Source organism: Caballeronia sordidicola (genome assembly GCF_002220365.1).
GTDB classification, from domain to species: Bacteria; Pseudomonadota; Gammaproteobacteria; order Burkholderiales; family Burkholderiaceae; genus Caballeronia; species Caballeronia sordidicola_C.
In genome coordinates this window covers 1-57,671 of sequence record NZ_MTHB01000261.1, presented here as the reverse complement: position 1 = coordinate 57,671, position 57,671 = coordinate 1, and the positions used below count along the sequence as shown (strand labels likewise).

The 57,671-nt window shown below is 59.4% G+C and carries 52 protein-coding genes and 1 tRNA gene (1 of these 53 running past the window's edge); 28 read left to right on the top strand and 25 right to left on the bottom strand.

Annotation, left to right across the window (positions count from 1 at the left end; all coding sequences use genetic code 11):
• From ptsP to cyoD, 7 genes are all read left to right on the top strand, one after another.
• Positions 1–2,483: the 3' portion of a phosphoenolpyruvate--protein phosphotransferase gene (gene ptsP / locus BSU04_RS37460; protein ID WP_089165274.1), read on the top strand. Its footprint begins 109 nt before the window's first position; only the last 2,483 of its 2,592 coding nucleotides appear in the window; its start codon lies beyond the left edge, outside the window; the stop codon is at positions 2,481–2,483.
• 117 nt (positions 2,484–2,600) lie between these two features.
• On the top strand, positions 2,601–4,370 hold the full coding sequence (gene nagE / locus BSU04_RS37455; RefSeq protein WP_089165273.1) for an N-acetylglucosamine-specific PTS transporter subunit IIBC: 1,770 nt from the start codon (positions 2,601–2,603) through the stop codon (positions 4,368–4,370).
• Between the two features lie 316 nt (positions 4,371–4,686).
• Complete coding sequence (locus BSU04_RS37450) at positions 4,687–6,066, top strand: DUF1996 domain-containing protein (RefSeq protein ID WP_089165316.1); 1,380 nt, start codon at positions 4,687–4,689, stop codon at positions 6,064–6,066.
• A 301-nt stretch (positions 6,067–6,367) separates the two neighbouring features.
• On the top strand, positions 6,368–7,258 hold the full coding sequence (cyoA, locus tag BSU04_RS37445; RefSeq protein WP_089165272.1) for a ubiquinol oxidase subunit II: 891 nt from the start codon (positions 6,368–6,370) through the stop codon (positions 7,256–7,258).
• Positions 7,259–7,273: 15 nt separating this feature from the next.
• Positions 7,274–9,265 carry a cytochrome o ubiquinol oxidase subunit I gene (gene cyoB / locus BSU04_RS37440; RefSeq protein WP_089165315.1) on the top strand — a complete coding sequence of 664 codons (1,992 nt, stop codon included), beginning with the start codon at positions 7,274–7,276 and terminating at the stop codon, positions 9,263–9,265.
• A complete protein-coding gene (gene cyoC, locus BSU04_RS37435; RefSeq protein WP_089165271.1) occupies positions 9,265–9,873 on the top strand; it encodes a cytochrome o ubiquinol oxidase subunit III in 609 nt (202 codons plus the stop codon). Before cyoB ends, cyoC begins: the two co-directional genes overlap by 1 nt.
• A complete protein-coding gene (gene cyoD / locus BSU04_RS37430) occupies positions 9,874–10,206 on the top strand; it encodes a cytochrome o ubiquinol oxidase subunit IV (RefSeq protein WP_089165270.1) in 333 nt (110 codons plus the stop codon). It begins immediately after the preceding gene.
• A 224-nt stretch (positions 10,207–10,430) separates the two neighbouring features.
• Here the strand turns inward: cyoD and rpoH are convergent, their stop codons facing one another.
• Positions 10,431–11,366 (bottom strand): RNA polymerase sigma factor RpoH, encoded by a 936-nt coding sequence (rpoH, locus tag BSU04_RS37425; RefSeq protein WP_089165269.1) that lies wholly within the window; start codon positions 11,364–11,366, stop codon positions 10,431–10,433.
• 385 nt (positions 11,367–11,751) lie between these two features.
• Here rpoH and BSU04_RS37420 point away from each other — a divergent pair, with 385 nt between their 5' ends.
• On the top strand, positions 11,752–12,318 hold the full coding sequence (locus BSU04_RS37420; RefSeq protein ID WP_089165268.1) for an acyloxyacyl hydrolase: 567 nt from the start codon (positions 11,752–11,754) through the stop codon (positions 12,316–12,318).
• A 46-nt stretch (positions 12,319–12,364) separates the two neighbouring features.
• Positions 12,365–12,760 (top strand): nuclear transport factor 2 family protein, encoded by a 396-nt coding sequence (locus BSU04_RS37415; protein ID WP_089165267.1) that lies wholly within the window; start codon positions 12,365–12,367, stop codon positions 12,758–12,760.
• Positions 12,761–12,970: 210 nt separating this feature from the next.
• On the opposite strand, the gene leuA is transcribed toward BSU04_RS37415, so the two are convergent.
• Together leuA and ybiB are read right to left on the bottom strand one after the other, a co-directional pair.
• A complete protein-coding gene (gene leuA / locus BSU04_RS37410) occupies positions 12,971–14,629 on the bottom strand; it encodes a 2-isopropylmalate synthase (RefSeq protein ID WP_089165314.1) in 1,659 nt (552 codons plus the stop codon).
• Positions 14,630–15,072: 443 nt separating this feature from the next.
• Positions 15,073–16,032: a DNA-binding protein YbiB gene (gene ybiB, locus BSU04_RS37405; RefSeq protein WP_089165266.1), complete on the bottom strand. Its 960-nt coding sequence runs from the start codon at positions 16,030–16,032 to the stop codon at positions 15,073–15,075.
• 532 nt (positions 16,033–16,564) lie between these two features.
• Between ybiB and BSU04_RS37400 the strand changes: the two genes are divergently transcribed.
• The 8 genes from BSU04_RS37400 to BSU04_RS37365 all read left to right on the top strand — a co-directional run bounded on the left by BSU04_RS37400 (position 16,565) and on the right by BSU04_RS37365 (position 24,230).
• Entirely contained in the window at positions 16,565–17,437 is an 873-nt protein-coding gene (locus tag BSU04_RS37400; protein ID WP_144021481.1) for a GHMP family kinase ATP-binding protein, read from the top strand.
• 27 nt (positions 17,438–17,464) lie between these two features.
• A complete protein-coding gene (locus BSU04_RS37395; RefSeq protein WP_089165264.1) occupies positions 17,465–18,469 on the top strand; it encodes a pyridoxal-phosphate dependent enzyme in 1,005 nt (334 codons plus the stop codon).
• A 7-nt stretch (positions 18,470–18,476) separates the two neighbouring features.
• Positions 18,477–19,685: an ATP-grasp domain-containing protein gene (locus BSU04_RS37390; protein WP_089165263.1), complete on the top strand. Its 1,209-nt coding sequence runs from the start codon at positions 18,477–18,479 to the stop codon at positions 19,683–19,685.
• Positions 19,686–19,687: 2 nt separating this feature from the next.
• Positions 19,688–20,926, top strand: a complete 1,239-nt coding sequence (locus tag BSU04_RS37385) for an ATP-grasp domain-containing protein (protein WP_089165262.1) — start codon at positions 19,688–19,690, stop codon at positions 20,924–20,926.
• Positions 20,889–22,106: an MFS transporter gene (locus tag BSU04_RS37380; RefSeq protein ID WP_179258573.1), complete on the top strand. Its 1,218-nt coding sequence runs from the start codon at positions 20,889–20,891 to the stop codon at positions 22,104–22,106. The genes BSU04_RS37385 and BSU04_RS37380 overlap by 38 nt, the downstream gene beginning before the upstream one ends.
• A gap of 151 nt (positions 22,107–22,257) precedes the next feature.
• On the top strand, positions 22,258–22,956 hold the full coding sequence (locus BSU04_RS37375; protein WP_089165260.1) for a fumarylacetoacetate hydrolase family protein: 699 nt from the start codon (positions 22,258–22,260) through the stop codon (positions 22,954–22,956).
• Positions 22,957–22,977: 21 nt separating this feature from the next.
• Complete coding sequence (maiA, locus tag BSU04_RS37370; protein WP_089165259.1) at positions 22,978–23,622, top strand: maleylacetoacetate isomerase; 645 nt, start codon at positions 22,978–22,980, stop codon at positions 23,620–23,622.
• A complete protein-coding gene (locus tag BSU04_RS37365) occupies positions 23,619–24,230 on the top strand; it encodes a LysE/ArgO family amino acid transporter (protein WP_089165258.1) in 612 nt (203 codons plus the stop codon). Before maiA ends, BSU04_RS37365 begins: the two co-directional genes overlap by 4 nt.
• Before the next feature lie 47 nt (positions 24,231–24,277).
• Here BSU04_RS37365 and ftsY read toward each other — a convergent pair whose 3' ends face one another.
• Complete coding sequence (ftsY, locus tag BSU04_RS37360) at positions 24,278–25,411, bottom strand: signal recognition particle-docking protein FtsY (RefSeq protein ID WP_441300067.1); 1,134 nt, start codon at positions 25,409–25,411, stop codon at positions 24,278–24,280.
• An 826-nt stretch (positions 25,412–26,237) separates the two neighbouring features.
• Between ftsY and rsmD the strand changes: the two genes are divergently transcribed.
• The 3 genes from rsmD (at position 26,238) to BSU04_RS37345 (ending at position 27,987) form a co-directional block, all read left to right on the top strand.
• The gene (gene rsmD / locus BSU04_RS37355) at positions 26,238–26,927 is read left to right on the top strand and encodes a 16S rRNA (guanine(966)-N(2))-methyltransferase RsmD (RefSeq protein ID WP_089165257.1); all 690 of its coding nucleotides are present in this window, start codon (positions 26,238–26,240) and stop codon (positions 26,925–26,927) included.
• 198 nt (positions 26,928–27,125) lie between these two features.
• Complete coding sequence (gene coaD, locus BSU04_RS37350; RefSeq protein ID WP_089165256.1) at positions 27,126–27,629, top strand: pantetheine-phosphate adenylyltransferase; 504 nt, start codon at positions 27,126–27,128, stop codon at positions 27,627–27,629.
• Positions 27,630–27,729: 100 nt separating this feature from the next.
• Entirely contained in the window at positions 27,730–27,987 is a 258-nt protein-coding gene (locus tag BSU04_RS37345; RefSeq protein WP_089165255.1) for a YfhL family 4Fe-4S dicluster ferredoxin, read from the top strand.
• Between the two features lie 44 nt (positions 27,988–28,031).
• Here the strand turns inward: BSU04_RS37345 and hisC are convergent, their stop codons facing one another.
• From hisC to BSU04_RS37305, 8 genes are all read right to left on the bottom strand, one after another.
• Positions 28,032–29,096 (bottom strand): histidinol-phosphate transaminase, encoded by a 1,065-nt coding sequence (gene hisC, locus BSU04_RS37340; protein WP_089165254.1) that lies wholly within the window; start codon positions 29,094–29,096, stop codon positions 28,032–28,034.
• A 57-nt stretch (positions 29,097–29,153) separates the two neighbouring features.
• The gene (gene pth / locus BSU04_RS37335) at positions 29,154–29,759 is read right to left on the bottom strand and encodes an aminoacyl-tRNA hydrolase (protein ID WP_089165253.1); all 606 of its coding nucleotides are present in this window, start codon (positions 29,757–29,759) and stop codon (positions 29,154–29,156) included.
• 143 nt (positions 29,760–29,902) lie between these two features.
• Entirely contained in the window at positions 29,903–30,535 is a 633-nt protein-coding gene (locus tag BSU04_RS37330) for a 50S ribosomal protein L25/general stress protein Ctc (RefSeq protein ID WP_089165252.1), read from the bottom strand.
• A 154-nt stretch (positions 30,536–30,689) separates the two neighbouring features.
• Positions 30,690–31,643: a ribose-phosphate pyrophosphokinase gene (locus tag BSU04_RS37325; RefSeq protein WP_089165251.1), complete on the bottom strand. Its 954-nt coding sequence runs from the start codon at positions 31,641–31,643 to the stop codon at positions 30,690–30,692.
• Positions 31,644–31,690: 47 nt separating this feature from the next.
• Positions 31,691–31,767: transfer RNA gene (locus BSU04_RS37320), tRNA-Gln, on the bottom strand.
• A gap of 55 nt (positions 31,768–31,822) precedes the next feature.
• Entirely contained in the window at positions 31,823–32,743 is a 921-nt protein-coding gene (gene ispE, locus BSU04_RS37315) for a 4-(cytidine 5'-diphospho)-2-C-methyl-D-erythritol kinase (RefSeq protein ID WP_089165250.1), read from the bottom strand.
• A gap of 16 nt (positions 32,744–32,759) precedes the next feature.
• Positions 32,760–33,332 carry a lipoprotein insertase outer membrane protein LolB gene (lolB, locus tag BSU04_RS37310; protein WP_218827412.1) on the bottom strand — a complete coding sequence of 191 codons (573 nt, stop codon included), beginning with the start codon at positions 33,330–33,332 and terminating at the stop codon, positions 32,760–32,762.
• Between the two features lie 59 nt (positions 33,333–33,391).
• Positions 33,392–35,260, bottom strand: coding sequence for a tetratricopeptide repeat protein (locus BSU04_RS37305; protein ID WP_089165248.1), 1,869 nt, complete (start codon positions 35,258–35,260; stop codon positions 33,392–33,394).
• An 85-nt stretch (positions 35,261–35,345) separates the two neighbouring features.
• On the opposite strand from BSU04_RS37305, the gene mutM reads away from it, so the two are divergent.
• Together mutM and mutY are read left to right on the top strand one after the other, a co-directional pair.
• The gene (mutM, locus tag BSU04_RS37300; protein WP_089165247.1) at positions 35,346–36,176 is read left to right on the top strand and encodes a bifunctional DNA-formamidopyrimidine glycosylase/DNA-(apurinic or apyrimidinic site) lyase; all 831 of its coding nucleotides are present in this window, start codon (positions 35,346–35,348) and stop codon (positions 36,174–36,176) included.
• Positions 36,177–36,180: 4 nt separating this feature from the next.
• Positions 36,181–37,242 (top strand): A/G-specific adenine glycosylase, encoded by a 1,062-nt coding sequence (gene mutY / locus BSU04_RS37295; RefSeq protein WP_089165246.1) that lies wholly within the window; start codon positions 36,181–36,183, stop codon positions 37,240–37,242.
• A gap of 32 nt (positions 37,243–37,274) precedes the next feature.
• On the opposite strand, the gene BSU04_RS37290 is transcribed toward mutY, so the two are convergent.
• The 11 genes from BSU04_RS37290 to kdsD all read right to left on the bottom strand — a co-directional run bounded on the left by BSU04_RS37290 (position 37,275) and on the right by kdsD (position 46,914).
• The gene (locus BSU04_RS37290; protein ID WP_089165245.1) at positions 37,275–37,907 is read right to left on the bottom strand and encodes an LON peptidase substrate-binding domain-containing protein; all 633 of its coding nucleotides are present in this window, start codon (positions 37,905–37,907) and stop codon (positions 37,275–37,277) included.
• 35 nt (positions 37,908–37,942) lie between these two features.
• Positions 37,943–38,839 carry an RNase adapter RapZ gene (gene rapZ, locus BSU04_RS37285; RefSeq protein WP_089165244.1) on the bottom strand — a complete coding sequence of 299 codons (897 nt, stop codon included), beginning with the start codon at positions 38,837–38,839 and terminating at the stop codon, positions 37,943–37,945.
• A gap of 111 nt (positions 38,840–38,950) precedes the next feature.
• Positions 38,951–39,919 (bottom strand): HPr(Ser) kinase/phosphatase, encoded by a 969-nt coding sequence (hprK, locus tag BSU04_RS37280; RefSeq protein WP_031357600.1) that lies wholly within the window; start codon positions 39,917–39,919, stop codon positions 38,951–38,953.
• A gap of 187 nt (positions 39,920–40,106) precedes the next feature.
• On the bottom strand, positions 40,107–40,598 hold the full coding sequence (ptsN, locus tag BSU04_RS37275) for a PTS IIA-like nitrogen regulatory protein PtsN (RefSeq protein ID WP_306427252.1): 492 nt from the start codon (positions 40,596–40,598) through the stop codon (positions 40,107–40,109).
• A 404-nt stretch (positions 40,599–41,002) separates the two neighbouring features.
• On the bottom strand, positions 41,003–41,362 hold the full coding sequence (gene hpf, locus BSU04_RS37270) for a ribosome hibernation-promoting factor, HPF/YfiA family (RefSeq protein ID WP_031357598.1): 360 nt from the start codon (positions 41,360–41,362) through the stop codon (positions 41,003–41,005).
• A gap of 174 nt (positions 41,363–41,536) precedes the next feature.
• Positions 41,537–43,060 (bottom strand): RNA polymerase factor sigma-54, encoded by a 1,524-nt coding sequence (locus tag BSU04_RS37265; RefSeq protein ID WP_089165242.1) that lies wholly within the window; start codon positions 43,058–43,060, stop codon positions 41,537–41,539.
• 164 nt (positions 43,061–43,224) lie between these two features.
• Positions 43,225–43,992 carry an LPS export ABC transporter ATP-binding protein gene (gene lptB / locus BSU04_RS37260; RefSeq protein ID WP_089165312.1) on the bottom strand — a complete coding sequence of 256 codons (768 nt, stop codon included), beginning with the start codon at positions 43,990–43,992 and terminating at the stop codon, positions 43,225–43,227.
• Between the two features lie 11 nt (positions 43,993–44,003).
• Positions 44,004–44,714, bottom strand: coding sequence for a lipopolysaccharide transport periplasmic protein LptA (lptA, locus tag BSU04_RS37255; RefSeq protein ID WP_089165241.1), 711 nt, complete (start codon positions 44,712–44,714; stop codon positions 44,004–44,006).
• A gap of 48 nt (positions 44,715–44,762) precedes the next feature.
• Complete coding sequence (lptC, locus tag BSU04_RS37250; protein ID WP_089165240.1) at positions 44,763–45,362, bottom strand: LPS export ABC transporter periplasmic protein LptC; 600 nt, start codon at positions 45,360–45,362, stop codon at positions 44,763–44,765.
• 5 nt (positions 45,363–45,367) lie between these two features.
• A complete protein-coding gene (locus tag BSU04_RS37245; RefSeq protein ID WP_089165239.1) occupies positions 45,368–45,931 on the bottom strand; it encodes a KdsC family phosphatase in 564 nt (187 codons plus the stop codon).
• Positions 45,931–46,914 (bottom strand): arabinose 5-phosphate isomerase KdsD, encoded by a 984-nt coding sequence (kdsD, locus tag BSU04_RS37240; RefSeq protein ID WP_089165238.1) that lies wholly within the window; start codon positions 46,912–46,914, stop codon positions 45,931–45,933. Before kdsD ends, BSU04_RS37245 begins: the two co-directional genes overlap by 1 nt.
• Before the next feature lie 180 nt (positions 46,915–47,094).
• Here kdsD and BSU04_RS37235 point away from each other — a divergent pair, with 180 nt between their 5' ends.
• From BSU04_RS37235 to purU, 5 genes are all read left to right on the top strand, one after another.
• Positions 47,095–49,095, top strand: coding sequence for a monovalent cation:proton antiporter family protein (locus BSU04_RS37235; protein WP_089165237.1), 2,001 nt, complete (start codon positions 47,095–47,097; stop codon positions 49,093–49,095).
• Positions 49,096–49,117: 22 nt separating this feature from the next.
• Complete coding sequence (locus BSU04_RS37230) at positions 49,118–49,693, top strand: adenine phosphoribosyltransferase (RefSeq protein ID WP_089165236.1); 576 nt, start codon at positions 49,118–49,120, stop codon at positions 49,691–49,693.
• Positions 49,694–49,714: 21 nt separating this feature from the next.
• Positions 49,715–50,329 (top strand): LysE family translocator, encoded by a 615-nt coding sequence (locus BSU04_RS37225; protein ID WP_089165235.1) that lies wholly within the window; start codon positions 49,715–49,717, stop codon positions 50,327–50,329.
• Between the two features lie 140 nt (positions 50,330–50,469).
• Entirely contained in the window at positions 50,470–51,315 is an 846-nt protein-coding gene (locus BSU04_RS37220) for an NUDIX hydrolase (RefSeq protein WP_089165234.1), read from the top strand.
• A 69-nt stretch (positions 51,316–51,384) separates the two neighbouring features.
• On the top strand, positions 51,385–52,254 hold the full coding sequence (gene purU / locus BSU04_RS37215; RefSeq protein WP_089165233.1) for a formyltetrahydrofolate deformylase: 870 nt from the start codon (positions 51,385–51,387) through the stop codon (positions 52,252–52,254).
• A 96-nt stretch (positions 52,255–52,350) separates the two neighbouring features.
• On the opposite strand, the gene BSU04_RS37210 is transcribed toward purU, so the two are convergent.
• A complete protein-coding gene (locus tag BSU04_RS37210) occupies positions 52,351–53,424 on the bottom strand; it encodes an AI-2E family transporter (RefSeq protein ID WP_089165232.1) in 1,074 nt (357 codons plus the stop codon).
• 88 nt (positions 53,425–53,512) lie between these two features.
• Complete coding sequence (gene uvrA, locus BSU04_RS37205) at positions 53,513–56,386, bottom strand: excinuclease ABC subunit UvrA (RefSeq protein WP_089165231.1); 2,874 nt, start codon at positions 56,384–56,386, stop codon at positions 53,513–53,515.
• Between the two features lie 1,141 nt (positions 56,387–57,527).
• Between uvrA and BSU04_RS37200 the strand changes: the two genes are divergently transcribed.
• Positions 57,528–57,671: reverse transcriptase N-terminal domain-containing protein (locus tag BSU04_RS37200; RefSeq protein WP_144021478.1), on the top strand; the 144-nt coding region annotated here is incomplete at its 3' end.

The window sequence follows — 57,671 nt, the reverse complement described above, 5'->3', positions numbered from 1 at the left end:
ATCCCGTGTTCGCGGACGGCATGTTCGGCGATGGTATTGGCATCGATCCGCTGTCAGGTGTGCTGCTTTCACCTTGCGATGGCGTCATCACGCATCTTGCCCGTACTCATCACGCCGTGACTTTGCGCACGCCGCAGGGTGCGGAAATCCTGGTGCATATCGGTATCGATACGGTCGAGCTTGCTGGAAAAGGTTTTACGCCGAAGGTCGAGCAGGGCGCCAGCGTGCGCGCTGGCCAGGTGCTGATCGAATTCGACGCCGACTATGTCGCGCAGAATGCACCGAGCCTCGTTTCCGTGATCGCGATCGCCAATAGCGACGCGTTCGAGGTGGTCGAGCGCGCCGGCCGCGGCATGCTGACGGCGGGCGAAAGCCAGTTGCTCGTGCTGCGCGGCAAGGGTGGCGCGAAAGCGGACGCGGCCCGCAGCGATTCGAATTTCACCGACGAAGCGCGTCGCAACGTGACGCTCGCGCATGCCGGCGGTTTGCACGCGCGGCCTGCTGCCCGCGCCCGTGAAGCGGCGCGGGGTTTCGACGCCAAGGTGGAAGTGCGTTTCAACGGTCGTAAAGCGCCGATTGAAAGCGTGGTCGGTTTGCTCGGACTGGGCGCAGGCGAAGGCGCGACAGTCGAGTTGCTCGGCGTGGGCGCGCAAGCGGTGGCGGCCGTGGACGCGGTCGCAGCGGAATTGCTGCGTGAAGCGCATGGTGAAGTGGAAGAAAAACCGGCGCGTTCGCAGTCGCCCGCGCCGCTCGCGGTAGTCCGTGACCCCGGCAAGCCACTTGATCCGAATACGATCGCCGGCGTGTGTGCGTCGCCGGGAATTGCGGTCGGCAAGCTCGTGCGCTGGGACAATCAGGACGTCACGCCGCCTGAGCAGGCAACCGGTACGTCGGCAGCGGAAAGCCGCTTGCTGGACAAGGCCATTGCTACGATCGACGCGGAACTGGACGAGACCGTCCGTACTGCCTCGCAACGCGGTGCGGTCGGCGAAGCGGGGATTTTCGCGGTGCATCGCGTGTTGCTCGAAGACCCCACGCTGCTCGACGCCGCGCGCGATCTGATCAGCCTCGGCAAGAGCGCCGGCTTCGCGTGGCGTGAAGCGATTCGCGAGCAGATCGTGGTGCTGTCGACTATCGAAGACACGTTGTTGGCGGAACGTGCCTCGGACCTCCGCGATATCGAAAAGCGCGTGTTGCGCGCGCTCGGTTATACGAACACGGCGGCACGCGAATTACCCGACGAAGCCGTGCTCGCCGCCGATGAATTCACGCCCTCCGACCTGTCGTCGCTCGACCGCACGCGCGTGACCGCGCTGGTGATGGCACGCGGCGGCGCGACGTCGCATGCGGCGATCATCGCGCGCCAGATCGGGATCCCGGCCCTCGTCGCGGTGGGCGATGCGCTGCACGCAATCCCCGACGGCACGCAGGTCGTGGTGGACGCATCCGCAGGTCGGCTGGAGCACGCACCCACCGCACTCGATGTGGAACGCGCGCGCCTCGAGCGCCAGCGTCTCGCGGGTGTGCGTGAGGTGAACCGGCGCACGTCACAAGAAGCGGCAGCAACACACGACGGCCGCACAATCGAAGTCGCGGCGAACATCGCGACACTTGACGACGCAAAGACTGCAGTCGATAACGGCGCGGACGCGGTCGGTCTCCTGCGCACCGAATTGTTGTTCATTCATCGCCAGACGGCCCCTACGGCGGACGAACATAAGGAAAGCTATCAATCGATCGTGGGCGCGTTGAACGGCCGCACGGCAATCATCCGTACGCTCGACGTAGGCGCGGACAAGGAAGTCGATTACCTCACGCTGCCGCCTGAAACGAACCCGGCGCTGGGCTTGCGCGGCATTCGCCTGGCGCAGGTGCGTCCCGATCTTCTCGACGACCAGTTGCGTGGTCTGCTCGCGGTGAAACCGTTCGGCACGGTGCGCATTCTCCTGCCTATGGTCACCGACTCCGGCGAACTCGTGCGTTTGAGAAAGCGTATCGATGAACTCGCGGCGGAAATTGGCCGGACCGATCCCATTCAAGTGGGCGTGATGATCGAAGTGCCGTCGGCTGCGCTGCTGGCCGATCAGCTCGCTCGACATGCGGATTTCCTGTCTATCGGCACGAACGATCTCACGCAATACACGCTTGCCATGGACCGTTGCCAGGCCGATCTCGCAGCCCAGGCCGACGGCCTGCATCCCGCGGTGCTGCGCCTGATCAAGGCCGCAACGGATGGCGCGGCGAAACACGGCAAGTGGGTCGGCGTGTGCGGTGCGCTGGCCGGTGACCCGGTCGCCGTGCCCCTGCTGGTGGGACTGGGCGTGACGGAATTGTCGGTGGATCCGGTCTCGGTTCCCGGCATCAAGGCGCTCGTGCGCAAACTCGATTACCCACTGTGCCGTCAGCGCGCTGAGGACGCCTTGGCGCTCGAATCAGCACAGGCAGTAAGAGCAGCAAGCCGCGAAATCTGGCCGCTGGACTAACACGTCCGTCCGGTAGCCAGCCTTCGCGTTTATCGCGTTTATTAGTAAAAAAGCTTCGATCGACAACATGTTGTACCAACACGATCAACGACAAGACACTTATCTCTGGAGAACCTGATGGACGCTAACCTGTTTGCAAGAATGCAGCGTCTCGGCCGCGCGCTGATGCTGCCGATTGCCGTGCTACCGGTGGCCGGGCTGCTATTGCGCCTCGGCCAGCCGGATGTCTTCAACATCAAGATGATCGCCGATGCTGGCGATACGATCTTTACTAACCTGCCACTCTTGTTCGCCATCGGCGTGGCAGTCGGTTTTGCGAAGGACAATAACGGCACGGCCGGTCTGGCGGGTGCGATCGGTTACCTGATTGAAATCGCGGTGATGAAAGACATCAACGACAAGCTCAACATGGGCGTGCTGTCGGGGATCGTTGCAGGTTGCGTGGCCGGGTTCCTCTACAACAAGTACAAAGACATCAAGCTCCCCGAGTACCTCGCGTTCTTTGGAGGTAAACGCTTCGTGCCGATTGTCACGGGGGTGACCTGTCTGGTGATCGGGATTGTCCTCGGCTATGTCTGGGCACCGGTCCAGGCAGCTATCGATGCAGCTGGTGGCTGGCTGACGGGCGCAGGCGCACTGGGCGTGTTCGTGTTCGGCGTGCTGAACCGGATCCTGCTGGTGACGGGTCTGCACCACATCATCAACTCGCTCGCATGGTTCGTGTTCGGTTCGTACACGCCCCCGGGCGGCGGCGCGGCGGTGACGGGCGACTTGCATCGCTTCTTCGCTGGCGATAAAACCGCGGGCGGCTTCATGACGGGTTTCTTCCCGATCATGATGTTCGGCTTGCCGGCAGCTTGTCTGGCCATGTTCCATGAAGCACCGAAGGAACGTCGCGCTATGGTCGGCGGCTTGCTTTTCTCGATGGCGCTGACAGCATTCCTGACGGGCGTGACTGAGCCGATCGAATACACCTTCATGTTCCTCGCACCGGCGCTGTACGCGATTCACGCGGTGTTGACGGGCCTGTCGCTCGCGATTTGCTCGGCGCTGGGTATTCACCTGGGCTTCACGTTCTCGGCTGGTGCTATCGACTATGTGCTGAACTACGGTCTTTCGCAGCGCGGCTGGCTGGCGATCCCGGTGGGCATTGTCTACGCTGTGGTCTATTACGGGTTGTTCCGCTTCTTTATCCGCAAGTTCAACATGGCAACGCCGGGCCGTGAGCCTGCTACGACCGACGCAGAAGTCGAATCGTACGACAACACGGGCTTTGTTTCCCCCACAGCCGGTGCTACGGTGCCGCGCGCAGTACGCTATATCGCAGCTTTGGGCGGTGCGTCGAACCTGACGCTCGTCGATGCCTGTACGACCCGTCTGCGTCTTTCGGTGGTGGATTCGGCGAAGGTTTCGGAACCCGAGTTGAAGGCGATTGGCGCGCGTGGTGTGTTGAAGCGCGGTGCGACGAGTGTGCAGGTCATCATCGGGCCGGAAGCCGATCTCATCTCCGATGAAATCCGCACCGAACTCGAACGTTCATCCACGCGTGGTGCAACGTCGGCTTCGTCCGCCCCGGCTGCTGCTGTGCCGCTGGCCGCGGTTCCCGCAGGTGAACAGGGCCCGCTCGATCCGGACCCGGTGCGCTGGCTCGCCGTGTTTGGCGGCGCGACCAACGTGGCGTCCCTCGATGCCGTTGCCGCTACGCGGCTGCGCGTGGTGGTTCGCGATCCCTCGTCGGTGGATCGTCAGCGCTTGTCGGCACTCGATGTAGCCTGGGTCTCCGCCGATACGTTCCACGTCGTTGTGGGCAACGCGGCACAACGCTACGCAGACACCATGGCGAAGCGTCTTTCGCCGGGTACTGGCGCTTCGCCGCTACCGGCGTAAGTTCTTAGCGCGCAGTTCGCGGCCGGGTTTCTGATAGCTCGGCCGCAGGTTTGAAACTTACTTTGGTTTACTTTTAATACCCGGCATGGCGAAAGTCATGATCCGGGTTTATTATTTGTTGCTCAAGTAATAAGTTAACCTAATTAAATAATAAAGCGTCACGAGTTCCACGGCCGTTTCGGTTTTATCAAGCATTGCACACAGGAAACTCGGTAGTTGAGGGGCATTGTTATCAGGAATTTAATAAAGATAACTAATCAAATAATATCGAGAAACCGGTGTAACCAACGTTATGTTTCCCTATCAGGAGTCGTTCATGAAGAGCAAAATCGTCATCTGGACCACGTTCATGCTTGCTACAGGCGCGGCCCATGCCGCCAATTTCAACACCCAATGCAACTATTCCCACACGCTGCCCGATGACCCCATTATTTATCCAGGGAAGGCGGGGGAGGCGATGGTGCACGATTTTTTCGGCAATACAAACACGAATGCGTCCAGCACCTACGAATCGCTGAGCAGCAACAAGGCCACGACCTGCGATTCAAATGCCGACCGATCGGCGTACTGGGTACCGCAATTGCAACGAGCGTCCGGGGTCATCAATGCGACGTACGAAAAGACCTACTATAAGGACGATCAGCATGTCGCTTCGTATCCGATCCACGCGATTCCGCTCGGACTCCAGATGCTGGCCGGAGATCACATGGGGACGTCGCCCAATCCGCATATCAATTTCCTGTGCCTGGGCAGTGGCAATTACACCACGACAATGCCCACCAGCTGCCCGTCCTATACCGCCAGCGGCGGCAACGCGCCGGAACTGAACATCTCCGTGCATTTCCCAGATTGCTGGGATGGTGTGAACCTGGCGCCGGATCTCGGAAGTGGCCGGGAAAATCGGATGAAGGGGCTGATGAAAGCGGGTACCGGCGGACTCAACGTGGCGTATCGGAACGCCGATGGCACATGTCCCGCCGGATATCCGGTCAAGATTCCCGAGCTTCAGTTGAACATCTCATATCCGCTCGGAGACGATCCTGACTTGACCACCGCGCAGTTGTCACTCGATCCAGTTTTCGAGAACGGTCAGTGGGTGCCGCAATGGGGCAGCATGTATACGGCTCACGGCGATTTCATCAACGCGTGGCACGCACAAAGCATGCAATACATTGTCGACTCGTGCATGAACAAGCCGGCCACGCCCGGTGCAACATGCGGCAAAAACATCCCAACCTACTACTCCGCGGCGAGTGCGGACGTTCGGCTGACCAGCAGCGGATCGACTGAGGCGACAGGCGCAACGCTTGTCTCGGCTCCCGGCGACGTGATCTTCATCAAGTTTCCGACCCCCGCCAATCTCAACGACTATGCGTACGCCAGCTCCTACCTTCAGACTTTCGCCGGGAACGTGAGCGATACCAGCGCTGTCATGCTGGATCTCTACGCGGCATCGACCGATTGGGATGACGCGGCGAAGCTTCCGACAGCGGCCGCGTGCACGACGCAGAAGATTGGCGGCATTTATCTCGATAACGCGCAGCAAGTCAGGAACAACGACGTCTCCTCGTATGTTGCGTCCCAAAAAGCGGCGGCAGCCACGCAAATCGGAATCTGCGTTCGCAATGCCACGGGTAGGACCGTGCAGTTCTCATCGCGCGATGGTTCGTGGACGCCAGGGCTGTACTTGAAGTAATTGCTTGGTCTCGCCGCGCGATCCGTGCGGCGAGAGTGATTTCAATGACAGGTCAGGCTGATTTCTCGCCTAACGTTGTTCATCTCGTTTTTATCGATAAGTCCAATTATCTTGATAATCCGCAGTCAAATCATAGAAATAAATTAACCATTAATATGCGGCAATAAGACGCATCGAATATACACAAAACATTTTTCGAGAAAATTGGATTAAATGAGTCCTTGAAATCGCGCTACCCTTCTCCCGAGGCTGATTAATAGTCTAAACGTAATATCTCAAAAACGTTGAAATCGGGCAAGGTATGAAACAAAAATCCGGGTCGGGGTTTTGCAAGCGATTAGCAATATTCCCTGCTCTTCTGCTGTCGGGCTGTGGTCAGATGGATCTTCTCGATCCTAAAGGCAGCATCGGACTGGCTGAGAAGAATCTTATTCTTACTTCTACGTACGCCATGCTGATCGTGGTGGTGCCGGTGATTTTCCTGACGCTTTTGTTTGCGTGGAAGTATCGGCAATCGAATACAACGGCCGAATATCTGCCCAAGTGGGCTCACTCTACCAAGATTGAAATTGTGATCTGGCTCGTCCCGAGTTTGATCATTTTGTATCTGGGTATTTTGACGTACAAGAGCACGCACGCGCTTGATCCATATAAGCCGCTTGTGTCAGAGGTCGCGCCAATTAACGTTGAAGTCGTCGCGCTGGACTGGAAATGGTTATTTATTTATCCGGATCTGGGTATTGCGTCGGTGAACAGAATCGAGTTCCCGGTAGGTACGCCGGTGAACTTCAAGATCACGTCGGATTCGGTGGTGAATTCGTTTTTCATCCCGCGATTGGGCGGCCAGATTTATGCAATGGCGGGCATGCAAACCAAACTGCATTTAATCGCCGACGAAGCGGGGGACTATGCCGGCATTTCCGCGAATTTCAGTGGCCAAGGTTTTTCGGACATGAAATTCCGCGCCGTTGCAACTTCACCCGAGGAGTTTGCGGCTTGGATTGCGAAGGTGAAGTCATCGCCGACTCAGCTCGACGGCGTGAACTACGCAGCGGTTGCGGTGCCGACCGAAAAGCATCCAGTCGAGTACTTCTCCAGGGTCGACGCGAATCTGTTTCAGAGCATCGTCGCGAAATATAACAACGGGCATGCTCGCAACATACCCGACCCGATCTGCCGCACGAAGGGGTAAGCCATGTTTGGAAATCTGTTGGGAAAATTAACGCTGGCGGACATACCGTTCGATCAGCCGATCATCATGGCCGCGGCGGCGTTCATGGCCCTCATTGTGGTGGCCGTGGTCGTCGGGCTGACGTGGTTCAAGAAGTGGGGCTATCTGTGGAGCGAATGGCTGACGTCGGTCGATCACAAGAAGATTGGCGTGATGTATATCGTGGTGGCGGTGTTGATGCTGCTGCGCGGTTTTGTCGATGCGCTGATGATGCGCACGCAACTCGCGCTCGCGTATAACGGGCCGGGCTTCTTGCCGCCCGAGCATTACAACCAGGTCTTCACGGCGCACGGCGTCATCATGATCTTCTTCATGGCAATGGCGTTCATGATCGGCTTGATGAACATTGTCGTGCCGCTGCAAATTGGCGCACGTGATGTCGCGTTCCCGTTTATCAACTCGCTTAGTTTCTGGATGACCGCGCTTGCCGCCATCCTGATCAATATCTCGCTGGTGATCGGTGACTTTGCGCAAACCGGCTGGCTCGCGTATCCGCCGTTGTCGGAGCTGCAATTCAGTCCGGGAGTAGGTGTCGACTACTACCTGTGGAGTTTGCAGTTGTCCGGCATAGGAACATTGCTCACCGGCGTGAACTTCTTCGTGACAATCATCAAGATGCGCGCGCCGGGCATGACCCTCATGAAGATGCCGGTGTTCACCTGGACGTCGCTGTGCTCGAACGTGCTGATCCTCGCCACGTTCCCGATCCTGACCGCAACGCTCGCATTGCTCGCGCTCGACCGTTATCTCGGCATGCATTTCTTCACGAACGACGGTGGCGGCAACGCCATGCTGTATTTGAACCTGATCTGGGCGTGGGGTCATCCGGAGGTGTACATCCTGGTGCTGCCGGCATTCGGCATCTACTCGGAAGTGGTGGCTACCTTCGCGAAAAAGCCGTTGTTCGGCTACAAGACGATGGTCTACGCCACATGCTCGATCATGGTGTTGTCGCTGCTCGTCTGGCTTCATCACTTCTTCACCATGGGTTCCGGCGCGAACGTGAATGCGTTTTTCGGGATCATGACCATGATCATCGCCATTCCGACCGGCGTGAAGATCTTCAACTGGCTGTTCACCATCTATAAGGGGCGGCTGGAGTTGTCATCGCCCGTGTTGTGGACGATCGGCTTCATGATCACGTTTACCGTGGGCGGCATGACGGGCGTGTTGCTGGCCGTGCCGGGCGCTGATTTTGTGCTGCATAACAGCCTGTTCCTGATCGCTCACTTCCATAACGCGATTATCGGCGGTGTGGTGTTCGGGTATCTCGCCGGCTTCACCTACTGGTTCCCGAAGGCGTTTGGTTTCAAGCTGAACGAGACGCTCGGCAAGTGTGCGTTCTGGTGCTGGTTCGTAGGCTTCTGGACCGCGTTCATGCCGTTGTACGTGCTCGGATTCATGGGCGCGACGCGCCGCATGAACCACTACGACACGCCGGGTTGGCAGCCGTACATGGTCATCGCGTTGATTGGCGCGTTGATCATTCTCGTGGGCGTCGTGTTCCAGATCGCTCAGGTTGTCGTCAGCGTCGTGAAACGGAATTCGCCCGCGTACAAAGACGTCACCGGCGATCCCTGGAATGGCCGTACGCTCGAATGGGCGACCAGTTCACCGCCGCCCGTCTATAACTTCGCGGTCGTGCCGGTGGTCCACGAACTCGACGCCTTCGCACACATGAAGGGACGTGGCCGCACACGCCACGCTGTTGAGGATTATCGCGACATCCACATGCCGCGCAACACAAGCGCGGGTCTGTTCGTCGGCTTGTTCAGCTTGGCTATCGGTTTTGCGCTGGTCTGGCACATCTGGTGGCTCGCGATCGCGGGGCTTCTGGGCGTGATCGTCACGCTCATCCTTCGTAGCTATAACAACGACATCGACTACACCATTTCCGCTGAAGCTGTCGCCGGCATGGAAGGCACGCCGAAGCCAGCACGAACGCTGGATCTGCAGGAGGCACTGTAATGCTGCACAAAACCGTCTCACTCGATTTGCCGGGATCGCACGATGACCACGGCGCGTCGAATACCGTGCTGGGCTTCTGGGTGTACCTGATGACCGACTGCATTATCTTTGCGTCGTTATTCGCCGTGTTTGCTGTCATGGGCCATCAGTTCGCCGACGGCCCTTCCGGCAAGGACGTGTTCGAGCTTCCCGGGGTCATGCTGGAAACCGCCATCCTGTTGCTGAGCAGTATCACGTTCGGCTTTGGCATGCTGGCCGCTCACAAGGGCAAGTCGACCGCGCTGCTGGCATGGCTCGGCGTGACGTTCCTGCTGGGTGCTGTGTTTATCGGGCTGGAAATCCACGAGTTCAGCTTGCTGATCGCGCAGGGTTACGGACCTGATCGCAGTGCGTTTTTGTCAGCGTTTTTCACGCTGGTCGCGACGCACGGCTTGCACGTAACCGTTGGCCTGATCTGGATGGCGGTCCTGGCGGTGCAGGTAATCGGCAACAAGAAACTCACCCAACGCGATCTGACGCGCCTCACGTGTCTCAGCCTTTTCTGGCACTTTCTGGACATCGTGTGGATTTGCGTCTTCACCTTTGTTTATCTGACGAGCGTCGTATAAATGGCAAACGCACATTCAATCGATACCGGCGCGGGCCACGGCAGCGTGCGCTCGTATGTCATTGGCTTCGTCCTGTCGGTCGTGCTGACGGCCGCGGCGTTTGGACTGGTCATGCAACAGGCGTTGGGTCCGACAGAATCGATCATCGCCATCGCGGTGCTCGCGTTCATTCAAATCCTCGTGCATCTGGTGTTTTTCCTGCATATGAACACGTCTTCATCGCAGCGATGGAACCTGATCTCGTTGGGATTCGCCGTGCTGGTGGCGGTGATTCTGATTGGCGGGACGTTGTGGGTACTCCATAACGTCGGTGCGCACATGATGTCGCGCTAGGTCGCAGAAGGTTTGCTGGCTGAACGCCGAGCGGCGCCACGGGGAAACCTCTGGCACCGATTTTTATCGGTCCGCATGCCGGCGCACTTCGCACACGCAAATCCAGCAGGCAAAGAAAAGCCCGCCGTCTTTCGACGGCGGGCTTTCGAGTTTTTTCTACGCACCGCTGATTCATCATTCACGCACCGCTCAAAACTCAAGCGGCGCGATTCTGCACTAAACGCTCAAGCGTACTCATGCAGCGCCGTGCGCATTTTCTTCATTGCGCTGGCTTCGATCTGGCGAATCCGTTCCGCCGATACCCCGAACTCGTCAGCGAGTTCATGCAGCGTCTTACCACCCGAGCCGTCGTCTTCCACTTCGAGCCAGCGCGCCTGAACGATCCGGCGGCTGCGTTCGTCGAGCGATTCGAGCGCGGTCGACAGCCCTTCGCTCTGCAGCTTGTCGAACTGACGCGACGCAAGCACGTTGGTCGGCTCATTGTGCGAGTCGGCCAGATACGCGATAGGCGCATACGATTCCTCGCCGTCGTCAATCTGACCTTCCAGCGCGATGTCCCCGCCGGTAAGACGCATTTCCATTTCCGAGACTTCTTCGCGCTTCACATTCAGCTCTTTCGCCAGGCTATCAACCTCGTCCGGCGTGAATGCGTTGTGCCCGGTCTTGTGACTGCGAAGGTTGAAAAACAGCTTGCGCTGCGCCTTCGTGGTCGCCACTTTCACGGTGCGCCAGTTGCGCAGGATGTACTCGTGAATCTCCGCCTTGATCCAGTGCATGGCATACGACACCAGCCGCACGTTCTGTTGCGGATCGAAGCGTTTTACGGCTTTCATCAAGCCTATATTGCCTTCCTGAATCAGGTCGGCATGGGGAAGACCGTATCCCAGGTAATTGCGGGCAATCGATACCACCAGGCGCAGGTGCGACAGCACGAGCTGACGAGCGGCATCCAGGTTGTCGTTGTCACGGAATTCGGTGGCGTACTGACGTTCTTCCGACGGCGTAAGCATCGGAATCCGGTTGACAGCCGAAATGTAGGCGTCGATGTTGCCGATCTGGCCAGTCAACATTGACGACTGCGCAAACGTCAGCGCACCTGCCGAAGCGGCCTTGGCCGGCGCCGAGTGTCCAGTATTCGGGAGGGTCATCGCATTGGTCACGCTGGTGTGCTCCTTATCAACAAAAAACCCGATGAAAAACCGGGTCTAGCAGGATATTAGCACTCTGCTATTTCGAGTGCTAATGATTAGAGGGGCCGTGTGTGTCCGAGTTCCCATACGCTATTAGAATCTTAGCTCCAATAGCTACTAAGTGCTTTCCCGCACTGTTGCGCGCAGCGAAACACTTTCTTTGTCAAACTTACCGAAAGAAATTTGCAAGATTTCGCATGATTTACCCGTCAATCGGGATTCGACGAAACTTAATTCCGCATTTCCCTCATTCAGCAGAACTCTTCTGAGCACTTTTTTGAGACCGTCTCTAAAATGGCGACTTTGCTGCGTTATTGGCGAGCCCCTCTTGTGAGAATCCAGCCCCGGAGTATTCATGCAGAAGAACAAAAGTGTCTGGCAAAAGCGCTCTTTTTACGGTGCCTTGTTCGGTGCATTGGTCTTGGCTTCGGCCACTGCCCACGCCGATCAGTTCGGCTTGCAGATCGCCGGCGGGGTTGCCGACCATGACGTCCGGAAGGCGGACGTTGGTGTGGTCTGGGATCCCAACTGGACCTGGTGGGAAATCGGCGGTTTCCACTTCACGGTTGTGGGTGAAGCGCACGTGGCCTATTGGGATATTCGCGAAAGCCAGGCATCGCATCCGGGCATCTGGGAATTCGGCTTTACGCCCGTATTCCGCTTCATCAAAAGTTCAGGTTGGTTTCGGCCATACGTGGAAGCAGGCGTAGGTGTGCGGCTCCTGTCGGACGTGCGTGAGACCGAGACGCGTACTTTCTCTTCGTCCTTTCAGTTTGCCGACCTTGTGGGCGTGGGGGCTCAATTCGGTGCCCATCAAAACTATCAGGCGGGCTTCCGGTTTCAGCATTTATCCAACGGCGGTATCGAACACCCGAATCCTGGTATAAATTTCAGCCAGATATATTTGCAATACAACTTCTGACGAGGACCGCGTCCATCGGTTCCTCAAGCGCGAGAGGAATCGAAAGATGCCGGCACAACCGATCGATACGCCCATCGAGGCAATCCGCGAACTCGAGCGCGACCGTTTCCGTGCGATGGTCGACGGTGACGGCGAATTGCTGGACGTGCTGTTGGCGGAGAACGCCAGCTATGTCCATACCAATGGCAAGCGCGAGACGAAACGTCAGTTCATAGATGCCATCACGGCGGGGCGCCGGCGCTACCGCCAGATCGAGATCCAGTCGCAGGATGTGATGCCGGGCGGACGGGACACGTGGATCGTCTTTGGGCGCGCGTTGCTCGAGATGGAGTCGAAGAACGGCGCCTTGTTGTTCCCGATCGCGTACACGGCCATCCACATTCAGGTCGATGGGCAATGGCAGTTGCTCGCGATGCAGGCGACACGCGTGGCGCTGGATTAGCGCCGGTTCGACGCCGTTCGGTCGGGCGTCGCGGTTCGGGCGGCGGGGCGGCGCCTTGTGAGCGTCGGCCGCCATGTCGATACCGGTCGTGTTTTATCGCCTGCTTCGCAAACTTCTGCTGCGCGCTGACTGGGAAGCGGTACCTGACCACATCACCACGCGTCACTCACAACCCGTACTCGCTGCTCGTTGCTAAAAAGCCGCGTTCCTTCACGCCGCTACGGCTTCGCTTTCCACTTCCTTGCGCCCAGCCCAACGCACGCGATTCACCGCGCTGACAATGGCGTTGGCGACTGCCTGAACCGCGTTTGCATGAACCGCGACGCCAAATCGCATGGCCTGATCGCCAATCCGGCAGCCGATGAACACCCCCGTCTCACCCTTCGCGGTCGCGGCGGTTTCGAACGATGTCACCTCGATCGCGACACCCGCCACGCTGGCTACCGCCGCAGCGACTGCCTGCGCGTGCGCTTCATCGGCAACGGTCGATACGGGCAGCTTCACGTGGCGTTCATCGAAGCGCAGGGTCGAGGCATCCGAGCGCGTCGCCGGCCCTTGTGCATCGAAGTATTCGCGCTTGAACAACGCGCAAATGGCTTCGCCGGACACTTCCGCGCCGGAGGCGTCGGCGACTTTCTGCACGGTATGGCTGAATTCGATCTGCACGCGGCGCGGCGGCGTGAAGCCCAGCCCGCGTTCGAGCAGATAGGTCGCGCCGCCTTTGCCCGACTGGCTGTTCACGCGGATCACGGCGTCGTAGCTGCGGCCGAGATCGGCGGGATCGATGGGGAGATACGGCACGTCCCATACCGTGTCCGCTTCGCGTTGAGCAAAACCCTTGCGGATGGCGTCCTGGTGGGAGCCGGAAAAAGCTGTGAACACGAGATCGCCGGCATACGGGTGACGCGGATGCACAGAAATCTGGTTGCAGCGTTCGACCACGCGGCGCACGCCGTCGATATCCGAAAAATCCAGGCCGGGGTCGATCCCCTGCGTGTACAAGTTCATCGCGAGCGTGACGAGATCCACGTTACCCGTGCGCTCGCCGTTGCCAAAGAGGCAGCCTTCGACCCGATCTGCGCCGGCAAGGATCGCAAGTTCCGCTGCGGCGACCGCTGTGCCGCGATCATTATGCGGATGCACGGAGAGCACGATACTGTCGCGATAACTCACGTTGCGATCCATCCACTCGATCTGATCGGCGAACACGTTCGGCATGGCCGCCTCCACGGTGGCCGGCAAATTCACGATCATCTTGTGGTCGGGCGTGGGACGCCACATTTGCGCGACGGCGTCGCAGACTTCGCGGGAAAACGAAAGCTCGGTCATGCTGAACGTTTCCGGCGAATACTGGTAGATCCAGTGTGTGTCGGGGCGCGCGGCGGCGCACTCCTTGATGATGCGCGTGCCTTCCACGGCGAGCGCCTTGGTCTCTTCCTTGGACTGGGCGAAGACGATCTTGCGAAACGACGGTGCGATCGCGTTGTACAGGTGCACGATCACCCGGGGCGCCCCTTGTACCGCTTCAAACGTCCGCTCAATGAGTTCGCGGCGCGACTGCACGAGCACTTCGATGGTGACATCGGCGGGAACGCGGTTTTCCACGATCAGCTTGCGCACGAAGTCGAAATCCGTCTGCGATGCCGACGGAAAGCCCACTTCGATTTCCTTGAAACCCACCGCCACCAGCATCTCGAAGAACTCGAGCTTGGCGTCAATACTCATCGGGTCGATCAGCGCCTGGTTGCCGTCACGAAGATCGGTGCTCATCCAGATGGGTGCGTGCTCGATCGTGCGAGTGGGCCATCGGCGGCCGTTGAGGTTGACCTGCGGGAAAGGGCGGTATTTCTCGGAAGGGTTGCGCATCATCATCGTGGGCCTCGGCTGAACGCGTTGTACGCGTGAAAGCGCAGTCGTTGCGAGGAGGACGCGAGGCCGGCGGCTTGCCGGCATCGTTCCGATGCGCGCTGGTCAGGTTCTCGATGTCCCATGGCGTGGGAGACGCCGGTGACGAACGTGAACGATGCTAATGCAGCGTGCATGTGATCCTCGCGTTTTCGTGCCGTGGATGAACGGACGAAAGCAGACGACTACAGGTGGTGAAAAAAGGGGAGCTACGAAACTGCGGGAGGGACCGCGCGAGGAACGCGCGGCGCCACGTTTAGCGACTTACGCTAGACGTAGCGATAGGGGCCGCGCTAGGCGACCCTGAGTAATTCGAAGGGAGGGGAATTGGGTAAAGCTCATTTCTGCACATTAGCGCAGGGCGCGCGCTTCTGTCAACAGAAACGGTTTCTCGACTGAGGAATGCCCTAGCGCCTGACGATGTCCGCAATCAACTCCGCCTGACGCGCGAGTGCGGGCGGAATAGGTGCTTCGCCGCGCAGCACGGTTTCGATCCAGCGGGCGGTGGTCGCTGCATCGAGGGCCTCGGGCAACGCCACCACGGGCGCTTCCGGGGACGAGCGCTCCGCCGATATCAGCGTTTCTGTGTGGCCTTCATGGAACCAGTCGACCTGCACTTGCCGGCGCGTATCCGCTACCGCCTCACCCTCTGTTCCGCGTGCGAGCAGGGCGCCCCCGGCGGCTGCGTCGGGATGCTCGGTGAACAGTCCCGTCAGGCTCTCGCGGTACTCCGGATGGGTGTAATTCACCAGCCGCAAACCGGGCTGTGCGAACGGCTGCAGGATCTTGACCAGCGTATGCGTGGAATTTCTCACGCCCATGATCCGCCGGATCGCGAGCAGGCGCGCGAGCTTGGGCGCGAGAACTGCGATCGGCGCGAACGCCAGCCGCCGCGAGGCGAGGTTGTCCTCGATTTCATCGTGGGAGGTGGATTCCGCAATGCCCAGTTCGGCGAAAATCGCGGCGCTCGTCACTCGGCCAGGGTCAGTCGTGACGCCGTGCACGAGCACCGGCACACCTTCCCGCGCGAGCAGCAACGCCAGCAACGGGGTGAGGTTCGGCTGCTTGCGCGCGCCGTTATAACTGGGGATGGAGACGGGGCGCGCGTGGTCTCGGCCATTCTGGATATGCAACGGCTCGAACGAGCGATGCGCGGCCGCCAGCATCGCGGCCAGTTCTGCGGCCGTCTCTCCTTTCACACGATACGCGAGCAACACGGCGCCGAGCTCGAGGTCGGAGACGCGGTTGTCGAGCATGGCTTCGTAGAGGGCGTACGTATCCTCGCGGGTCAGCGCTCGCGCGCCATTTGGCCCGCGGCCGATTTCCTTGATGAAACGGGCGCACGGGAAAGGGGCTGTGTCGGTCATTGATCGGTCTGAGCGGGCGGCTGGAAGGGGGCAATCGGGGGTGTTCAATCGCATCGCCGTGTGCAGACTCGCCCGCTGCAATTCTGGAAATACAGGAATCACATTCAGTACCGCATTTGAGCCGAGCTTGCAAGTGAGGCAGGCGACGGGGCGATGAAAATTCCGCGCGGGCTGCTTTCGGATCCTGAGCATGGCGCGAAAAAAGCGGCGTATGGACTGAGGCAAGGGCGCATTGGGCCGGCATACCACAGCCGGTATGCCGGTTTTTGCTCGATTATCAGTCCAGCTAAGACGGCCGTCCCGAACAGCGGCATCGAATGATGCTTGAGGTTGCAATTATCTCAAAAATAATCTGTTTTATTCGTGATCATTTTTGACAAAAACACTGTTTCATTTGTTTAACTAAGCCGTTAGTCTCTTAAAACAGGTTGCTGATATCTGAAAGCAGCGTTTTACCGGGCAAGAGCTTGTCGTCGCGAAACCGGTTTGACCGCGCGCGAAAAGGTAACGAATCGGAGCTTCTCTTAATTATATGAAAAGCCAGACATACACGGGTATGTGCCGAGGTACTCTTGGAGAATTGGTACAAGGCCCGTATCTAGACAGCGGAAAACTCAATATTGCGATCGTCTCACTTCCAATTGAACGATACACTTGGGTTCACTTTACTCGGAATGCTGACAAAGCCGATGATAGTGAATTATGCGCAAAGAGTAAATCGTCGAAAGCTTTATATAATTATTTGAAAGTATACGGTTTACCAGAGCCGCGTGGATGCTGGCGATTTCGCAGCGAGCTGGAATGTGGAAGAGGAATGGCCAGTTCCACGGCGGATATCATTGCCACGATACGCTGCCTAGACGCGATTTTCGAGAAATCAACGTCAGTAAATCAAATTTGCGAAATTCTTAGGGATATCGAGCGATCTGACAGCGTCTTCCTGGATTCGCTCGCACTTTACTTGAGCGGCGAACAAAAAGTTGTGCATCAATTTCTTAACTCGATCACTTTATACGCTTGCTATATTGACGAGGGGGAAATGGTCGATACGGATAAGTCAGCTAAAAAGCTACTAGATCACTATGGTCGAAATATATCCGTTTATTCAAAAAACATGGAGCAAGCCGTTGACGCCATCAGCAACGCGGACTATCAACGCATTTGCGATTGCGCAACGGCAAGCGCCGAGCTTTCGCAAATTGTTTTCCCGAAAAAGAATTTTAAAAAATTGAAGGAGAACAAAGAGCGATTTGGGTCTGATGGAATGATCGTGGCCCACACCGGTAGCATGCTTGGGTTCCTGTTCATAAAAAAGCCGTCGATTATGCTGATGACGGATCTATCGAATTTTTTCTTCGAAATTGGATGCGCCTGTAAGTTCATAAAAGCGGGGTCGTCATATTAATCGTATCGAGATGTTTTCGGAGGAGTCATGTACGACCATATCGCCGATTCAATCAAGAGCCCGACGCTAATCAAGCTGCGAGATAATCTTTCTTTCGCCCGGTTCGAGATTCTGAAGGTCTACTCCACACTCACCGCGATCGAACAGTTGCTTGCTGCCGAGGCCATTAAACCGGGACACACACTGCTCGACAGTTCGAGCGGCATCTACGCTCACTCTCTCGCACTCGCGTGCCATCGCCACGGTATGAAGTGCCGCATTATCGCGTCCAAAACCGTAGACAAGACGCTGCTGGTTCAACTCAACATTCTTGGCGCCGAAGTCGAGCAGGTTCAGTCCGCCGGCAGTCTCAAAATGGATCAGAGCCGCCGCGTCGAACGGATCAAGGAGATACTGGCGTCGGAATCTGACGTGTATTGGATGCAGCAGTATCACGACACGATTCACTACAACGGATATCAACCCGTCGCTCAACAAATCGCCCGGGAATTTGAAGGTGAGGCGCTCACGATTGTAGGGGGCGTGGGTTCTGGATGCTCGACTGGAGGAGTCGCCCGAGCCTTGCGAGAAGCCGGCCACCCCACTGAACTCATTGGTGTTCAGCCCTTCGGCAGTGTCACGTTTGCCAGCGAGCAAATCGAGGATCCCGGCATCATCATCGCCGGGATCGGCAGCGCGATTCCTTTCGAAAATGTCAAGCACGCACTCTACGATCAGATTCACTGGGTCTCGTTTGAATACGGGATGTCGGCAACAGTGGCGCTACTCAAGCGCCACGCGATCTTCGCGGGGTTGTCGTCGGGCTGCGGCTATCTAGTCGCCTCTGCCGAATCCCTCAAGCACCCTGACAGGCAGTACATCGTTATTGGTGCAGATACCGGGCATCGCTACGTTGACGATGTGTACAGCCGACACGCCGAGGCGCTGAACATCGATGCGCTGGCGCCTTCTGAAATCACGACAGCTTCCGAACTATTGCTCCCCTGGTCATTTGCACGCTGGGACCGGCGAGAGCTATCGCAATTCAATTGAGCGACTTATGACAATCATTGCGCTCGAAGCGCTTACCTTTGGTTTGAACCGTCTGGCCGATGCAGCCAGAAGCCGCTCGGAACAACTGATCCTGCTGACGCGTGAGCGCGGCGTCTATGAATATGAACTGAGCCGGCAGGGCGACGTGAAGGTCGTTGACGTGGATACGTTCGACCCCGCTGCGCTCAAAAAGGCGATTGAACTTGTGCCCGGCGCGCGCGGCTTGATTAATTCTACGGACACCTGGAGTGTGCTGTCGCTTGAGCTCTTCGAGCATTTCGGTTTTCCGGGGCAACCGGCAGACTCGATCAGGTTGGTACGCGACAAATTTTCCCTGCGCAACGTGTTGCACGACAACGGTCTATCGTCGGCACGCGCAATCAGGATTGACCCAAACGTGGCCGTTGAGCTTGACGTCGTCTACCCGGTCATCGTCAAAGATCTCGCGGGCACGGCTAGCCAACATGTATGGCTCGCCCGAAGTACCGCCGAACTCGACCACGTGTTGGCTCTGGCTCGCAAGGTGAATTTGCGCGGCGGCGCGCTGACGATGGAACCCTATTTCGCCGGAACGTTGTTCAGCGTCGAAGCGTTGACTTGGGAGGGCCAGACGAAGGTTCTGGCAGTTTCCAGCCGCATCATGTCTCACGAGCCCGACTTCCGTGAGGAGGCCGTCTCGCTGCCGGTATACCTGCCACCCGAGTTGCACGAGTCAGTTGCGAGGTGGATCGATCTGGTTCTTCGAACGGTAGGGTACACGCGGGGGTTTTCCCATACCGAATTCATGTTCACGAAGCACGGCTTCGAAGTCATCGAGATCAATCCGCGGCTTGGAGGCGGCCAGATTGGCGAGGCGCTTTGCGACATTTACGGTAAGAACGTCTACGAAGCATTCGTTGACATGGCGCTCGGCCAGCGTCCGCAGCTGCTTGACGAAAAGTTGAGCGCGCGCAAAGGCGTCGCGATGTCGCTCTTGTATGCGCAATCGAAAGGCTATTACGAGGATGTCGCCGGAACGCACGCGCTACAAGCTTATCCTGGCGATCCGGTGCTGTTTCCCACCGCGGTACGCGGCAAGCTGATCGATAGCCTCGCTGATCAGCGCGCGTGTGTCGGCCTCCTCGTGGCCTCCGGGCAAACGTCGGAGATCGCGCTGCAAAACGTGCTTGCGGCCCAAAACAGGCTGCAGGTCCGTGTGTCACCTCAGAGGGTTTGAGCATGTCGAAGCCACATATTCTGATTCTCGGGGGCTGGACGGAACTCCTATTGAAGGCCTTGCGTCTCGGCATGGACGTTTCGTACCTCGGGCCGACCAAAGGCACGTCCTATTTCAACGCTGATCTGCTGAAAGACTGTGCGTATGCCTGCGACGCAAACATTGAGCAGATCGGACTTTGCCTGGCGCAGGCCAAGTCTATCCACCGCGCTCTTCCGCTCACCGCCGTGGTTTCCTTTAGCGAACTGGGACTTGAAACCGCTGCCATCATCGCCGACAACCTGCAGGTCAGCGGGCTTGATTTCGATGCCGTTCTGAACACGCGTTACAAAGACACAATGCGCGCGAAGCTGGGCGACCATCCCGACTTGCAGCTTCCGTGGAAGCGCGTGCGCTCAGAGGAGGATCTGCAACATTTCTTCGATCAGCACGGTCCCCGGATCATCGTCAAGCCGATCAACGGCGCCGCGAGTCAAGGCGTGCATCAGATTCGGAATGCCAATGAACTAAAGCGCTATTTGGAATCGAGAGAACAATACGGCAGCGACGGCATTCTTGCAGAGAAGCTGATCGACAGCGACAAGCTTTACAGCATCGAGACGCTCTCGGTCGATGGTCGCCACGACATCATCACGATGTCGCTGTCCAAACTGGTCGGCTATCCGTATTCGCTTGTCAGCCACACGGTGGTTCCGCCCTACGGAGTCGAGCGGGAAGAGACGCTGCGTATTGCCGGCTTGACACGGATCTTTTTGTCCGCGATCGACCTCAAGAACGGTGTCGCTCACACTGAAGTGAAAATCGGGAGTGACGGCCGGCCACACATTATCGAATCCCAGACCCGGGTGGGGGGTGACCGCATCTGGAAGATGGCCGAACTTACGAGTGGTGTTCACCAAATTGACTTGGCTTTCGACAATCTGATAGGTAGGCCCGTCGCCTCGGCCTGCGCGCAAAAACTCGGAGCGGCGGGTTTCTTTTGCTTCTTGCCGCCGGCCGGCGTTGTCAAGGCCGTTTGCGAGTTAGGTTTCCTGAAGATAGACGACGCCGTGATTGAATATGAGTTCAACGTCGAGATCGGCGATTCGCTTTTAGACATCGTGGACAACACGCAGCGCAAGGGATATGTGTGCGTGCGCGCGCTGTCACACGACGACCTGTTCGAGCGTGTCGCTCGCATCTATAAAAATATCTGGATTGAATATGAAGATGGTTCGTTCTGGCGTCCGGCGATTGCGTGAATTGCCAGGCAGCACGAGGATATTGCTGTTCTGTTCATTCCTGATTCCCTTCGGAAGTTTTCTCGTGTTGCCGTTCGTTCCAGTCATGCTGTCTAACATCGGCGGCACTGACATGCGCGTCGTCGGCTGGATCTTGGCAGTCGCCTCGTTGATCCAATTTGGCGGCGGATTAATCGGCGGCATGGTGGCGGATCGGATCGGCTTGAAAAAAGCGATGATCCTGGGATTGCTGACCAGGTCGGTGGGATTCGGATTCATCATCCTGTCTACGGAACACCTATGGCTTTTGATTCCCTCGGTGCTGCTGATCGCGGCGGGTGCCGCGATCTATCTGCCTGCCAACAAAGCCTATCTGATCAAAGGCCTTCCAGACGAGCAGCGCGCCATCTTTCTGTCATTCTCCAATTCCGCCTTCAATGCGGGGATGGGATTGGGACCGCTCGTTGGTAGCTTCTTTATTATGAGCAACCGGGGCCTGTTGTTCACTGTCACGTTTGGCATATTCGTATTGGCGACAGTCTTGCACATCAGAGTGTTGGTGAGCGATCGGATATCAGGCGCAGCCGGCGCTTACGTATCGCCAACGCGGATGGAGTTCGGTCGAGCTTCCAAAATGATGGCACCGTTGTTGTTCAATTTCATGGCGTTCTATTGCTACTTCTATTTTCAGAATTACATTGGCCCTTACGTGATCAAGAACCACCGGCCTGAAATGCTCGGAGCTATCTTGCTGCTCAATTCGATGCTTGTCATATTTGTTCAGCCGCTTGTTGCAAAACGAATCGGACGAAGTTCGTACGGCGCGATCCTCAGCCTGTCGTTCGTGGCGGTTGCCGTGGGCGCGCTCTTTCTGTCGATCGGCAGCGTCGCAGGTCTGCTGCTCGGAGTTCTGTTCTTCACGATGATGGAAATCCTGATCTTTCTAAAGAACGACCTCGTCTTCGTGACGGCCTTGTCCGACAGTCCAGCTACAGCGTTCGGCCTGCAGCGTTTATCTGGTGGAATGGGGGCGTTCGTCAGCAGCGCACTGGGCGGCATGCTGTTTGCACGCGCGGCCAGCAGTGCGGAAGGCTCCATGGGAGATTTTTGGCTCGGGTTATCGGTTCAATGCGTGGTTCTCGTCGTCGCATCCGTTCTATATTGGGTGAGCCAAAACCGCTATCGTTCCCCGGTGGTTTAAGCCGCCTGTCGTCAAATGTTGTTAGCGCCGTTCTCACTAGCTCGCGTCACCACTCCCGGAGCCATAGACCATTCAGCCGAATCGCGATGCGCAACCGTGCACGTTAAACTTGAGGTTCAGGTCGAAGCTTCATCAAACAGGAGAAAGCGCAATGAGTCACGTATTTGCTCCGGCACCCGCGGTCGCGGTGCCTGTCGTCGGTTCCAGCGACCAGTTTCCCGTTCGCCGGATTTATTGCGTTGGCCGGAACTACGAGGCGCACGCGCGCGAGATGGGGCATGACCCCGATCGTGAACCGCCGTTTTTCTTCGGAAAGCCCGCCGACGCCGTGCTGTACGTCGCGCCCGATGCGACCGGCGAATTCCCGTATCCGTCGCAGTCGAAGAACGTCCACTTCGAGATGGAACTCGTGGCCGCAATCGGCAAGCAAGGCAAGGACATTCCCGCGGACAAGGCGCTCGACTACGTCTATGGCTACGCGCTCGGTCTCGACATGACGCGCCGCGACCTGCAAGCCGAAGCGAAGAAGCTGGGCCGTCCGTGGGACACGGCGAAGGGCTTCGATCATTCGGCGCCGCTGGGTCCGATTCATCCAGTCGCTAAGGTCGGGCATCTGGAAAAAAGCGCGATCTGGCTCACCGTCAATGGCGAAGAGAAGCAGCGATCGGACATCTCGCAACTGATCTGGTCGGTGGGCGACACGATCGCGTATCTGTCCACGCTATTCGAGTTGTTCCCTGGCGACCTGATTTTCACCGGCACGCCTGAAGGCGTCGGCGCGATTCAAAAGGGCGACCTGATGAAGGGCGGTGTCGACGGAATCGGAGAGTTCTCCGTGCGCGTGGTCTGACTATAAAAACGGAGGGGATCCATGAAGCTATACAGCTATTTTCGTAGCTCGGCGGCGTATCGCGTACGCATTGCGCTGAATCTCAAAGGGCTCGCCTATGAGTACGCGCCGATCCATCTTCTGCGCGACGGCGGGCAGCAACTGAAGCCGGACTATCGCGAGCTGAATCCGGACGGCATCGTGCCCACGTTTATCGACGGTGATGACGTGCTCACGCAGTCGCTCGCGATCATCGAGTATCTGGAAGAGACGCATCCCGAGCCGTCGTTGTTGCCGGGCACGCCATTGGATCGCGCGTTCATTCGTTCGGTTGCGCTTCAGATTGCGTGCGAGATCCATCCGGTCGACAACCTGCGTGTGCTCAAGTATCTGAAGCACACGCTGAAGGTTGGCGACGAAGCGAAAGACGCTTGGTACCGGCATTGGCTGGAATCGGGTTTCGATTCGCTTGAAAAGCGGCTCGCAAACGACTCGCGCGTGGGCAAGCTGTGTTTCGGCGATACCCCCACGCTCGCGGACCTATGCCTCGTACCGCAAGTGTTCAACGCGCGGCGCTTTAATCTCGATATGAGCCGTTATCCGACGATCGAACGTATCGCCGATCACGCCGCGCAAATCGATGCGTTCGCGCGTGCCGCGCCCGGACAACAACCGGACGCTGAATGACGACTGCCGTTTTTTTATCCGGCGCCGGGCTTGGCGCAAGTCTGATTATCGCGATTGGTGCGCAAAACGCTTTTGTGTTGCGGCAAGGCTTGAAACGGCGGCACGTGGGCTGGGTCGTTTTTATCTGCGCGCTGATCGACGTATTGCTGATCGGGCTGGGTATTGGTGGGATGGGGGCGTTGATTGCGCGAGCGCCGGTGTTGCTCGGGGTGATTCGATGGGCGGGAGCGGTGTTCCTGTTTCTCTACGGTCTGCGGGCGTTCCACGCGGCGTGGAAAGGGCCAGGGCACTTGAGCGCCGAGAGCGGCGAGTCGCAGACAGCGTTGAGCGCGGTAACAACGGTGCTCGCTTTATCGCTGCTGAATCCGCACGTTTATCTGGATACCGTCGTCCTGCTCGGTGGCATTGGTGCAAGGTACGGTTGGCCGGGGAACGCGTGGTTTGCCGCAGGGGCAATGTGTTCGTCGATCATCTGGTTCACCGCGCTCGGGTTCGGTGCTCGCTTGCTCCAGCCTCTGTTCGAGAAGGATGTCTCGTGGAGAGTGCTCGATGTGATCGTGGGGATTGTGATGTGGTGGATTGCCGTGGCGCTAATCCTGTCACGGTAGGACGCGCGTAGCCGCGGCCTGGCTGAGCGCCAGGCCGCGGCACCGGTTCAACTTCCGAGCAATGCGTCCGCAAATTCGTCGGCGCTGAAGGGCTGCAGGTCCTCGACTTTCTCGCCCACGCCAATGAAGTAGACGGGAATCGGCCGCTGCCGCGCAATGGCTGCGAGAATGCCGCCCTTCGCAGTGCCATCGAGCTTGGTCACGATCAAACCCGTCAAGCCCAGCGCATCGTCGAAAGACTTCACCTGGGCGAGTGCGTTCTGGCCCGTGTTGGCGTCGATGACCAGTAGTACCTCGTGCGGCGCGTCGGGCTGTGCCTTTGCAATCACGCGCTTCACCTTGCGCAGCTCTTCCATCAAGTGAAGCTGGGTCGGCAAGCGGCCCGCCGTGTCGGCCATCATTACGTCGATCTTGCGGGCACGGGCGGCGCCGACTGCGTCGAAGATCACGGCGGCTGCATCGCCGCTCTCCTGCGATACCACCGTCACGTTGTTGCGTTGCCCCCAAACCGTGAGCTGTTCGCGTGCCGCGGCACGGAAGGTGTCGCCGGCAGCGAGCAGCACGGATTGGTCGAAGCTCTGCAAATGCTTGGCCAGTTTGCCAATGCTTGTGGTCTTGCCCGCGCCGTTCACGCCGGTGATCATCATCACGAGCGGTTGGGCGCGACCGAGCATCAGCGACTTCTCAAGTGGCCGCAGAAGATCCGCGAGCAGCGAGCGCAGCGCGGCCTTGACCTGCATCGAATCAGTGAGTCGTTCGGTGCGCACTTTTTCACGCAACGCTTCAAGCAGATATTCGGTGGCATCGACACCCGCATCGGACATCAGCAAAGCCGTTTCGAGTTCCTCATACAAATCCTCATCAATCTTCGCGCCGATGAAAATCCCGGTCAGGCCCGAACTGGTCTTCGAGAGTCCCGTTTTCAGGCGCGTGAGCCAAGAACGCTTAGCGCCCGCTTCGGGTTCTGGCGGCGGCACAATCACGACGGTTTCTGCCGGCGCCTTCCATTGCGATGCCGTACGGCCTTGCCAGTAGGGTTTGGCTTCTGGTGTGGTGGTTGCCGGCTGGACAACCGGGGCCGTCGATGCAACTGGCTGCGCCGGCGTAACCGGCGTCGTCGCGTGCGGCAGTGAAGCGCTCGGTGCATGCGGGGTCTTGCCTGCGTGCGCGCCATTACCGATCGGAGAGTCTGAAGCGTGAAGCGCGCTCTGACCGGAATCCGCCGATGAAGTTGAACCCGAGCCCGAACCCGAACCCGAGCCCAATCCGCCAACGTCAGCCGGACGCGCCGACCGGTCAAGCGATTCCACTGGAGCGCCGGATGTCCCGTTTTCAGCCGTGGACCCCGTCCCACGCGCCGGTGCGTCCGGCATCCGGGGCGTGCCAGCCGCCAATGCCGTTCCCCGCAGTGGCGTTTCCGAAGCCCGATCCTCCGCCGCAGCGTCTTCCCGCGCCGTTTCCACGGGCTGAGCCGGCGTCACCGGCGTACTTGCTGCGTGTCTGAGCCCTTCAACGTCCTGGGAACGCGCCTCAGCAACGTCTTCGGCTTCGTTTTCCTCGGGCGTATCGGGATCGGTATCGGTCGATTTGCCTATTAATCGTTTGAAAAAGCTGAACATGGTCTGCAGTGGTGGGGTGGCGCGTTTCTCGATGCCGTCGCAACCGCGTTTCTGCGTCGAACGAGCGCAGGACGCAAACAACGCGCAAACGCAAAGGTGACGATAGCTGCCGTGCCGCGAAAGACCGCCGGAAACAGCGGGAAGAGGCAGAGAAGCGGCGGGAAGACGCGGGAAGCGGCGAGCGTGTGCGCAAAAAGAGCGAAAGACGCGTATTTTATCAGCCGGCACCGATTGTAGTGTCCGGCCCGAGCGCGAACCCCTGCATCGGGTGCGGCGGGGCTGTGGTAACGTGCCCGCATCGGCGACAACCGAATTGCTGCAACCCGATCACGTTCTAACCCGACCCGCGCGGATCATTCCGCCGCTGCTACCTACGCCACGCACGTCCATGTCCCGATCCTCGATAACCCGCGCGTTAGAGCGAAATCCCGAGCGAAATCGCGAACCCGGCGCCGAGCGCACCGCCGAACGCGCTCCGAAAGTCCGTGAAGCTGCGCCATCGCGCGGCGGCAAGGCGCATTCCATCCGAATCATTGGTGGCGACTGGAAGCGGACGCCGCTGCCCGTTCTGAGCCTGGACGGCCTGCGTCCGACGCCCGACCGGGTCCGTGAGACGCTGTTCAACTGGCTGGGCCAATCGCTCGACGGCAAGCGTTGCCTCGATCTCTTCGCCGGCAGTGGCGCATTGGGCTTCGAAGCGGCGTCGCGCGGCGCGCTACGCGTGCTGATGGTGGAACGCAGCGGCCGCGCAGTGGCGCAACTGAAGGCGAACCAGACCCGCCTGGCCGCGAAAAACATCGAAATCGTGGAAGCGGATGCGCTGCGTCTTGCTGTGGGCCTGGCGCCGAATTCCTTCGATGTCGTGTTCCTCGATCCCCCTTTCGGGGACACCGCCATGCTTGAGCGCGCCATTGAACTGGCCGTGCCGCTGGTGTCGCCGGGCGGCGCGCTGTACATCGAATCGGGTGAGCCCGTCGATCCTGCGCAAACGCCGGCGTTGTCCGGATGGGCGATTACCCGCGAAGGCAAGGCTGGCGCGGTCCGCTATCATTTGCTGCGGCGCGAAAATGAGGAATAATGCGCGTTCCCAAATGCCTGCCGGGCGATGCCCGGCCGACTGTGGACGGTGCGTGATGGACGTGATGGACGTGATGGACGTAGTGGGCTCAGCAGGCGCCGGGGCATCGGAGGAATTTTCTGGTCTTGTCGATGCCGGCGGCGGCCCAATCTGTAGCGAAAGACATACCAGAAGAAGTATCAGAAGAGGAGATGCCCCATGGTTGTAGCCGTTTATCCCGGAACGTTCGACCCGCTCACGCGCGGTCATGAAGACCTCGTGCGACGTGCATCGAGTATTTTCGATACCCTGGTGGTCGGAGTCGCAGATAGCCGGAACAAGAAGCCGTTCTTCAGTTTGGCGGAGCGGCTGGATATAGCACACGATGTGCTGGGCCACTATCCGAACGTGCAGGTGATGAGCTTCAAGGGGCTACTGAAGGATTTCGTGCGCAAGAACAATGCGCGCGTGATTGTGCGGGGTCTGCGTGCCGTTTCCGACTTCGAATACGAGTTCCAGATGGCGGGCATGAATCGTTATCTGCTGCCCGACGTCGAAACGATGTTCATGACGCCGTCGGATCAATATCAATTCATCTCGGGCACGATCGTGCGCGAGATCGCGCAACTCGGCGGCGACGTCAGCAAGTTTGTTTTCCCATCGGTGGAAAAGCGCTTGCAGGACAAGGTCGGTCCGATTGCGCCGGACCCATCGGTGCCGTGAGCGTTTCAAGCGTTCACCGATGCGCTCACTGACGCGCGCTCATCCAGAGCGTGCGGGCACCGAAAAAGCCGGCTGAGATGCCGGGCGAAGAGAGTAAAGCATGGCCCTGTTCATTACCGACGAGTGCATCAACTGCGACGTGTGCGAGCCCGAGTGCCCGAACGACGCCATCTCGATGGGGGTCGACATCTACGTGATCGACCCGAACAAGTGCACCGAATGCGTCGGCCACTACGATGAACCGCAATGCCAGCAAGTGTGCCCGGTGGATTGCATCCCACGCGACCCGGCGCATGAGGAAAACGCCATCCAGTTGATGGCGAAATATCACGTGTTGATGAAAGCCAAGGGCGCTTGATTTAACGTCGAGCGTCAGGCATCAAGCCCCGTTCACGCGCGGCCTCAAAGCAGCGCGCGCAGCGCCGCTAGCAGAGCGTCGCAGTCGGCATCGGTGCCAACAGTAATCCGCAGATGCTGGTCGATTCGCGGCATTTTGAAATGCCGCACGAAAATCTCCTTCTCCTTCAAGCGCGCGGCCAGCGTGGCGGCGTCGTGTTCCGGATGGCGCGCGAATACGAAGTTCGCGGCAGACGGCACCACATCGAAACCCAACGCTTGCAAGTCCGCCGTCAGCCGTTCGCGGCTGGCGATCACCTTCTCGCAAGTCTCGCGAAACCAGTCGTCGTCTTCAACGGCCGCGATCGCTGCGGCTTGCGCCAGCCGGTCGAGCGGATAGGAATTGAAGCTGTCTTTCACCCGTGTCAGCGCCTCGATCAACGCTTCGTGTCCGAGCGCAAATCCCACCCGCATACCTGCCAGTGAACGCGCCTTCGACAACGTCTGCACGACCAGCAAATTCGGATTTTCATCGATAATCGTCACCGCCGATTCCGCGCCGAAATCCACATACGCCTCATCGATCACGACAACCGAGTCCGGGTTCGCCGCGAGCAGCACCTTGATCTCGGCGAGCGGCAATGCGCGGCCGGTCGGCGCGTTCGGATTGGGGAGCAGCACGCCACCGTTAGGCGCGCGATAGTCGTCCACATCGATACCGAAATCCGCGTTGAGCGGCACTACGTCGACCGCAACGCCGTATAACTGCGCATAGACGGGATAAAAGCTGTACGTAATATCGGGAAACCGGATTGGGTTGTCGTGCTTGAGCAGCGCCTGGAACGTGTGCGCGAGAACCTCGTCCGACCCATTGCCGACAAACACCTGGCTCTCGCGCAGGCCGTGATGCTGCGCGATGGCCGCGCGCAATCCATGCGCCGTTGGATCGGGATATTTGCGCAGTGAGTCACCGTCCTCGCCGAGTTCGCGCCGGATCGCATCGACTACGCGCGGTGAGGGGGGATAGGGATTCTCGTTCGTGTTGAGCTTCACGGGACGCGCGAGCGCCGGTTGTTCGCCCGGCACATACGGCGTCAGCTTATTGACGATATCGCTCCAGAAACGGCTCAAGATTCGCTCCTTAGTTGTCCCTTACTTGTCCTTTCGGGACGGGGTAATGCGAATTCACTACTGTGCGTTGCGATGCAGATTCATCATCGCGCGTTCCATCTCGTCGTTGATTGCGAACGGCATGACGGCGAGGGCGCGTTCAATCGATGCATCGATCACGTCCTGTTCTTCACGTCGCGGCGGTTTCAGCACAAAATTCGCCACATCCGGTTTCGCACCGGCCCGTGAGGCCTCCGGAATCAGATCACGCGGATGCCCGATGCCGATCCGCAACCGCCAATAATGTTGCACCGACAAATGCGCGGAAATGTCCTTCAGGCCATTGTGGCCGCCGCTGCCGCCGCCAAGCTTCAGCTTGACCGTGCCGGGCGGCAGATCGAGTTCATCGTGGGCGACCAGGATCTCGTCCGGCAAGATCTTGAAGAACTGCGCAACGGCCACGACCGATTGCCCTGATCGATTCATGAACGTCTGCGGCTCGAGCAGATGAATCTCCTGGCCGTTGAGCCGCCCGCGGCCGTAGTGCCCGTGAAACCGGCGCTCGTCACGCAGCGAGGCACCGGCGTCGCGCGCCAGATGGTCGACGAACCAGAAGCCTGCGTTGTGACGGGTCGCGGTGTATTCGGCGCCCGGATTGCCGAGCCCGACGATCAGTTTGATCATGTTCAATCTTGGCGGCGTAGGACATCAACCGCACCGGAAAAAGGCCAAAAAAAACCCGCCGGAGCAGAGCAACGGCGGGTCACTTCGTCCGCTCTTGTGGGCGGACCCCAGAGCGGACTCAAGCGGACAGGCTTCAACCAGACTTATGCAGCCGGCTTGTCGCCTTCGCTCGGAGCAGCAGCGCCACCCGAAGCAGCTTCGTCGGACACGACGGCAGCCGGGATGGTTGCCGAAGCGATCACCGGGTTTTCTGCTTCAAGGTGAGCGACCAGTGCCACGCCCTTCGGCAAAACGATGTCCTTCACGTGCAGCGTGTGACCGGCTTCAATCTTCGCCAGATCGAGTTCGACGAATTCCGGCAGGTCAGCCGGAAGGCATTCGACTTCGATTTCGTTCAGAACGTGCGAGATCACCGCGCCGCCAATCTTCACAGCCGGGTTCGTTTCTTGATTCAAGAAGTGGACCGGAACCTTGGTGTGCAGCTTCTTCGATGCATCGACACGTTGGAAGTCAACGTGCAGAACCATTTGCTTGAACGGATGGTATTGCACATCGCGCAGCAGAACCTGTTGCGACTTGCCGGCGACTTCCAGGTCGAGGATCGACGAATGGAACACTTCTTTTTTCAGCGCGTGCCAAAGTGCGTTGTGATCGAGCTCAACGGCTTGAGCTTCAGCATTTGCGCCATATACGATGCCCGGGGTCTTGCCCGAGTTACGCAGGCGGCGGCTCGCACCCGTACCTTGCAGATTGCGCTCAAAAGCGACTACTTTCATGATTCAACTCCATAATCTGCCCGCGACCAGGCAGTGAAAACGGGGCTGTCGCCAAAAGCGTTCAGCCCCAGAGCAGCGTTTCAGGCCTTCGTTCGCCTGAAACGATTACGCGGTTCAGCGGAGCTTTGACTCTCCGCCAAACCGCCAATACTTTTTAACCTTCCGCAAACAGCGACATCACCGAGTCGCCACGACGGATACGCGAGAACGTCTCGGCCAGCAATCCCGCGCTCGACAGAATACGGACCTTGGTACAGGCACGTGCTTCTTCGGAGAGGGGAATGGTGTCGGTAACGACGAGTTCGTCGAGTTCCGACGCTGCGATCCGCTCGCCTGCACCGCCGGACAGAACCGGGTGCGTGGCATACGCGAACACTCTCGTCGCGCCGCGTTCCTTCAAAACCTGTGCTGCCTTGCAGAGCGTGCCGGCGGTGTCGACCATGTCATCCATGATCACGCACGTGCGGCCTTCCACTTCACCAATGATGTTCATCACTTCAGCGACGTTCGCCTTCGGACGACGTTTGTCGATGATCGCGAGATCGGTGTTCAGTTGCTTAGCCAGTGCCCGGGCGCGGATCACACCGCCCACATCCGGCGACACCACCAGCAGGTTCTCGTAGTTCTGCTTGCGCAGATCGCCGAGCAGCACGGGCGTGGCGTAGATGTTGTCGACCGGGATGTCGAAGAAACCTTGAATCTGGTCGGCGTGGAGGTCCATGGTGATGACGCGATCCACACCGGCAATTTCCAGCATGTTCGCCACGACCTTCGCCGAGATGGCGACGCGAGCCGAACGTGGCCGGCGATCCTGACGGGCATAACCGAAGTACGGGATGGCTGCAGTAATCCGGCCAGCGGATGCGCGCTTGAGCGCATCGACCATGATCATGAGTTCCATCAGCGTGTCGTTGGTCGGTACGCAGGTGGACTGCAGCACGAACACGTCCTTGCCACGTACGTTTTCCTGGATCTCGACCATGATCTCGCCGTCTGAAAAACGGCTAACCATTGCCTTGCCAAGCGGGATACCAAGGATTTTGACGACTTCCTGTGCAAGCGCGGGATTCGCGTTGCCAGTGAATACCATCAGGCCGTCACTGCTCATCGTGCACCTGTTCTGGCTGGAGGCGAGAGGAAAAACGCTAGAAATTTTGGCAGGGGAAGAAGGATTCGAACCTTCGCATGCTGGAATCAAAATCCAGTGCCTTAACCAACTTGGCGACTCCCCTACACTAACTTTGAGTCCTGCCGGGTAGTGTAGGACAAACCCGGCAAAACGAAACTTTACGACGCGAAAGCAAAGAGAGGATGCGAATCCAGACTTTCGGTCACTGTGCTTTTCCAGCTTGCCGGGAGTTTGGCTTGCGCCATCTCAGCTTCGGCTTTGCTACGAAAAGCGGCAAACACGCTCGCCCCAGATCCGGTCATTCGCGCAGGTGAAAGATTCGAAAACCACTCAATCACCGCAGCTACTTCCGCGTACTTCTCAACTACAACTGCCTGCATATCATTTCGGCCGAAGCTGTCAGGCCAATCTGCGTCAGAACTATGTTGTGCAAGGAAGTCCGTAATTGTGAGGACTTTTGAGTCCCTTGTCAACGCTTTCTCCGAGAAAATCGCAGCAGTTGGAACATGCACCGCAGGAGTCACCACCAGGAAGAAGCGTTTCGGTAGATCGACGACCTGCAGCGCCTCGCCCACGCCTTCGGCAAAAGCATTGCGCCCGAAGATAAAAAACGGAACATCAGCGCCGAGTTTCAACGCCAGATCCTGCAACGTCTGTCTCGATAAATTCGTGCCCCACAAGCGATTCAGAGCGAGCAGCGTGGTCGCGGCGTCAGAGCTGCCGCCGCCAAGACCGGCGCCCATGGGCATTATTTTATCAATTTCTATGTCTACGCCAAGAGCGCTGCGCGTGGTCGTCTGCAGCAAACGCGCAGCACGCACAACAAGGTCGTCCGCTTCCGGCACGCCTGGAACATCGGTTTTACGCGAGATCACGCCGTCATCGCGACGGGTGAAGTGCATCCGGTCGCCCCAGTCGAGCAACTGAAACACCGTCTGCAGCGCGTGATAGCCGTCCGGGCGGCGCCCGGTGATATGCAAAAACAGATTGAGCTTGGCCGGCGCGAGACAGTCGCGCAGGGAAACATCGGCCAGCGGACCCACTGGGCCCGGCGGCGAACTTGATGAAGATGACTGCATGCGATTGAACTAAGCGTTACTGGTCGAGGACGAGCTTGATGTCGAGCGGCGGTTCGGCACGCGACAGATTCAGGCGCTTCACGCCGGTTGCGGGCGCGTCGGCGTAGGCCAGATAGTCGATGGTCCAGCCGTCCTGCTTGATTTCCTTCAGGCGGCCGTTTTCCGACGACGAATCCATGGTCGTGCGCGCTCGCGAGGTTGGCGCAGGCGATGGCTGCAGCCAGTAGCGCAAGCCTTCAACAGGCAAAGCGAACCCGAGAGTATTGCTCATCAGTTGAGAGACGTTATCGGCGGTTTGCGGATCGCGGTTCGGTAATTCGAGCGTGGCTGAAGACGGCGACGACGTCACGATCGCCAGCGTTTGCCCAAGCGGATTACGCAATTGCAGCGTGACGGTGTCTCCGGTTTCCTGCCAGTCGAAGTTGCCGTACGCGTTGCGCTGCTGGCCGTTCTGATCGTCGTACTGCACCGCAAACCGGCCGTGATAAGCGCGGCTCGTCTGCGCTGTCACTGCGGTCGCCGCATTTGAGGTTGTCGGCACACGCGGTTTGATCGCGCATCCCGACATCGCCACCACACCGGCCGCCATCAGCGCCAGCGCGCCGCGACGCGCGCGCTGGCCGCTCAGGAAATTCGTTGCAATCAAGTTCAAAGGTCGTTCACCTGGAATCGTTTGAGCGTTTTCAACAATGTGTCGTTGCTGGGCTCAAGCTTTTGCGCCTGACGCCAGGTATTGCGCGCCTGGTCCTGCTGCCCCGACTTCCACTGCACTTCGCCAAGATGAGCGCCAATTTCCGCATTCGGCTGCAGGTCGTAGGCTTTTTTCAGGATGCTGGCCGCTTCCGCCTGATTACCCATCCGATACTTCGCCCAGCCGAGGCTGTCCATGATGAACGCGTCGTTCGGCGCAAGCGACACCGCTTTCTCGATCAGCTTCTCAGCCTCGTCCAGACGCTCGTTGCGATCGACGAGCGAGTACCCGAGCGCGTTATACGCCTGTGCGTTGTCCGGCTGCTCTTTCATCAGCTTGCGCAACTGCGTTTCCATGGTGTCGTAATGGCCGTTCTTCTCAGCCGCCATGGCGTAGTCGTAGGAAATGTCCGGGTCATCAGGAAAGGCCGTCGATGCCTTCGACAACGCCGCTTCCGCCTCCGGATACCGTTGCGCCTGGAACAGCATGGCGGCATCCGTACGCGCGAGCAGCGCCAGGTCGCGGGGATCGGACGTCTGCAGACTGCCCAGCAACTGGCGCGCTTCGTCGACCTTGCCTTGCGAGGCCAGGATCTGCGCCCGCGTGACCTGTGCCGGCAGATACTGCTGGCTCGCACGCGGAATCTTGTCGAGCCACTGGTTGGCGGCCGCGTCGTCTTTCTTTTCCAACGACAACTGCGCGAGATAGATATAAGCCTGTCCCGGATCTGCGTTCGGCGTGTTTTCAGCCGCCGCCGCGTACTGTTTCAGGTAATCCTGCGCCTTATCCGGCTGTTTCTTCTGAATGTTGATCAGGGCGAGCGCCATCAGCGGCGTCAGATCTTTCGAATCGTTCTTGCGCATGATTTCGAACTGCTTCTGGGCGTCGTCGAGACGATCTGCCGACAGATACAGTTGCGCCAGCGCAAGCCGCGCGTCGTGCGACTTCGGATCCTTCTCGAGGTACTTCTCGAACGAAGCAATACCTTCGTTGCGTTCGTTCGGCCCCATGCGCGCAAGCGTCAACGCGGCAGGCAAGTAGTCGGGCTTCAGTTTCAGCGCTTGTTCGAGCGATGCCTTCGCGCCCGGCTGGTCGTCGGCGGCAATTTCCTGCCGGGCGAGCGCCAGTTGCGTTTCCGGCCGGTCCATGTCGTTCTTGACCAGATCCTTCAGCACATTCAATCCGCCTACGCGGTTCGGTCCGCGAGAGAGCAGGATTTGCAGCGAAAGGATCGCGTCGCCACGCTGTTCAGCGGGTACTTTCGCGAGTTCGGTGGTGAGGATCGGCTTGGCATCGTCAGGTTTGCCGGAGAGGATCAGCAGCGACGCGCTCAACTGAGCCGCGCGTTCCGAATTCGGTGAGAACTGCTGCCAAAGCTGAACGGCCGTCAGCGCGTCGTTGGGACTTTGTGCGGCAATTGCAATCTCGGTCGCGCGCTGCGCGAAGCGCGGATCGTGCGTGTCACGCGCGAGGGCGAGATAGGTCTGATACGCGGGCGCTGCCTGATTGCGTTGCAACGCGACTTCCGCCGCGAGCACCTGGAAGACGATCTGGCTGGACGCAGCGACATTCGGCAGGTCCTGCACTTCCTTGCCCGTGGGCGGCGCGGTGATCAGGTCCGCTGCACTGATGGCGGACTGGTCGTCGTCCGGAGAAGGAGCTTGCGCGGGGCTCTGCGCGCAGGCAGGCGCAAGCGCAAGCGCCGCCACCGCCAACGCCACTGCGGCCGCGAGCTTGCCTGGGTAGACCGGCTTACCGCGTGCGGCGCTCATTTGAGCGGTCGCTGCACGCTGCTTCGAAAACAACTTTACGAAGGACAAGTTCATGGAAATCCGATCAATGTTTCAGTCGATTGTAACGCGCTCGCTACAATACGCGCACATCCCACAGCAAGTTACAGACCAGTAAAACATGCCAGAGTTGCCGGAAGTCGAAGTAACCCGACGCGGGATCGAACCGTTCGTCGCCGGACGCCGGGTTGAGCGAGTCGATATCCGTACACCGGCGCTGCGCTGGCCGATTCCGCCGCATCTCGCGAAGACGATGAAGGCGCTGAAAATCGACAAGGTCGAGCGGCGCGGCAAGTATCTGTTGTTTGAAACCTCCGAAGGCTGGCTGATCGTGCATTTGGGCATGACGGGGACGCTCCGGGTACTGCGTAACGTGCCGCGGCCGCCGGATGCGGCGAAGCATGATCATATCGACCTGATCTTCGATGATTTTATTTTGCGCTTTCGAGATCCGCGGCGCTTTGGGGCCGTGCTCTGGCATTCGCGCGCAGACGGCGATGTCCTCGACCATCCGCTGCTGGCGGGTCTGGGCGTGGAGCCGTTCACCGCCGAATTTTCCGGCGCGCTGATGTACCGGCAAACGCGCGGGCGCAAGGTGTCTGTCAAGCAGGCCTTGCTTGCGGGCACGATGGTCGTCGGCGTGGGCAACATTTATGCGTCCGAGAGCCTGTTCCGCGCGGGTATCCGGCCCACAGTGGCCGCCGGGCGCGTCTCGCTCGTGCGCTACGATCTGCTCGCCGACGCCGTGCGTACGACGCTTGCCGCAGCGATCGAAAAGGGCGGCAGCACGTTGCGCGATTTCGTAGGTAGTAATGGTGAGTCGGGCTATTTCCAGCTCGATTATTTCGTCTATGACCGCGCGGGATTGCCATGCCATGTTTGCGGAACGGCCATCAAACAAATCGTGCAAGGCCAGCGATCCACGTACTTTTGCCCGCGCTGTCAGCGCTAGCTCCATGCTCCAGCTCACCGACTTCTCCACGCGCCTGATCGCGTGGCAACGCGTTCACGGCCGCCACGACCTGCCGTGGCAAAACACGCGCGACGCCTACCGGATCTGGTTGTCCGAAATCATGTTGCAGCAGACGCAGGTATCCACGGTGATTCCGTACTACGCGCGTTTTCTCGACCGTTTCCCCGACGTGAACGCGCTCGCCTTCGCCCCGCTCGACGACGTCATGGCACTCTGGGCCGGCCTCGGCTACTACTCGCGCGCGCGAAATCTGCATCGATGCGCGTTTGTGGTGGCGACGGAGCACGGCAGCGAGTTTCCCCGCAGCGTCGATGCGTTGGCTGAACTGCCAGGTATCGGTCGTTCGACGGCGGCGGCCATTGCGTCGTTTGCGTTCGGCGCGCGCGCAACGATTCTCGATGGCAACGTCAAGCGAGTGCTCGCGCGCGTGTTTGGTATCGAAGGATTTCCGGGCGAAAAGCGCGTGGAAAACACGATGTGGACACTGGCCGAATCGCTGCTGCCCGACGCCGCGCATAAGGACGAAGTCACCGCGTACACGCAGGGTTTGATGGATCTCGGCGCAACGTTGTGCGTGCGTGGGAAGCCGGATTGCGCGCGTTGTCCTTTTGCCGCCGATTGCGTGGCGAACGTGACGGGACGGCAAAAGGAATTGCCGGCTTCCCGCCCGAAAAAGACGGTCCCGACACGCAAGACCTGGATGCTGGTGTTGCAGGATGGCGATAGCGTCCTGCTTGAGAAGCGTCCGCCGACGGGTATCTGGGGCGGTCTGTGGAGCCTGCCGCAAGCCGCCGATGAAGAGGCGCTCGCGGCAGTCTCTCATAGCTTCGGCGGGTCGGGAGAGCTTCAGCGGCTCACGTCCTTCACGCACACGTTCACGCATTTCAAACTGGATATCGAGCCGCGTCTTGGACGAGCGAGCGGCGGTGTGCCCGACGCTGCCGATAACCAGACCGTGTGGGCGCCGCTTGCGAATATCGATGCGTACGGCGTGCCTGCGCCCGTGCGCAAACTGCTTGATGCGCTGCAGGGCTCGCTGATTTGATACGGCGGGGCGCTAAAGCCGCTAAAGCAACGTCAAAGCAATTGATGCTGCTGCATATAGTGATGCACGACGTCAATTCGCGCGGCCGCGTCTTCAAGCTCCATCAGCTTTTGCCGGGCGCGCATGGGGATCGGCAGGATCTCGGATAAACGGTTTGATACCCACGTCGGATCGTCGAGAAGGAAGGGCTCGGTGAACGGCAGGTCCTTCGGCTCGCGCGCCTTGATTGCATCGATGATCCGCTCCAGCACTTCCGCGCACGCACCGAACTTCACCAGCGCTTCCGTGCTGTCCAGCGGCGTGTCGTCGCCAATGGTTTCCGCAACGCCCACGATCAAATTGCTTGGCTCCACGCGATGCGACAACAGCCGAAAGCGCGTCGTGCCGCGCGCCTGGACCAACAACATGCCGAACGTGTCCACGTCGCATTGGGTGATCTCGGCCAGACAGCCGATGTTCTCCGGCACCGACGGATCCCCCGGCGACGCAATCTCGTTACCACTTTTCAGCAGGCACACGCCGAACGGCGTGCCTTCGCGCAAACACGCACGCGCCATGTCGAGATAGCGGGCTTCGAAGATCTTCAGGGGGAGATGGCCGCCAGGAAACAACACGGTATGCAGCGGAAACAGCGGCAGGTCAGCGAGAAGGGGATTGGTGGACATCGCGCGCTTCTTTAGAAAAGGCCGCCCGAAGGCGATCAGGTTTGCAAGGGCGCGACGTGTCCATCTAAAGCGATGGGTGCGTCGCGATGCCGCACAATCACATTGGCCTTGTCACCGAAGCGCGCGGCGAGCGCCTGGGCGATGAATACCGAGCGATGCTGGCCACCCGTGCAGCCGATTGCCACCGTCAGGTAACTCCGGTTGTCGTCACGGAATTGCGGCAGCCATTTGGCGATGAACGTGCCCACGTCGTCGATCATCTGGTGGACCATCGGCTGGGCGGACAAAAAGTCGATAACCGGCTTGTCCAGGCCCGTCAGCGGCCGCAGTTCGTGGTCGTAGTAGGGATTCGGGAGCGTACGGACATCAAAGACAAAATCGGCGTCGAGCGGGACCCCGCGCTTGAATCCGAACGATTCGAACATCAGCGTCAGTCCGGCCGGCTCCTGTTCGATAAAACTCTTCACCCACGCGCGCAACACGTTCGCCCGCAGATTGCTGGTGTCGATCTGATGGCCAAATTCGGCGAGTCCCGAGACAAGTTCGCGCTCGCTTTCGATCGCTTCACCCAGCGACGTCAGCAGGCCCACATCGGCGTCGTGATTGGGCGAACCCGACAACGGATGGCGGCGGCGCGTCTCGGAGAAGCGCTGAATCAGCGACTGAGTACTGGCGTTGAGAAACAGCACGCGCAGGTCGAACGCTTGCGACAGGTCTTTGATGATGGCGGGCACTTCGTCGAGCGAACGGCTCGAACGTGCGTCGATAGCAACGGCCAGACGCAGCTGCCCTTGTGAGTCGAGATACTTGGCGAGCTCGGGGAGGAAGCGCGGAGGCAGGTTGTCGACGCAATAGTAGCCGGCGTCCTCGAGCGCGTTCAGGGCAACCGATTTGCCGGAGCCGGAAATACCCGTAATCAGAATAATGCGCATGAATAAGGACTCGTTCGCTCTAGGTAAAAGCACGCAAAAAATTCGGGTCCGGGCGGCGGCTCAGTACTTTGACTCAGTGCGCGATGCCGCCGGTCTTGCCATATAAACCGATCAGATCAGCTTGCCGGGGAACTGGCTTTCGGGGTCCTGCATCGCAAGGCGCTGACGATCCATGAAGTCACGCAAGGTATCGATACCCCGCAGTTGCAGGATCGTGTTGCGCACCGCCGCTTCCACCAGCACGGCAAGATTTCGGCCGGCAGCCACCTGGATCGTGACCTTGCTGATCGGCAAGCCGAGTACGTCGACCGCCTGGCTTTCCAGTGGCAGCCGCTGAAATTCACCGTCTGGACGACGCACAAGCTGAACGATCAGCTTGAGCTTCATTTTCCGCCGAACGGCGGTTTCCCCAAAGATGGTCTTGATATCCAGCAGGCCTAGACCGCGCACTTCCAGCAGGTTCTGCAGCAGCGGCGGGCATCGGCCCTCGACAAAATCCGGACCGAGGCGCACGAAGTCTACGGCGTCGTCAGCGACAAGACCGTGACCGCGGCTGATCAACTCGAGCCCGAGTTCGCTTTTGCCGAGACCGGAGTCGCCGGTCAGCAACACGCCCATGCCGAGGATATCGAGGAACACGCCGTGCAGCGTCGCGCGCGGAGCAAGAATCCGCGACATATAGAGGCGCAGGCTGTCAATCACCGCCGCCGCTGACATGCGCGTGGTGAAGAGCGGCGTGGACGAGCGCGTGCATCGCAGAACCAGTTCGGGCGGCGCGCCGACTTCGCCCGCCACCACCAGGAAGGGCGGTTCCAGCGCGATCAGTTCGGCCATGTTGCGCGACCGGTCTTCGTCGGACTGACGCTGGTAGTAGGTGATTTCGGCGTCGCCAAGTACCTGGATACGGTTGGGGTGAATCAGGTTCAGGTGCCCGACGAGATCGGCGCTTGACGTTGCATTGGCAACGGTTTCGGTCGAAAAGCCGCGCTCCCAGCCTTCGTGACCTGTCAGCCAGCTCAGTTTCAGCGCGGCTGCGTTGTCGTCGAAAATGCTCTGGGCGTTGATGCTGGACGTATCCATGAGGCCGGAACTCCGAGAGAGGCCGCGAGCATGGCGCATTTGAAGAGCCGGGTTTGGTCTCTTCAATGCTCCGCTCAATAGGACCGATTGTGCGCTAGAAGGGCCGCCGGCGCGAGAGGGCCGTTGGGCCTGGTCTCTTGCACCGAGTCCGGCTTCAAGTCCAGCGCGAGGCCTGGCGCGGGAGAGCTCAGGGCTGCCATTGCGTGAGCACCTGATACAGCGCCTCACGGTTTTCTTCAGTATTCAGGCGTTCTCGTGCATCCCGGTCGGAAAGCAGCTGCGCTATTTCCGAGAGGATTTCGAGGTGCTGTTGCGTGGCCTGTTCGGGAACAAGCAGAAAGATCAGCAGCGACACGGGCTGCCCGTCCGGCGATTCGAACGCGATCGGCTCAGCCAGGCGCACGAAGGCGGCGAGCGGATGCTTCAGGCCCTTGATGCGTCCGTGGGGAATGGCGACACCTTCGCCGAGACCGGTCGAGCCAAGGCGCTCGCGCGCAAAGAGATTGTCGGTGACGGTACTGCGGCCAATGCCGTTCTGGTTCTCGAAGATCAGGCCCGCTTGCTCGAATACACGTTTCTTGCTGGTGACGGACAGTCCGAGGACGACATTTTCGAGGGGAAGAAATTTGGCTAAACGATTCATGTTGGCAGGCAGATGCGTGGCCTGAATTCTCCTCATCGTGGCGGCTGCAGAACCTGCACGAAACGCTCACGGCGATTTTGGTAAGGAATGCGCGGGAGACCAAAGTCTCACCTTCACTCCGATTAACAACCCCGGTACTAACCTAACCGGACCATTATAGAACAGCGCAATCAGCGATGGTGCGGCGCGCCATACGCTGGACGCGTTTGTTGCGCATAACGCAACGCTTGCCGCTTTGCCCCGATTCACCCCTGTTGCGGCAAAAAACGTCTGAAACTGCCGGTGACAAAAAAAGCCGCCTGCTTTCAGGCGGCTCGTGCCGACTATCGTGCCGATGGGCTCCGGTCCTCTCTGTTCCGGAATCCGGCGCATCAACAAAAACTTCCCGCCGATGCGCCGTTCAACCCATTTGAATCATCCTTCTAACCGTTCACGGGAGCTTACGGCGCCGGAACTTCGCTCTCCTGCGGTTCGTGTCCGTACTTCATGGTGGCGTGCGCATGGCCCTGGATCTTGTCCTTGTGGCGGAGCACTTGCCTGTCCAGCTTGTCGACCATCAGGTCGATGGCCGCGTACATATCAACGTCACAACTCTCGATGAAAATGTCCTTGCCCTTCAGATGCAGGTTGATTTCGACCTTTTGCCGCTTGTCCTTTTCCCTATGATTGTCGACCGAGAGGACCACACTGCCGTCGATCACCTGATCGAAGTGCCGTAGCACCCTATCCAGTTTGGTGATCACATATTCTCGCAACGCAGGCGTCAATTCGAGATGGTGTCCACTGATCTGCAGATTCATAGTTGCTCTCCAAGCTAATGGCCGCCTGGTCGTTATCACGCTGCTAAAACCGGTCGCTGCTTGCCCGTACGTGGCCATTCTGGTGAACAGCGGTACAGAACGGGAATCGCATCGGCCGGCTCGCTCGCGCTTTCGCGACGCGGCCGGTAAAGGCCCGCCGCAACATGCAGCGGGCTACAGAGACTTTCGCAAATTCACTGCCGGAATTTTCAGAGCTTCGCGATATTTGGCGACCGTACGGCGCGCGACCACGAATCCTTGTTCCGCCAGCAACTCTGCGATGCGGCTGTCTGAAAGAGGAGATTTTGAGTCTTCGGCTCCTATCAGTTGCTTGATGAGTGCCCGGATCGCCGTGGACGATGCCGCGCCACCCGTGTCCGTTGAAACGTGCGATCCGAAGAAGTACTTGAATTCAAGCGTCCCGAATGGGGTCAGCATGTACTTACCGGTTGTCACACGCGAGACGGTGGATTCGTGTAAACCCAGCGTATCAGCAATCTCCCTCAAAACCAAGGGCCGCATTGCAATTTCGCCGTGCGCAAAAAAGTTCTTCTGACGCTCCACAATGGCTTGTGCAACGCGAAGAATCGTCTCGAATCTTTGTTGAATATTCTTGATCAACCAGCGTGCTTCCTGGAGCTGCTGACGCAACGAACCACTGCCCGGATCGCCGCGATTGTTGCGCAAAATATTCGCATAGAGGTGATTGATGCGAAGACGCGGCACGATTTCCGGATTCAATTCTGCCGTCCATCCACTGGACATCTTGCGCACGAGGATGTCGGGAACCACGTAATCCGCTTCGCTCTTCCCGAACGCAGCGCCAGGGAACGGTTCCAGTGAACGGATCAGCACGTGTGCATCGCGCAATGCGTCGTCAGACGCCTTGAGCTGCTTGCGCAAACGCGTGAAATCGCGCGCCGCGAGCAGTTCCAGATGGTGCATCACAATATCGAGCGCCAGCGTGCGAACAGGCGATGGTTCGAGCCGCAACAACTGCAGTTTCAGGCATTCGGACGCCGAACGGCCACCCACTCCCGGCGGATCGAAGCTCTGCAGCAGCGCGAGCGCCGCGCTCAGTTCGTCGACATCGACCTCGAGTTCATCCGGCAGATCCGCCTTCACTTCTTCGAGCGACGACGTGAGGTAACCGTCTTCATCGAGCGATTCGATCAGGAACGTGATCAGCGCCCGATCACGCTGATTCGCCTTCGTCATGCGCAGTTGCGAAGTCAGGTGGTCGCGCAGCGTAGTAGTGGATTCGTGGATCTGCAGCGGCGGCAGGTCGTCGTCGTCCGAACCGCTATTCGAGCGGCCGTAGTCTTCCAGATTCCAGGAACTCGAATCCGGTCCGTTGTCCGACGAACTCATGCCGTTGTATTCGTCTACCCCCTGGGGCTCGCCGTTTTCCGAGCGGTCGGTCGTGGTCGTGCTACTGCTCGACGACGTGCCGTTGCTCATCATGGAATCGGGCGCGTTGACCGACGCCCCCGATGTGATCAGCGAGCCGTCCGCTGCCACGCGCAGCGGGCTGGTGGTCCAGTCGTCCTCGTTCTCGAGCAGCGGATTTTGCGCGACAGCCATCGCGACTTCCTGCTGCAGTTCGAGCGTCGACAACTGCAGCAGCCGGATGGACTGCTGCAGTTGTGGGGTCAGCGCAAGATGCTGCGACAGGCGGAGTTGGAGGCTGGCTTTCATGGCAAGGTTTTAATCATTGTAGAGAGTTTGCCACGGGCGCGACACCTCGCGGGGATCGACCAAAAACAAGTGCCGCCTCGCGGGCGGCACTTAAGATCTGCTGGCGGCGCAGGACGCCGTCCACCAAGATGTTGCAAGGGGCAAAGGACGCCGTGCCCCCGCGCTCACATGCGGAAATGTTCACCGAGATAAACGCGCCGCACACTCTCATTTTCGATGATCTCGCTTGGCGCGCCTGCCGCGAGCACGCTACCGTCGCTGATGATGTAAGCATGGTCGCAGATACCCAGCGTCTCGCGCACGTTGTGGTCCGTGATCAGCACGCCAATGTTGCGCTGCTTCAGGAACTTCACGATTTTCTGGATTTCGAGCACGGCGATCGGGTCGACGCCGGCGAACGGTTCGTCCAACAGGATGAACGCCGGATTGGTCGCGAGTGCACGGGCAATTTCCACCCGCCGCCGTTCGCCGCCCGAAAGCGACAAAGCCGGGTTTTCACGTAGATGCGCGATCTGAAGTTCGTCCAGCAATGCTTCCGCGCGATCCGTAATCGCTTGCTTGGAGAGCGGCTTTTCGTTTTCGTCCGTTTGCAGCTCAAGCACAGCGCGAATGTTCTGCTCGACCGTAAGCTTACGGAACACGGACGCTTCCTGCGGCAAATACGAGAGCCCCAGGCGCGCTCGCTTGTGAATGGGCAAGAGGCTGATGGAGGTGCCGTCAAGCAGGATTTCGCCTGCATCCAGCGGCACCAGCCCGACGATCATATAGAACGACGTCGTCTTGCCTGCGCCGTTCGGCCCCAGCAGCCCGACCACTTCGCCGCTTTTCACGTCGAGCGAGACGTCTTTCACGACCGTGCGCGAGCCGTAGCGTTTCTTCAGGTTGCGGACGGTGAGCGAACTGCTCGTGCCGGCCGGCTTGCGATGAGGCATGGCGGGCGAATTCACGGCTGCTGCGTTCCTTGCATCTTGGTGGACGGCGTCAGGGTGGCCGGCGCGCCGGACAGCGGTGCGGCGCCGCCGTTACGCGGGGCGAGCATGGCGCGCACGCGGCCAGTCGGGTTGCCTGGACCGGCGACGTCAGGTCCGGCTTTCGCCGTATAGAAGTCTTTCTGGCCGTCATAGGTAATCACGCTGCCGTGCACTTCGTCCTGGATCGTGGTGAGACCCACTAGGCGGCGCACAACGGCACGGGTGGTCAGCGTGGTGAGATCCTGCTTGCCGTCGTAGTCGATCCTCACGGCATTGCCTTCTATGTATTCGTCGAGGCCGTCGCGTTTCTGGCGGAAGTACGAGAGGGCGCCGCCGGTCGACGTACCGGTTGCGTACTGATACCCCTGCGGGTCCTGCGTCACGTCTACACGGTCGGCCTTGATGATGATCGTGCCTTTCGTCGCGACAACGTGACCCGTGAATATGTTGACCTGCTTCAGGTCGTCATAGGTCATGTTGTCCGCTTCGATATTCAGCGGCTTGTCGTTGTCGGCGCGTTCGGCGTAGGCGGCCGGGGCAAAAGCCAATAGCGAGGCCGCCAGCGGCAACGCCACGCATGTTGCCGCGATCCCGAATTGCACGACACGTGCGGCGCGGCGCAACAATGCAGCGCGCGCTGCGCACAGACGGCCGGATTCGGGTCGGAGAAACGGTTTGTTCATGCAGTCACACTTGAATGGATTAAGCGCAATTCGTCGGAACTGCCGGGGTTATTTGGATGAGGTGCCGAGGGTATCAGAGGCGGCGATCTGGCCGCGTACCGTCCCAAACAGCTTCATTACCCGGGTCGCGTTGTTGTAGTTCATGCCGTCGCCCGTCATCACGGACGGACCGCGCTGAAGTTTAACCGGCTTTTCCGTTTCGATGACATCGTCGTTCACAAGGATGCGAAAGTGCACGGAATCCGCCGTCATCTGCGGGTCGCCGTAACCAGCCACGCGCAAAATGTGGGCGTTCTCGTATAAGTCGACAACCGAGACGTCGCCGTTCACCGTGCCGCGCTCGGATGTTGCCGTCACGGTCGGGCGCAGGGGCTGAAACATGCGCATGGCGGGTTTGGTGAGGTCGCTGACTTCATCGTCCTCGTAATGCACCATGGAAATCGCAGTCAGCCGATACTGCGTCGTGCCGGTGGTGTCCAGTTCCGAGACGGAGAAGTTGTTCGCGAAGTAGTCGGGCGTGTGTTCCTTCGGGCGCTCCGTTTCCTGGGGCTTGGGAAGCGTAGCTTGCAGCATCCAGTAGGTGACGCCCGCCAGCGCGGCCAGTGCGAGCACCGGCAGCGCTGAGGTCAGTTTCTTCGGTCGTTGCATGGGATTCAGGCTCCGATAGCCGCGGCAAGCAGGCCGTCGTAGCGATTCTGCGCGCGCAGGATGGCGTCGCAGACTTCACGCACCGCACCTTCGCCGCCGCGCTTGGCGGTGGCCAAATGGACGCGGTTCAGCACTTCGACATGTGCGTTGGCGGGCGCCGCTGCGAAAGCGCACATACGCATCACGGCGAGATCAGGCCAGTCGTCGCCCATATAGCCGCATTCGGTTGCCGGGATACCCGTGGTTTGCAGCAGTTGGGCAAGCGCGATGGTTTTATCGGCGACGCCTTGGTGCAGGTGCGTAATACCCAGCTCCCGTGCTCGTGCCGCGACAATGCCGGAGTTGCGCCCGGTGATGATCGCCGTCTGAATGCCCGCCGACTGCAGCATTTTCACGCCGTGGCCGTCGAGCGAATTGAAGGACTTCATGGCGTCGCCGTCGGCGGTGAAGAACAGGCTGCCGTCGGTGAACACGCCGTCGATGTCGAAAATCATCAGTTTCACGCGGCTCGCCCGGTCGTGCGCGTTTTCCGTTGCGGCGATATCAGGCGTGAAAGACAAAGTCGACATCAGATTACCTTGTTGGAAAAGAGGTCGTGCATGTTCAGGGCGCCGATCAGGATCGCGTTTTCGTCGACGACCAGCATCTGATTGATGCGATAACGCTCCATCAGTTCCACAGCTTCCACCGCGAGATGGTCCGGACCGATCGTGCGCGGATTACGCGTCATGACATCGATCAGCGGCAGCGCGCGGAAATCGCCGTCGCGCTGAAGAATCCGGCGCAGGTCGCCGTCGGTGAAGATGCCTTCAACATGACGCTTTTCGTTGACCACGGCCGTCATGCCCATGCGCTTGTCGGTGATCTGGAAGAGGGCGTCGGAGACGGTGGCGTTCAGTGGCACTTCCGGCACTTCCGGCCCGACGCGCATCACGTCGCGTACATAAGTGAGCAGGCGCCGGCCGAGTGCGCCGCCCGGATGCGAGCGCGCGAAGTCCTCGGGGCCGAAACCGCGGGCGTCGAGGACGGCGACCGCGAGCGCGTCGCTCAATGCAAGCACGGCCGTTGTACTGGCGGTCGGGGAGAGATTCATCGGGCAGGCTTCTTTGTCGACGTGCGCATTCAGGTGCACGTCGGCCAGTTTCGCGAGGCTTGATTCCGGCCGCCCGGTGATGGCGATCAATTTTGCCCCGAGGCGCTTGATGATGGGCAGAATGGCAACGAGTTCCGAGGTTTCGCCCGAGTTCGACAAGGCGATGAACACGTCGTCGGCGGTCACCATGCCGAGGTCGCCGTGGCTCGCTTCGGCCGGATGAACGAAGAAGCCGGGCGTGCCCGTGCTCGCGAGCGTAGCCGCGAACTTGCGGGCGATATGCCCGGATTTGCCGATACCCGATACCACCACGCGGCCCTTGCATCCGAGCAGGAATTCGACGGCGCCGGTGAAGTTGTCGTCGAGTTGTGCGGACAGGCCGCGCACAGCGTCGGCTTCAATTTCGAGCACGGTGCGAGCCAGCGCGAGAGCCCGGTCGCCATTGATTTTCGCTATCATGCGCGAAGTATAACAAAGGCATCTTTGCGCCGCGCCGGACCCGGGGCGGCCTTCAGCCGCTCATCCGCCCCCGCAAGGCCGTGTGTTTTGTTGCGCGCAACGCGCTCGCGCGTTAAAAAACACAAGATCCGGATGTGCTCCCCGAGCCGCCATCCGCCGACAAACGAGGACGCTAGACGGATGACTTCCCCGCTTGAAATGACGTTGCTGTTGCTGCTGTGTTCAGTGGCAGGGGTCGTCGTATTCCGCTTTTTCAACCTGCCGCCCATGTTGGGCTACCTGGCGGTCGGGATCATTGTCGGACCGCACGCCGCCGGCATCGCGCCGGATAGCGAACGCGCGCAGCATCTGGCCGAATTCGGTGTTGTGTTCCTGATGTTTTCCATCGGGCTTGAATTCTCGTTATCGAAATTGAGGTCGATGCGACGGATTGTGTTCGGCCTCGGCGCGAGCCAGGTGGCCGGGACGATTGCGCTGGCGTTGCTGTTCGGGTGGATCGCGAATTTCTGGACGGGCATGTCGTGGGAGGCGAGCATCGCGCTGGGCGGCGCGTTGTCGATGTCGTCCACCGCCATCGTTTCCAAAATGCTGGCCGAACGGCTTGAACTGGAATCCGAGCATGGCCGCAACATCTTCGGCGTGCTGCTGTTCCAGGATCTGGCAGTGGTGCCGCTGCTGATCATCATTGCCGCGTTCGGCAACGGCAATTCTAAGGAACTGGCATTTTGGCTGGCGCTCGCAGCGATCAAGATCGTGGTCGCGTTGACGGTGCTGCTGTTCATCGGCCAGAAGTTCATGACGCGCTGGTTCAATATTGTCGCGCGCCGGCGCTCGCAAGAACTGTTCATGCTGAACCTGCTGCTGGTCACGCTGGGCGCGGCGTTCATTACCGATAAATTCGGCCTTTCGCTCGCGCTCGGCGCGTTTATCGCGGGCATGCTGATCGCGGAAACGCCTTACCGGCATCAGGTGGAAGAGGACATCAAGCCGTTCCGCGACGTGCTGCTCGGGCTGTTTTTCGTGACCACCGGCATGCTGCTCAATCCGCGCGTGATCTGGGAACACCCGTTTCTCGTGGCGTCGTTTTTCTTCCTGCCGATCCTGCTGAAAGCCGTGATGATCACCGGTCTCGCGCGGCTGTTCGGCTCGCCGCCGGGCGTGGCGATGCGTACCGGCCTCAACCTCGCGCAGGCCGGCGAATTCGGTTTTGTGCTGCTGAACCTGATCCTCGATAAACATCTGGTCGAGCCGGTACTGCTGCAAGCCATCCTTTCGTCGATGCTGCTTTCCATGCTGGCCGCGCCGTTCATCATCCAGAACGCCGACCGGATCGTGCTGCGGCTTTCATCCACTGAATGGTTGCGGCAGTCGTTGCAAATGACGCGCATTGCAACGCAGAGCATCAAGCAGAGTGGCCACGTGATCATCTGCGGCTACGGCCGGGCGGGGCAAAATCTGGCGCGGATGCTGGAACACGAGGGGTTGTCGTACGTCGCGCTCGACCTGGACCCCGATCGCGTCGCGGCAGCGGCGGCGGCGGGTGAAAGCGTGGTGTACGGCGATGCCGGGCGGCGCGAGGCGCTGGTCGCAGCCGGCATACATCGAGCGGCCACGGTCGCGATCACCTTCGCGAACACGCCGTCCGCATTGCGCGTGCTGCACAGCATCCACGAGCTCGAGCCCACGTTGCCCACCATCGTGCGTACGGTCGATGACGCCGATCTGGAAAAGCTGATTGCATCGGGCGCGACGGAAGTGATTCCGGAAATCGTGGAAGGAAGTTTGATGCTGGCGTCGCATACGCTGGTACTGATGGGCGTGCCGATGCGGCGCGTGGTCCGGCGCGTGGAAGAGATGCGCGACGAGCGTTACAGCATGCTGCGCGGTTATTTTCACGGAGCGGATGAGGACGACGATGAGCGTCGCGAGCAGGTCCGGCTACAATCGGTTCCCGTCGACGAAAACGCCGACGCGGTCGGCCGTACGCTCGACGAGCTCGGGCTGGTGGGCGACGGGGTGGAAGTGACAGCCATTCGCCGGCACGGAATTCGAGGCGTGGCGCCCGATCCGGACACCAAGCTGCGGGCGAGCGACATTGTGGTGCTGCGCGGATTGCCCGAGGCGCTGCAGCAGGCGGAAGAACGGCTGTCGCGCAATCGCCGTGCGGGCGCGGTAGCCTGACGTTTTCCAGGAGACACCAAACATGCCTGAGTTCGCAGCGCCCTCAGTACCGAATTTATCCAATCCTGCCGGTTTTATCCGCGAGCGGATTCGCACTGTGCCCGACTGGCCGCAGCCCGGTGTGCAGTTTCGCGATATCACGCCGGTTTTGCAGGATAGGCGCGCGTTGCGTACGCTGATCGACCTGCTGGTGCAGCGCTATATAGATGCACGAATCGACACGATCGCCGGGCTTGATGCGCGTGGTTTTATCATCGGGCCGATTCTCGCTTACGAATTGAGCCTGGGATTCGTGCCGATCCGCAAGAAGGGCAAGTTGCCGTTCAGGACGTTGTCGCAATCGTATGAACTTGAATATGGCAGCGCGACCGTCGAAATCCACGAAGATGCGTGCAAGCCGGGCGAGCGGGTGGTGCTGGTTGACGACCTGATTGCGACCGGCGGCACGATGATGGCCGGCAAGATGCTGCTCGAACGGCTTGGTGCGGTGGTGGTCGAGGGGACTGCGATTATCGACTTGCCGGAGCTCGGCGGGTCGACACTTCTGCGCGAGTCGGGTCTGCCGCTTTATACAGTCTGCGAATTTAGCGGCCATTAACTTCTCCGGATTCTTTCACCCATGCCTAATTTCCTTTTGTTTCTCGCGGCTTCCATGGCTATTACCGTGGCGCCCGGTCCGGACAATCTCCAGGTGCTCGCGCGTGGCATTTCGCAGGGGCGCGCGGCTGGGCTGGTTGCGGCGCTTGGATTTGCCGCCGGCATTTCGTTCCACACCACGCTTGCCGCGCTCGGGGTGGCAGCCTTGCTCAAGTCCTCCCCGATGGCGTTTGAAGCGGTCAAGCTGGCGGGCGCTGCTTATCTGATCTGGATTGGCATCAAGGCGATTCGTAGCAAGGGTTTGTCAAGTGCGCACGAGCGGCCTGGTCAGCCATTGGCTGTGGTGTTTCGGCAGAGTGTGATCGGCAATTTGCTGAATCCGAAAGTGACGCTGTTTTTTATCGTGTTCCTGCCGCAGTTCGTTAATCCGCATGGCGGGCAAAGCGTCATGTTGCAGATGTTCGAGCTTGGCGGCGTGTTCATGTTGCAGACGGTGGCGGTGTTCTCGGTTTTTGGCGTTGCCGCCGGAATGATTGGGGCTTATTTGAAGCGGCGTCCGAAGGTAGGGGTGTGGCTCGACCGGTTGGCTGGGGCGACGTTCATCGGGCTGGGGATTCGCGTGGCGTTTAAGGATTAAGCGGCGTTCAGTTCTCGTTCTGGCGCGGGATTGCTTCGGCGTGTTCGCGGCCTTGATCTCGATTCCCGACCCTCAAACCACGACCTGCAGCTGACGAAACCCCCTGTACAATTTCCGGCTTTCCGCCGCCGGAGCCCATCATGAGCTTGCCTGCTATCGTCGCCGCGCGTCGTTTCGATGCTTCGGCGCACCTGCCGTTTTACATCGACCGTGAACGGGTGGGCTGGATTCGCCGAACCGACGCGCCCGCGCTGCGCGCATGGCCGGACGTGTTTCATATCGATCAAACGTCGATCCGTCTCGCCGACACCTTCTCCAATCTCAACGCGCGCAGCGCCGCGCTCGGCGCAGTCATTGGCATGCTGGCCGCCGACGGCCGCATCGCCGGCTGGCGCAACGAAACCTACGCCATTCGCAATGCCTTCGACGCCGAACCGCTTGCGTTCATCGAGCGCGCCGCGTCGCGGTTCTTCGGCACAATGACGTACGCCGTCCATCTGAACGGTATTGTCGAAGAGCCAGGCCGCGCGCCGCAGCTCTGGATCGCCCGGCGCAGCGAAACAAAAGCGACCGATCCGGGCATGCTCGATAACGTGGTGGCAGGCGGTGTTGGCTGGGGGATGGGGATCGAGGAAACGCTCGTGAAGGAGTGCTGGGAAGAAGCGGGCATGCAGCGGGAGCTTGCTGCCAAGGCCGTACGCGGGCGCGAATTCCACGTGCTGCAATCGCTGCCCGAAGGCACGCAGGCAGAGCTGATCTTCGTTTTCGACCTGAGCTTGCCCGTCGATTTCGCGCCGCGCAATCAGGATGGCGAAGTGGGCGAACATCGGCTCGCGCGTATTGATGAAGTCGCACGATGGATTGAGGAAGGCGCAATGACGGTCGATGCCAGTCTGGCCACCCTGGATTGCCTGCTGCGCCGAAAGTGGATAGACGAAGAAGCGTGCGAGGGCATGCCGGCGATTTACTTACCGCCGGCGGTTTGAACACCCCATGAGCATCCCGTAAACACGCGTTGAACGTGCTTTTGAAACATCTCAAAGGAGTATCGGTTCATGTCGACCGAACATAGTTTTATCTTGAAGTTGTCGTGTCCGGATCGTCCAGGCATTGTGCATGCCGTGTCCGGATTCCTGTTCGATCTCGGCAGCAATATTCTCGATTCCGCGCAATTCGGCGACAGTCACACCGGCGAGTTTTTCATGCGTGTGCACTTCCAGCAAGTTGGCGGAGATCCTGGTCTCGTTGCGTTGCGGACCTCGTTCAGCACGCTCGCCGATGAATTCGGCATGAAGTGGGAACTGCACGATGCGTCGGTTAAACCGCGCGTGATGATCATGGTGTCGAAGATCGGGCATTGCCTGAACGATTTGCTGTTCCGATATCGCACCGGCCAACTAGGCATCGAGATTCCGGCGATCGTTTCGAATCATCGGGATTTTTATCAACTCGCCGCGAGTTATGACGTGCCGTTTCATCATCTGCCGTTGATCGCATCCACGCCCGAGGGGAAGGCTTCGCAGGAGGCGCGGGTGCTGGAGATTGTCGATCAGCACAAGATCGATCTCGTCGTGCTCGCGCGTTATATGCAGATTCTGTCGCCGGAAATGTGCGCGGCGCTCAATGGCCGGGCGATCAACATTCACCATTCGTTCCTGCCAAGCTTCAAGGGCGCCAAGCCGTATTACCAGGCGTTCGATCGGGGCGTCAAGTTGATTGGTGCTACTGCGCATTATGTGACGACGGACCTTGATGAAGGGCCGATCATCGAGCAGGAAGTGGAGCGCGTGGACCACAGCATGGCACCGGATCAGTTGACGGCGATCGGGCGCGACGTGGAATGCGTGACGCTCGCGCGGGCGGTGCGGTGGCACGTGGAGCACCGGATCGTGCTGAATGGCAGTAAGACGGTGGTATTCAAGTAGGTGAGGTTGGGCTTGGGATTCAGAGGAATTTGCCGCTGACCTTCCAGCCCGAAACTACTTAGTCCACCGTCAGATGGATTGAGCCATACCCCTCGCTCAAACCAGCCTCAAATAAACCAGCTCGCGCTTGAGATAAGCATAAAAAATCGGCGCGGCGATTACCCCGGGCAGTCCAAAAGCGGCTTCCATCGCGAGCATGGCCAGCAGCAATTCCCAGGCGCGCGCCTCGATCTGGCCGCCAATGATCCGCGCATTCAAAAAGTATTCGAGTTTGTGAATGATGATCAGGAAGGCTAGCGATGCCACGGCCGTCCCGAAGGACACCGACAATGAAATCCCCACAATAATCGCGTTTGAGACCAGGTTGCCGATCACCGGCAACAATCCGACGATGAACGTCACCATCACCAGTGTCTTCGACAGCGGCAGCCGCTCGTGAAACACCGGCAGCGCAACCAGCAAATACAACGCCGTGAACGTCGCGTTGATCGCGGAAATCTTGACCTGCGCGAAAACGATCCGCCGAAACGCCTCTGAAAAGCGCGTCACGCGCGTCACGAGCGCAGTAGAAAGCGGCAAGCGATGCGTCGTCCGCGGCACTCCCACCGCGATAATCGCGCCCACGATCATGCCGATCAGCACATGCCCAAAACCGCGCGCCGCGTCTTTTCCGCCCTGCTGCAACATGGCGGCGTGCGTTTGCATCAGCTCCGTCGCCTTGTCCTTCATCTGTTCGGCATCAACAGGAAGGTAGTTCGCGATCCAGTCGGGCACCTGCAGGCGGGCATGCGAGGTGAGCTTCATCAACTGATCGAGAAGCTTCTGGACGCTTGGAACGTCGCGCTGGAAATGATCGATGAGCAAGATCGTCCCGCCCGCCAGCCCTCCCACGATCACCGCCGCCACGATCACGACCGAGACCCAGCGCGCGCGTCCGCTCGTCATGGTCTTTTCGATCACGGGCGCGATGGCGTGCACGAGCTGAAACACCAGCATCCCCGCCAGCAGCGCGCCGAGCAACTGCAAATGCAGCACGAGGAACAAACCGACGAACGCGGCGATATAGCTGCCAATTTCGACCGCCGACAACTTCGGCATGCTCATGTCGCTCGTCAGCCGGACGGGCCGGACAGCGGGCCTGTTTTCGGCCGCTTCGTTGCGCTTTGCCATGAATCCTTCAGTCTCCTGCCGCTAACGGGTTATTGACTGCCGCGGCCCGAACGGCGCGCGGCTCCTTGTTGCGGTGCGGGCAAATCTGTCATGCAGCCGATCTCGGCCTTTGCAGCAAAGGCGCAAGATACCGGCCGGTAAAACTGGCCTTCGTCTGTGCGACGTGCTCCGGCGTCCCCTGCGCGATGATCTGGCCGCCACCGGCGCCGCCTTCCGGACCGAGGTCGATCACCCAGTCCGCGGTTTTTATTACATCCAGATTATGCTCGATGATTACGACAGTATTACCTTGATCTCGCAGCCGGTGAATCACTTCGAGCAACAGGGCGATGTCGTGGAAGTGCAGGCCGGTGGTCGGTTCATCGAGAATGTATAGAGTCCGACCCGTGTCGCGCTTGCTCAGTTCCAACGAAAGCTTGACGCGTTGCGCTTCGCCGCCCGACAGCGTGGTCGCCGACTGACCGAGCCGGATATACCCGAGACCCACGTCGAGCAAGGTTTTCAGCTTGCGCGCGACGATTGGCACGGGCTTGAAGAACTCGTACGCGGCTTCCACGGTGAGGTCGAGCACCTCGTGGATATTCTTGCCCTTGTACTGGACATCGAGCGTTTCGCGGTTGTAGCGCTTACCGTGACAGACGTCGCACGGCACGTAGACGTCGGGCAAGAAGTGCATTTCGACCTTGAGCACGCCGTCGCCCTGGCACGCTTCGCAGCGTCCGCCCTTCACGTTGAACGAGAAACGGCCGGGATCGTAGCCCCGTTCCTTCGACGCCGGCACGCCCGCGAACAATTCGCGGATCGGCGTAAAGAGGCCGGTGTAGGTCGCGGGATTCGAGCGCGGTGTACGCCCGATCGGCGATTGATCGACGTTGATCACCTTGTCGAAGTGTTCCAGCCCTTCAATTGACTCGTAAGGCGCGGGTTCGGCGGACGAACCGTATAGATGCTGGGAAACGGCGTGGTACAGCGTGTCATTGATGAGCGTGGACTTGCCCGAGCCGGACACGCCCGTCACGCAGGTCAGCAGTCCGACCGGCAGATCGAGCGACACATGCTTCAGATTGTTGCCGTAGGCCTCGATGATTCGCAGCCGCCGTTCGTCCGGCGGCGTGCGGTCGGTCGAATAGCTTATGCTCCGTTTGCCCGACAAATACTGTCCGGTCATCGAATTCGGGTCGTTCTCGACGTGCTTCGCCGACCCTTGCGAGACAATCTCGCCGCCGTGCACGCCCGCTCCCGGCCCCATGTCGACTACGTAGTCGGCCATACGGATCATGTCTTCGTCGTGTTCGACCACGATCACCGAATTACCGATGTCGCGTAAGTGCTTGAGCGTGGCGATGAGCCGGTCGTTGTCACGCTGATGCAAGCCGATGGAGGGTTCGTCGAGCACGTACATCACGCCCGTCAAGCCGGAACCAATCTGCGATGCCAGCCGGATTCGCTGCGCCTCGCCGCCGGAGAGCGTTTCGGCGCTGCGTTCCAGCGACAAATAATCCAGCCCGACGTTGTTCAGGAACGTGAGCCGCGCGACGATTTCCTTGATGACCCGATCGGCGATCTCGCCCTTCGCGCCGTCCAGGTGCAGCGTATGAAAATAACCGAGCGTCTCGCGCAGCGGCCAGCCGCTCACTTCATAAATGGCTCGCGCGTTCTCGCCCGTGCCGAGCTTGACGTTGCGCGCCTCGGTCCGCAGCCGCGTGCCTTCGCATGCCGGGCAGGCCTGGTTGTTCTGATACTTCGCCAGTTCCTCACGGACCGCCGCCGAATCAGTTTCCTTGTAGCGGCGCTCCAGACTTGGAATGATCCCCTCGAACGCATGCTCGCGGACCGTCGTCCTGCCGCGCTCGTTGATGTACGAGAACGGAATGACCTCTTTGCCCGATCCGAACAGCAGGATCTTGCGGACGTTTTCGGGTAGATCCTCGAAGGCCGCGTCTATGTCGAATTCGAAAAACGACGCCAGGCTTTGCAGCATCTGGAAGTAAAACTGGTTGCGCCGGTCCCATCCCTTGACCGCGCCCGCCGCGAGCGACAGCGATGGATGCGCGACCACCCGCTTAGGGTCGAAGAACGTGATCTGGCCGAGGCCGTCGCATTCAGGGCAAGCGCCCATCGGATTGTTGAACGAGAACAGGCGCGGCTCGAGTTCCTGCAGCGAATACGAGCAGATCGGGCAGGCGAACTTCGAACTGTACAGATGCTCTTTCTCTGAATCCATTTCGAGCGCGATCGCGCGGCCATCGGCGAGACGCAGCGCTGTTTCGAAGGATTCCGCGAGCCGTTGCTTCATGTCCGGCCGCACTTTCAAGCGGTCGATAACAACATCGATCGTGTGCTTGTCGTTCTTCTTCAACTTGGGCAGCGACTCGATCTCATAGATCTTCGCCACGCCTTCGTTCGCCGTGCCTCCGCCCGAACGCACGCGAAACCGGATGAAACCCTGCGCCTGCATGGCCTCGAACAATTCGAGGTGCTCGCCCTTGCGATCCGCCACCACGGGCGCGAGGATCATCAGCTTCGTTTCCTCGGGCATGGCGAGCGCGGCGTCGACCATTTGCGACACGCTTTGCGCTTCGAGCGGAATGTGATGATCCGGGCAGTGCGGCGTACCGACGCGGGCAAATAACAGCCGCAGGTAGTCGTGAATCTCGGTGACGGTGCCGACGGTGGAGCGCGGGTTATGCGAAGTCGCCTTCTGCTCGATCGAGATAGCCGGCGACAATCCTTCGATCAGGTCGACGTCCGGTTTCTCCATCAACTGCAGGAATTGACGCGCGTAGGCGGACAAACTTTCGACGTAGCGGCGCTGGCCTTCGGCGTAAAGTGTGTCGAACGCGAGCGACGATTTCCCCGAACCCGACAAGCCCGTAATCACGATCAGCTTGTGACGCGGCAAGTCGAGATTGATGTTCTTAAGATTGTGGGTGCGAGCCCCACGAATACGAATTTCTTCCATGAACCGGGCGGAAAGTAAGGGGGCTAAACCTGCTACTATAACGACTTTTGTGCGACACGCACGCTCGTGTCCGGGGCGTCCCAACGTAAGGGACATCGACTAGCGGCAACGGTTTGGGCGAAAAACCTAATCCCACCTGCCGCGACCGTATCGGGTAGTACGACATCAGAAGGGGCGCGAGTCCTGTATGCAACTGTCCGAATGCTGATACATGCTTGTGAAACGGTACCCGGTAGGGCATTTCTGGGTATCGTCTAACGACGACTACCAGATTGCATGCCTGGTGATCGTCCTGCTTTGACCTGATTACCGTCAGGCCCCGCCTGGTTAGCGGCTTCACCTCCGCTACCAAGCGGAATGGAGTTTGTAGGTCCTGTGCGACATTGTTGCAACGGATTCGCAACGATACGAGCGAAAAGCTCGGTGTGTCATGGTTCGGCTCGGTCTTGCTGGTTAGGGACCGGTAGTGAACCTGCTATACGACTAGCAGTAGCCTAGGAAGACATGCGTCACTGGCAACGGTGGGGTGTGAAGCTCTTCTGACAATGTAGCCCCCGGAAGTTCGGGCAGATGGGCGTCGTGAGGCGCACAGATGGAGACTCCTAGCAGCGAGGGGGTCAAGGAGCTAGGCTGACTGATATGGTTAATGTAAGTGAACTACTGATAAACCCCGTGATTATAGCGGTGCCTAAGCTGCTGCGCGGCATCAACCAAAATGGTGTGCAGTCGGTTAACTCGTTGGAAGTTCGGGTTACGTCGTTGTTGTACTGCCGGGGAAGAGGTGGAACCTAAGTCAGTCGTGTGACATGCCGGGAACGTGGTAAGCCCGTATGGTTGCCAGTGCAGTTGGCTGGCAGGCGAACCGCGAGGAACGCTGTTGATTGTGCGGGTATGGGAGGACGGAAAAAGCGAACGTCGGGCTGTAATGGTCCGGATAGGAGTTGAGACATTACTCCACGCGAAAGCGGGCAGACTTCCGTCTGGTCTACCGTCGCAAGACGGCTGACTACCCTCTGTGTCTTGGTTAGGTACGGGTGCATGCGCCTGTACTGAGGTGTTTGTTGTTCCCCAGCGGGGTGTGTCTTCCCCGCTGGGGGAGACGCGCCTTCTGCTTGGGGACTTTTCCAAGTAGGAGAGCAGCATGAAAGTATCTGGTCGAAAGGCCGGAGCTGCGCTTTCCCACGCGCCGGACGATTGGTACGCCGTAGATTGGCGCCGGGTTGAACGGAACGTGAGAGGGATGCAGATTCGAATTGCGAAGGCGACGCGGGAAGGCAAATGGCGC

Bases quoted from the DNA above. Each gene is read 5' to 3' on its own strand.
- BSU04_RS37380 (WP_179258573.1), top strand. From the start codon at position 20,889: ATGAAGATGGTTCGTTCTGGCGTCCGGCGATTGCGTGAATTGCCAGGC.
- BSU04_RS37390 (WP_089165263.1), top strand. From the start codon at position 18,477: ATGACAATCATTGCGCTCGAAGCGCTTACCTTTGGTTTGAACCGTCTG.
- ybiB (WP_089165266.1), bottom strand. From the start codon at position 16,032: ATGACCGACACAGCCCCTTTCCCGTGCGCCCGTTTCATCAAGGAAATC.
- BSU04_RS37330 (WP_089165252.1), bottom strand. From the start codon at position 30,535: ATGAAAGTAGTCGCTTTTGAGCGCAATCTGCAAGGTACGGGTGCGAGC.
- BSU04_RS37365 (WP_089165258.1), top strand. From the start codon at position 23,619: ATGACGACTGCCGTTTTTTTATCCGGCGCCGGGCTTGGCGCAAGTCTG.
- BSU04_RS37245 (WP_089165239.1), bottom strand. From the start codon at position 45,931: ATGTCGACTTTGTCTTTCACGCCTGATATCGCCGCAACGGAAAACGCG.
- ptsN (WP_306427252.1), bottom strand. From the start codon at position 40,598: ATGAGGAGAATTCAGGCCACGCATCTGCCTGCCAACATGAATCGTTTA.
- ispE (WP_089165250.1), bottom strand. From the start codon at position 32,743: ATGCAGTCATCTTCATCAAGTTCGCCGCCGGGCCCAGTGGGTCCGCTG.
- coaD (WP_089165256.1), top strand. From the start codon at position 27,126: ATGGTTGTAGCCGTTTATCCCGGAACGTTCGACCCGCTCACGCGCGGT.
- BSU04_RS37210 (WP_089165232.1), bottom strand. From the start codon at position 53,424: ATGGCAAAGCGCAACGAAGCGGCCGAAAACAGGCCCGCTGTCCGGCCC.
- leuA (WP_089165314.1), bottom strand. From the start codon at position 14,629: ATGATGCGCAACCCTTCCGAGAAATACCGCCCTTTCCCGCAGGTCAAC.
- BSU04_RS37375 (WP_089165260.1), top strand. From the start codon at position 22,258: ATGAGTCACGTATTTGCTCCGGCACCCGCGGTCGCGGTGCCTGTCGTC.
- BSU04_RS37220 (WP_089165234.1), top strand. From the start codon at position 50,470: ATGAGCTTGCCTGCTATCGTCGCCGCGCGTCGTTTCGATGCTTCGGCG.
- BSU04_RS37345 (WP_089165255.1), top strand. From the start codon at position 27,730: ATGGCCCTGTTCATTACCGACGAGTGCATCAACTGCGACGTGTGCGAG.
- BSU04_RS37235 (WP_089165237.1), top strand. From the start codon at position 47,095: ATGACTTCCCCGCTTGAAATGACGTTGCTGTTGCTGCTGTGTTCAGTG.
- lptC (WP_089165240.1), bottom strand. From the start codon at position 45,362: ATGCAACGACCGAAGAAACTGACCTCAGCGCTGCCGGTGCTCGCACTG.
- cyoC (WP_089165271.1), top strand. From the start codon at position 9,265: ATGCTGCACAAAACCGTCTCACTCGATTTGCCGGGATCGCACGATGAC.
- mutM (WP_089165247.1), top strand. From the start codon at position 35,346: ATGCCAGAGTTGCCGGAAGTCGAAGTAACCCGACGCGGGATCGAACCG.
- maiA (WP_089165259.1), top strand. From the start codon at position 22,978: ATGAAGCTATACAGCTATTTTCGTAGCTCGGCGGCGTATCGCGTACGC.
- BSU04_RS37385 (WP_089165262.1), top strand. From the start codon at position 19,688: ATGTCGAAGCCACATATTCTGATTCTCGGGGGCTGGACGGAACTCCTA.
- BSU04_RS37265 (WP_089165242.1), bottom strand. From the start codon at position 43,060: ATGAAAGCCAGCCTCCAACTCCGCCTGTCGCAGCATCTTGCGCTGACC.
- mutY (WP_089165246.1), top strand. From the start codon at position 36,181: ATGCTCCAGCTCACCGACTTCTCCACGCGCCTGATCGCGTGGCAACGC.
- BSU04_RS37415 (WP_089165267.1), top strand. From the start codon at position 12,365: ATGCCGGCACAACCGATCGATACGCCCATCGAGGCAATCCGCGAACTC.
- cyoA (WP_089165272.1), top strand. From the start codon at position 6,368: ATGAAACAAAAATCCGGGTCGGGGTTTTGCAAGCGATTAGCAATATTC.
- uvrA (WP_089165231.1), bottom strand. From the start codon at position 56,386: ATGGAAGAAATTCGTATTCGTGGGGCTCGCACCCACAATCTTAAGAAC.
- pth (WP_089165253.1), bottom strand. From the start codon at position 29,759: ATGATCAAACTGATCGTCGGGCTCGGCAATCCGGGCGCCGAATACACC.
- hpf (WP_031357598.1), bottom strand. From the start codon at position 41,362: ATGAATCTGCAGATCAGTGGACACCATCTCGAATTGACGCCTGCGTTG.
- rapZ (WP_089165244.1), bottom strand. From the start codon at position 38,839: ATGCGCATTATTCTGATTACGGGTATTTCCGGCTCCGGCAAATCGGTT.
- BSU04_RS37225 (WP_089165235.1), top strand. From the start codon at position 49,715: ATGCCTAATTTCCTTTTGTTTCTCGCGGCTTCCATGGCTATTACCGTG.
- BSU04_RS37395 (WP_089165264.1), top strand. From the start codon at position 17,465: ATGTACGACCATATCGCCGATTCAATCAAGAGCCCGACGCTAATCAAG.
- lptA (WP_089165241.1), bottom strand. From the start codon at position 44,714: ATGAACAAACCGTTTCTCCGACCCGAATCCGGCCGTCTGTGCGCAGCG.
- lptB (WP_089165312.1), bottom strand. From the start codon at position 43,992: ATGCCTCATCGCAAGCCGGCCGGCACGAGCAGTTCGCTCACCGTCCGC.
- BSU04_RS37305 (WP_089165248.1), bottom strand. From the start codon at position 35,260: ATGAACTTGTCCTTCGTAAAGTTGTTTTCGAAGCAGCGTGCAGCGACC.
- nagE (WP_089165273.1), top strand. From the start codon at position 2,601: ATGGACGCTAACCTGTTTGCAAGAATGCAGCGTCTCGGCCGCGCGCTG.
- BSU04_RS37400 (WP_144021481.1), top strand. From the start codon at position 16,565: ATGAAAAGCCAGACATACACGGGTATGTGCCGAGGTACTCTTGGAGAA.
- cyoD (WP_089165270.1), top strand. From the start codon at position 9,874: ATGGCAAACGCACATTCAATCGATACCGGCGCGGGCCACGGCAGCGTG.
- BSU04_RS37450 (WP_089165316.1), top strand. From the start codon at position 4,687: ATGAAGAGCAAAATCGTCATCTGGACCACGTTCATGCTTGCTACAGGC.
- BSU04_RS37290 (WP_089165245.1), bottom strand. From the start codon at position 37,907: ATGTCCACCAATCCCCTTCTCGCTGACCTGCCGCTGTTTCCGCTGCAT.
- rsmD (WP_089165257.1), top strand. From the start codon at position 26,238: ATGTCCCGATCCTCGATAACCCGCGCGTTAGAGCGAAATCCCGAGCGA.
- lolB (WP_218827412.1), bottom strand. From the start codon at position 33,332: ATGGCGGCCGGTGTGGTGGCGATGTCGGGATGCGCGATCAAACCGCGT.
- hprK (WP_031357600.1), bottom strand. From the start codon at position 39,919: ATGGATACGTCCAGCATCAACGCCCAGAGCATTTTCGACGACAACGCA.
- kdsD (WP_089165238.1), bottom strand. From the start codon at position 46,914: ATGATAGCGAAAATCAATGGCGACCGGGCTCTCGCGCTGGCTCGCACC.
- BSU04_RS37230 (WP_089165236.1), top strand. From the start codon at position 49,118: ATGCCTGAGTTCGCAGCGCCCTCAGTACCGAATTTATCCAATCCTGCC.
- BSU04_RS37420 (WP_089165268.1), top strand. From the start codon at position 11,752: ATGCAGAAGAACAAAAGTGTCTGGCAAAAGCGCTCTTTTTACGGTGCC.
- purU (WP_089165233.1), top strand. From the start codon at position 51,385: ATGTCGACCGAACATAGTTTTATCTTGAAGTTGTCGTGTCCGGATCGT.
- BSU04_RS37325 (WP_089165251.1), bottom strand. From the start codon at position 31,643: ATGAGCAGTGACGGCCTGATGGTATTCACTGGCAACGCGAATCCCGCG.